Source organism: Blautia sp. AF26-2, assembly GCF_003460955.1.
In the GTDB taxonomy this organism is placed as follows: Bacteria; Bacillota; Clostridia; order Lachnospirales; family Lachnospiraceae; genus Fusicatenibacter; species Fusicatenibacter saccharivorans.
The window spans coordinates 1-56,417 of the sequence record NZ_QTWD01000009.1 but is presented as its reverse complement, the minus strand read 5'-3'; the positions used below and the strand labels follow the sequence as shown (position 1 = coordinate 56,417).

Below are 56,417 nucleotides of genomic sequence, written 5' to 3'. Positions count from 1 at the left end.
GGTTAAGCCAGTAATTCTTTCGCTTTTTTTGCAATGCCCTCGGCATTCAGTCCATAATAGTCAAAGACTTCTTTAGAAGTTCCCGTGATCACCGGTGCATCCGGCAGAGACATGTTGACTACCTTACGCGGGCACTCTGCGCCGACCACCTGGCTTACCATCGAACCAAGGCCGCCAAATGGAGCGTGCTCTTCGATCGAAATGACAACTTTTGCCTTCTTTGCAGCCTCTACCAGGCCCTCTTTGTCCAGCGGTTTCACACAGTACATATCGAGCAGTCCTGCGCTGATTCCCTCTTCTTTCAGCATAGCAGCTGCATCGAGCGCCGGGCGGACCATCTCACCGCAGGCTACCAGTAAAACATCGGTGCCCTCCGAAAGAACCGTCGCCTTATCCATCTCAAACGGGGTATTTTCTTCGCTGTAAATATCCGCAACGGCATTTCTTCCCACTCGGATATAAGCTGGTTTTTCATCGGTAAGAAGCGCCTCAACCAGTTTTGCTGTCTGGAAGCGGTCGCTCGGCAGATAAACGCGCATGTTCGGAATAGCTGCCATTGCTGCGATGTCCTGTGCAGAATGATGGCTCATGCCGAGTGCGCCGTAGCTCACACCGCCGCTGATGCCGATCAGCTTTACATTGGTGTTGGAGTATGCACAGTCAATTTTCGCCTGCTCATAGCTTCTTGTAGAAAGGAAGCACGCCGGAGATGCCGCAAATGCTTTCTTGCCGCATTTTGCAAGACCGGCAGAAACGCTGACCAGATCCTGCTCCGCAATACCCATCTCCACAAACTGCTCCGGATATGCATTTGCAAACGGTGTCAGGGAAGCACTTCCCCTGGAATCGCTGCAGAGCACTACGATATCTTTATCCGTCTCGGCATGTTTCATTAAAACCTCGCAAATGGCCTGTCTGTTTGGAATCTTATTCATGACAGTGCCTCCTTTCTCTCATCCAGATCCTTCATAATCTGTTCTACTTCCTCCGGTGTCGGCACTTTATGATGCCACTCCGCCTTATTTTCCATCACGGAAGAACCACAGCCCTTCGTTGTGTTTGCAATAATAACCGTCGGTTTTCCCTTGCAGTGTTTCGCCAGCTCAAACGCATGAACGAGCGCGTCCATATCGTTGCCCGGTACGGAAAGAACATTCCATCCGAACGCTGCCCATCTCTCCTCCTGGCTGTCCTGTTTCATGACATCCTCGGTATTTCCGGAGATCTGCAGACGGTTGCGGTCTACGATCGCACAGAGGTTGTCCAGCTTGTAGTTTCCTGCGGACATTGCGCCCTCCCAGACAGAGCCTTCTGCCAGCTCGCCGTCACCCATAACGGTGTAGACACGGTAATCTTTTTTATCCATTTTTCCTGCCAGCGCCATTCCCACGCAGACCGGAAGTCCGTGGCCGAGAGAACCGGAATTCATCTCGATGCCCGGCAGTTTATTGTTCGGATGGCCGATGTACGGGCTGCCGAATTTGGAGAATTTTTCGATGACCTCTTCCATCGGGAAGAATCCCTTTGCCGCAAGTACTGCATAATATGCCTCAACGGAATGACCTTTACTCATTACAAAACGGTCGCGGTCCGGGTCGTCCACATTCTCAGGGCTGATGTTCATCTCTTTAAAATACAGCGCCACAAGCACATCAATAACACTCATGTCACCACCGATGTGGCCGCCCTTGCCGGAAACTACCATTTCCACTACTTTCTTCCGCAGATCATACGCCAGACAACTCAATTCCTTGTATTCACTCATGATTTTCATTCTCCTCTTAAATATGCTTTGACATCTTCCTCGATCGGATCATATAAATCCGGGGCAATACCGATGTATTTGCATGCTTCATACAGAACCGGCACAACGTTCTCGTGGATACCGACACAGTGGTGGATGTACGGTCCTTCCACGATTTTTGCCTCGAGGCGTTTCAGGTTCTGTACCTCAACCCATACGTAGGTTCCCTTCGTGTAAGGTCCCTCGACACCTTTTGCATTTCCAAGCAGCAGGGAGTACTCTCCGTTGTCTCCGTCGAAACGCGCCAGTGTCATTTCGCCTAATTTTGCCTGTGCCTCTACAGCGCCCGGATGGCTGAATGCCAGAGGATAACCGATCGTCGGTTTTTCCTGTGCAACAGAAATCGGCCACGGTCCGCAGTGCTGCAGCAGCTCGCCGTTCTCGTTGTCCGGGTGACGTACCGTCCAGTCAGCAAAGAAGCTTCTCTTGTCGTTTCTGCCGGCAGCCTCTACCATCAGAGCGGTGATGGCTCCGTGGATATCGGTCTCACAGACAACCGGAATTCCCTCTTCGTTCAGCAGGGAGTTTGCCGCACACGGCATGATGCCGATCTCACCCTGCAGCGCGTTCCAGCACTGGATCGCGATGGCATTGCAGGAATATTTTGCAGCCAGATTTTTCATCGCAACCTTCAGAGCTGCTACATTTTCCAGTTCTTCCGGTTTGATCTTTACACACATATTGGTATTGCAGTATGCAACGACTTTTTCTACCTCGCTGCCCTCTGCTTTTGCTTTTTTCATCTCCGCAGTCAGTTCCGGAAGCGGAATCGGGGAAAGCTGGATGTTGAATTTTTCCAGCAGCTCGCCCTCGTTGCACATGGTGGACCAGAAATCGAACGGACGCGGTCCGATCTGAAGGATTCTGGTGTGGCGGAAGGTATCTACCACATTACATACAGCAAGGAAATCCTTGATACCGCGCTCAAATTCCGGATCGGTCAGACGGCAGTTCGTCATGTAGGTGAACGGAACACCAAAACGGCGCAGCACTTTTCCAGTTGCAAACAGGCCGCACTGGCTGTCGCGGAGACGCACACCGTTCTCATCCGGTCTCTCATCGCGCGGTCCCCAGAGGAGTACCGGAAGCCCCATTTCCTTTGCCAGTCTTGCACAGACATATTCCGTTCCGAAGTTTCCGTGCGGGAAGAAAATTCCCTTTACGTTTTCACGGCGGAATTTCTCCTGGATTTTCTCACGGTCCGCCTCATCGTAAAACAGCCCCTCCTCGTTGATGTCTGTGATATCGACAAATTCAACGCCGAGCTCTTTTAAACGCTCTCTCGTCAGGTTGGCGTATTTTACGGCATCCGGGGCACTGAAAATGCTTCTTCTCGTAGGTGCAAATCCGATCTTAATTGATTTCATATTCATTTCCTCCACTTAATTTTCTTTAAATTCTGCTAAATTATGTCTTGAATTTTCCTGTTCTTTATGGCTCTTATATTACTAAATTATTTTGAACTTGTCAACATCTATTCAGCTTTATTAAATATTTTTTAGTAATTTATACAAAAAAGAATGGCTGTTTTTATGCATTTCTTCATATTTCATTTTTTTACAGTTCAGAAGTTGACTTCTTTTTTAATTCATATTAAAATCAATGCATAAGTTTAATATTTTTCAGATAAATACTGAAATAAATTTCAACATCCCGCATGCACAAAACAAACGAAAGCACCATGCGGGCTGATTTTATCGAACAGGAGCTGAACTCTTATGAATATTTCTGCGAAAGAACTGGCAAAGCTGATCAACGTATCGCCTGCCACGGTTTCTATGGTTTTCAATAACAAACCCGGCATCAGCGATGCCACAAGAGAGCTGGTTTTAAAAACCGCAGCCGAGTATGGCTATGCGCCGAAAAAAAATGAATCCTCCGGCGCTTCCTCCCGCATTATTCAGCTGGTCAATTATAAAAAGCACGGAAAGGTCGCTGCCGACACGCCGTTTTTCTCCCAGCTGACCGAAGGAATCTCCACCGAATGCACCCGTCAGGGCTGTGCGCTTCATATCTCCTATTTTTATGAGACCATGGATATTGACAGCCAGCTCGATGCACTCTGCGCTGTGGACTGTGAGGGCATTCTTCTTCTTGCAACCGAAATGGCTCCGTCCGATTTCCGCAAGTTCCGCGATTTTTCTGTTCCGATCGTTGTCGTGGACTGTTATTACGATGAGCTCGATTACGACTGCGTTCTGATCAACAACATCCAGGGGGCATTCAACGCCACGAATTATCTGATTCAGTGCGGACACAAAAACGTGGGCTACTTTCACTCGAGCCTCGACATCAGCAACTTCTCCGAACGCGCCGACGGCTACTACAAAGCGCTCCGTGCAAACGGTATCAGCACCTCACATCCATATGTCCACCCGGTTTCCCCGACCTCGGACGAAGGCTACCGCGACATGCTGCGCCTTCTCGAGTCGAAAGCGCCGATCGCGGACGCCTACTTTGCCGACAATGACATCATCGCGGCGGCCGCCATGCGTGCACTGCGTGAAAACGGCTACCGCATCCCGGAGGATGTCTCTATCATCGGCTTTGATGACGTTCCGATGTGCGATATGATGGTTCCGCCACTTTCCACTATGAAGGTCAGAAAACGCGAGCTTGGAGCCACCGCTGTCCAGCGCCTGCTTGACCGCGTAGCCGATCCGAAACGCGAATGTCTGAAAATGTGCATGGCAACCAAGCTGGTGAAACGCCAGAGTGTTTCCAGACGTTAAAGCTTTTTGGATGAGGCTGTCGTCCAGCGCGTGTCTGAAAAATCATTTCCGCAAGCTGCAAGCCCCACTTTGTGGGAGATTTTGCCCTCATTCGGTTGCCGTAGCGGGTTTAAGCCGCCCTCATTCGGACAAAATCTCCCACCACCTGGAACTCGCAGCTTGCGAAAAGCCATTTTCAGACATGCTCTGTACGGCAGCCTCACCTTTTTTATTTTGAAAGGAGTTTTTTTCATGCAATCTGCAAATGACCTGAAACAGCTTTTATTCAGTATCAATCACAAAAGCTATCCCGCCTATAAATCTACCCGCGGTGCCTATCAATTTCCGCGCTACACACTCTCCATCGACCACGTGCAGGGCGATCCGTTCGCCGCTCCGTCGCGGGTCAGCGTTCATGTCAGCGGCAAAACCGCTGCGTTTCCGGCTTTTCTCTACGACACATACGAAAAGCGCGTCGCCCTCCAGGATTACCTGCTGCGCCAGTTTGCGCGCGCCATCGCACCGTATTCCTTCCGCGCGAAGGGTTCCGGCAAAAGTGGTCTGCTGGGGATAAGCCGCTGCGGACAGGAAATTCTGGAGCGCACTGCCTGCGTTCTGAATCCTTCCGACGGCAGTCTTGTCGTCAACATGGAAATCGGCTTTCCAGCCAACGGCCGCACCATCGCCTCGCAGGAGCTGATCCGTATTCTTTTCGACTTTCTGCCCGGCTGCGTGGAAAAATCGCTGTTCTACCGTGCTCTGGATCCGAAAGCATGCGCCAATGTCGCCTATCTCTGTGAGGACCAGCAGGCGATCCGTTCCGCATTAAAAGAAAAAGGGCTTACTGCCTTCATCGCCGACGGCTCCATTCTCCCGCGCGAGACCGGTGTTTCCGATCTGCCGATGAAGCACGCCGTTCCGTTTATCTCACCGGAATCCCTGCGCGTTACCCTCGATCTTCCAAACCGCGGACCCGTTTCCGGCATGGGAATTCCACTCGGTGTCACACTGATCGTAGGCGGAGGCTTCCACGGAAAATCCACCCTGCTGCAGGCGCTTGAGCGCGGCGTATACAACCACATCGCCGGGGACGGCCGTGAATATGTCATCACCGATGCAAGCGCCGGAAAGCTCCGCTCCGAGGACTCCAGAAGCATCAGCAACGTCGATATCTCCCTCTTCATCCACAATCTTCCCGGAAAGAGTGATACGACTTCATTCTCGACCGCCGATGCCAGCGGAAGCACCTCGCAGGCTGCCAACGTGATCGAGGGCATCGAATCCGGCACGAGCCTCTTTCTGATCGATGAGGATACGTCCGCCACCAACTTTATGGTGCGCGATGAGCTGATGCAGCGCGTCGTTGCCGACAGCGAGGAACCGATCACACCGTTTATCAGCCGCGTAAGGGATCTGTATGAGAAGCTCGGGATCTCGTCCATTCTTGTTGCCGGAAGCTCCGGTTCTTACTTCCACGTGGCAGACACTGTCATTCAGATGAAAGAATACGTTCCTTATGACATTACGGATCGCGCAAAAACCACAGCCGCAGAATTTCCGCCGTTTACTGCCTCCGTGCGCCCCTTTTCCGTTCCAGCCTTTCACCGCTGCCCGCAGCCGGGTAAAGGCCTGACGGGAAGTGACCGCACGAAAGTCAAAGTGATGGGACGAGAATCCATCCTCATCAACAAATCTCTGACGGATCTGCGCGCCGTGGAACAGCTCACGGACAATGAACAGCTGAACGGGCTGGCTGCGCTCCTTTTAGAAGCCGCCGGACACAAAATGGACGGTAAGAAAACACTGGTGCAGGTGGTGGATCTGCTGGAAAAACAGATGGATGAAAAAGGTCTTACTTCTCTTCTCGCCCCGGGAAGGCCAGGCGATCTGGCACGGCCGAGACGACAGGAGATCTTTGCATGCCTGAACCGGTGCAGGGAACTGCGGTTCTGAGAAAATTTGTAACAATTCAGAGCCATAAAAAATCTTCAGGCAAACCTTGTTCTTTTCAGAATCTATCGGTTTGGCTGAAGATCTTTTTTATCTTTTATTTTTCAATTATTTATTCCCCGCAGATCCGCAGAATCGCCTCCGCGAAGATCACAACGCATTCTTTCAGGCATTCGATTTCCACGAACTCGTCTGCTCCGTGCATACGGTTGTCGACTTCAAGGTCTGCGCATCCAAACGCAACACCGTTTTTCAGATGATGCACATACGTTCCGCCGCCGATCGCAAATGGTTTGCCTGGTTTTCCAGTGACATCCGTGTAGCACTGCAGCAGGGTCTGGACAAACGGGCTGTCGGCCGGGACGTGGTGTGGTGGGAACATTCCGCTGCCTTCCATGGAGAAGCCGCCTTTTTTCATGTTCTGCCCGGCGGTATCGTACAGGTTTTCTTTTGTCGCGCAGATCGGGGCGCGGCAGTCGTAGGAACCGGTCAAGGTTTTGCCGTCGTAGTTCATGAGGTCGAGGCTTAAGGTGAGCTCGCCGGACTCTTCATCTGACATGGCGACACCGAGGCCTGCGCCTTTGCCGTCGCCGTGCGGATAAACTTTTGCAAGGAAACTGATGTCGTTTTTCAGTTCACTCTCTTCCATTCCAACGGATGCGAGAAGCTGCAGCAGTGCAGTCAGTGCGTTGTTACCCATTTCCGGAGTGGATGCGTGGGCGAAGGCACCGCAGGCGGTGATTTTTACATTGCCGTTTTCGGTGTCTTCCAGAACGAAGGAAACACCGGTCTTCTGCTCTGTTTCATCAGCGCAGGCTTTCAGGTCTTCTTTTGCCATGCCGGCAAGCTCTGCATATGCTTTGCCTGGTACAACGTTCAGTTTGGTGCCGGCCTGTAAGGATACGAGGCGCACGCCTGTCGTTCCAGCATCGGATGTTTTTTCGAAGTGGCCGCGCATGCCGCCTTTTTCAATGTTGATGACCGGGAATTCGGCATCCGGTGAGAAGGTGCATGGTGCTTCCACTTCTTTCTTATAATAATATTCGAGGTCAGAGCTTCCACACTCCTCGTCGGAACCGAGGACAAGACGGACATTTTTCTTTAATGGGTAACCGAGTTCTTTGACAGCGCGCATTGCGTAGATAGCTGCGATCGCCGGTCCTTTGTCGTCTGCGGTTCCGCGGCCGAACATTTTTCCTTCTTTGATGAGCGGGGTGAATGGATCGGTCTCCTGCCAGCCTTCGCCTGCCGGTACGACATCGAGATGGGCGAGAATATCAAGGCCCTTTTCTTCCTGATTAAAGTCAGCTGCAATTGCGTAGTTGTCGTAGTTGGTTACGGCAAAGCCGTATTTTTCCAGAATTTCGATTCCCTGCGCCAGTGCTTCTGCCGCCAGTGCGCCGAATGGTTTGCCTGGCTCTGCCGCCTGTTTTTCGCTTGGAATCCGGATCAGGCTTTTCAGGTCTTCGATCATCTCCGATTCATGGTTTTCGATATATGTTTTTAACTCTTCTTTTCGCATCGCAAGTTTTCTCCTTTTTCTTTTCCGGCGCTCTTGCCGCTTTTCTCTATCATAACGCAGAAAGAGCAGAAAATCCACATTTTCTGCTCTTCCTTTCCAAACTTATAACACGGAATCTACCAGTAATTTGGTATACGGATGTTTCGGATGCCAGATCACTTCCTCCGGTGTTCCTTCTTCTACCATTTTTCCCTGCTTCATGACGAGAATCCGATCGCAGAAGGACTGTACCAGTGCCAGATTGTGACAGATAAATAAAATTGTCAGATGTTTTTCCTTCCGCAGCAGATCCAGAAGCTCCATGATCTGTTTCTGCACGGCGACATCCAGTGCAGACGTCGCCTCATCACAGATCAGAATCTGCGGCTCGATCGCCAGTGCTCTTGCAATCGCTGCACGCTGGCACTGACCGCCGCTTACCTCATGCGGATATCGTTTTGCAAACTCTTCCGGAAGACCGCACTGCTCCAGCAGCTGCCTTACCCTCTTCTCTGCTTCTTTCCGGGGAACTCCGGCATTTCTGAGACTTTCCCCGATCCCTTCCCCCAGCGTCCGGCGCGGGTCGAAAGAGCTGACCGGATCCTGAAAAACCATTTGAATTTTCCGGCAGACCTCTCGATTTTTTTTTCGTTTCGTATCTCCGATCTCTTGGCCGCACAGGGAAAGTACGCCGCCGTCCGGCTTTTCAAGACAGCACAAAAGTCTGGCCAGCGTACTTTTCCCACTTCCGGATTCACCCACAATTCCAAGCGTCTGCCCCGGCATCATCTGAAAGGAAACATGATCTACCGCATAAAATTTTTCCTTTTTTCTGTCTTCAAACGTTTTGGTCAAATCGGAAACTTTCAAAATTGGTTCCATTTATTTCCTCCAAAGTCTGGGAACTGCCGCCAGCAGATTTTTGGTGTACTCCCGGCGCGGTTCCTTTAGCACCTGTTCTGCAGTACCATACTCTGCCACGCAGCCGTCTTTTAACACAAGCACGGTATCTGCCATGGCTGATACAACCCCGATATCATGTGTCACCAGAACGATTGCGGTTCCAAATACTTCCCGCAGATGGAGCATCTCCTCTGCCACCTGTTTCTGTACGGCCACATCCAATGCGCTTGTCGGTTCATCGGCCAGCAGAACCGGCGGCTCCATCAGCATGGCAAGGGCAATTCCCACTCTCTGCTTCATGCCTCCCGAAAGTTCAAACGGATAGCTTCTCCAGATTCTTTCCCCGTCTTCCAGGCCAATCTTTTCAAACAGCTGCAGTGCCTGCCTTTTCGCCTCTGCTTTCGTTATTTTTTTATGGACGGCCATGCTCTCCCGGATCTGCGCACCAATGGTACGTATGGGACTTAACGAAGCGCCCGCATCCTGGAAGATCATGCCGATTCCTGCTCCGCAGATGGTCCGCAGCTGTTTTTCCGGCAGATCCGGTATGTCCTGCCCGCGGAAAAAAATATCTCCCCGGGTTACCATTCCGTCCCTTCCAAGTAAACCCATTGCAGCCTTCAGCAAGGTACTTTTTCCGCTTCCGGATTCGCCCACAATGCCAAGAATTTCTCCCGGATGAAGTTCGAAACTGACGTCATGTACCACGGTGTTTCCCCGAAAAGCGATATCGACATGCGAATAAGACAGCAGTTCTTCCATTCTTTCTCCTTTTTGCTCTTCCCACATATTATTCTGCCGGTTTCAGGTCTGCGGTAATCTCATAGAAATCGCAGGGATGCGCCGTCAGTCCGGTTACATCTGACCGTGAAATCATGCTCATTTTCAGATGTGAACAGAACACAAAAGCATGATTGTCCAGGATCGTCTGCTGCATCTGGACCGCCAGTTCTCCTCGTTTTTCTGTATCAAAGGTAACTGCCATTTCTTTTTCCAGCTCTTCCAGCCTGTCAGAATGGTAATGTCCGTTGTTGACCGCCGAACTGTCCAGACAGTGTGTCGTAAAGAAATACTCCGGATCTCCCGTCGGCGCCGTTACCATTGCACTTGCATAAACATCCCATGCCGTCGGATCTTTTCGCAGACTGTTATGATTTGCCGTGCTGTTGATGGACACATCGATTCCGATTTCTTTTAAGGTTGCCTGAGCCGATTCTGCAAGAAGCGGCAGTTCCTGACGGCTTGGATACGTCAGCCAGCGGATCGACAGTTTTTCTCCGTCTTTTTCCCGGATTCCATCTCCATCACGGTCCACCCATCCGGCATCCTCCAGCACTTTTTCGGCTCCCGCCGGATCATAGGATTCTGCCTGTACGGCATCTCCTCCAAAAGAGAAATTATCCGGATACGCACCGACTGCCGCATAACCGTTTCCATCCAGAAGCGTCTCAACAAACCCTTCTTTGTCGATTCCCATTGCAATTGCTTTCCGCACTGCCTCATCCTGGATGATCGGGCTTTCAAAGTTCATATGGGCAAAGAACGCACGGCTTGTGGCACAGCTCGAAAATGTGTAATCATCATTCTCAAACAGCGGATAGCTTGCATACGGCATTCCATAGGCGCCATCAATCTCTCCGGACTGAAGTGCCATGGTAAGTGTGTCGCCGTCCGAGATGGTGCGAACCGTAATCTGATCAAATCCCGGTTCCCCATCCCAGTAGGTTTCATTTTTTTTAAGCTCCAGTTTTTCCCCGGATGTAAGAGATACGACTTGATACGGTCCGGTTCCTGTTACGATGCCATCCTCTGTAATGCCCGCCTGCATATCAATGATACATCCATACGGGTCGGAAAGATAGTTCAAAAGCGTCGGTTTTGGAACCTGCGTTTTGATTGTGACTGTCTGACCTTCTGCCGTAATGGAGTCAATCATCAGATCTCCTCTGGCACGCTCATGAACCTCGATCAGATGTTCCAGACATTCTTTTACTGCTTCTCCATCCATTTTTCGTCCGCTGGAAAACGAAACATCGTCCCGCAGTGTGATGATCCAGGTCAGATCATCCGGATTTTCATATTCGGTTGCCAGCCATGGCTCAATTTCCATGGCATCGGAATAATGAAACAGCGTTTCCCCAATTCCATATCGGATACAGGCCCAGCCGGCATAGGTATTATGCGGATTGACATCGGCTTCCTCATTTTCCGGGTTAAAAGTGGTATCACCAAATACAAATGTTTTTTCACTGTTTTCTGTCTGCGTACTGTCCGCACTTTTCTGACTTTGGCATCCGGCAAGCAGACTGCCGCTTAAACAGACTGCCGCTAAAAATAATATCGTTTTTTTCCAGTATTTTGTTTTCATGTTTCTCTCTCCCTTTCTTTATTGTTTCCGCCCATTGTGTGGATCCAGATAATCGCGCATGGCATCACCAAGCAGGTTAAAAATAACAACCGCCATAAAAATAGCAAGTCCCGGGCCAATTACAACCCATGGATACGTCTGCAGCATACTTCTTCCGCCGCTCATCATATTTCCAAGCTCCGCCGTAGGTGGCTGTGCGCCAAGTCCCAGGAATGACAGTCCGGCAAGTTCCATCATCATCGTTCCGATATCGAGCATCGATGTTACCAGAATCGGTCCGGCAATATTCGGCAGGATATGGCGCCAGATCATCTGCGCCGCGGTACATCCGGCAAGCTGGCTGGCCGCCATATAGTTTGTATTTTTTACCGTCAGCGTCTGGCTTCTTGCAATTCGGGCATACTTCGGCCAGCTGATTAACGCCAGCGCCAGAACTGCATTACTGATTCCTCCATTTAAAAGAGCTGCGATTGCCATTGCAAAAACCAGGCCGGGAAACGCAAGACAAATATCGGAAACCCGCATAATAACGGTGTCTGCAATTCCGCCGAAATATCCGCAGATCAGCCCCAGGATACTTCCCGTCACGGTAACGACAACCACTAGAATCAGTGTAGAAGTAACACTGGTTTTTAAACCCACCAGAATTCTGGACAGCATATCCCGCCCGAACCGATCTGTTCCGGCAAGATGTCCCGCTCCCGGCGGCAGTAACGCAGCCCCTGTATCCTGCGCATTGGGATCATAGGGACAGATCTGCTCCGCAAAAACAACTGTCAGCAAAAGCAGTGCCGTCAGAAACACAAAAAAACACAAACGTTTTTTGGTCCGGTCCGGCTGAATTTTCTGTCTGCGCACGGTAATGGTCTTTTCTTTTTTCATCCTTCCATTCCTCCCAGGCGAATTCTCGGATCCAGAAAACGATACGCCAAATCCGTAAGCAGGTTAACCCCGACATAAATGATCGCCATCCACATCACATATGCCTGGATCATCGGATAATCACGCATACTGATAGCATCCACCGCAAGTTTTCCAACTCCGTCCCACAGAAAAATAGATTCTACAATCGCTGTTCCTCCAAGAAGGCTTCCGATGGACAGCGTAAGCAGAGTAAGAATCGTCACAAGCGAAGCGCGGAGCACGCTCTTTACCAGCGTGGTCGAAAATGGAATACCTCTTGCTTTTGCGCCGGTTACATAACTTTGCCCCAGCTCATCCAGAACAGTTGCCCTTACCTGCCGCAGATACTTGGCAGACATGGCGATCGCAAGGGTCAGTGCAGGCAGTGCCACGCTTTGCAGACTGACTCCGTCCGAAATAACCGGAAACCACTTCAGGCGAATCGCAAAGAACAGCATCAAAAGCAGTGCCACGAAAAAATTGGGCATACTGTTTCCCATAAAGCTGCAGAACCGAATCAGGTAGTCGATCATCCGATTCTGTTTTACCGCCGCAAGCACGCCAAGCGGGATGGAAATGACAATCGTCAATCCAATCGAAACGACGGTCAGAAGCAGGGTCGCCGGAAGTTTTGCCAGAAAGGTATCAAAAATATCTTCTCCTGAGATATAGCTTACGCCCATGTCCCCATGCAGCAGATTTTTCAGCCATACAACGTACTGCACCAGAAACGGCTTGTCCAGTCCAAGCTCCTTTTGTGCCTGTTCGATCACATCCTGTGACATAACCATGCCGGTATTTTCCATCTTCTGAAGTACCGCATCGCTTCCTGCCAGCCGCATCATTCCAAAAGACAAAAAGGTAATCACAAAGAGAATCGGTATCAGCTGAAGAAGCCTTTTCATCACATAGTTACGCATCTTTTTTTACTCCTTCAACCAGGAACATCGGGGTGGAAGCATTGTTGATCCGTTCTTCTTTTGTCCAGACCGCTTTCCAGATTTCGGGATCGGCTTTGGCTTCCATGCCCGCCACCCGCAATACGGTAAGATCCCATTCCGGTCTCTGTTTTTCTGACAGCGGTGTCTGCCGTGCAATTGCCTCCATTGCTGCCACATCGGTTCTTCCGGTCCAGTAATGAATATTTTCTTCCTCAAAGTTTTGAAACTGTTTCATATCCTTTTCCTCCGCAAATCATTTCTTTCCGGTATGAAAACCTTCATTTTTTTACTGCACAGATCGAAAACATCGGCGCAGGATTGTAAAATTCATCTTTTTCCAGATAAATCCGTTTTCCAAGATCCGGATCAATGTGAATTTCCCCTCTGGTATTCTCACACAGCACCGCCACATCATATGCCGGCCGGTTTTTCCGGCTGATTGGAAGCTGTGCTTTGATCCGTTCGCACTCTTCAAGCATTTCATTTCCAACTTTAAAATGGGCATGCTGTTCCGGCAGATCTTTCGTGTCAGAAGCATCGTCTTTTCCGTAATTGGCATCGAAGTTCAGCAGGATACCGCCCGTTTTCAGCACACGCATCCATTCGCTGTAGGCATGCTCCGCATTCGGCAGGGTCCATGTCAGATTTCGGGAAATGACAACATCAAACGTTTCATCCGCAAATATCGGTTTTTCCGCGTCCATAACCTGGAACCGGCAGTCGGCGTTTTCCTCCTCGGCAAGCTGGATGGCATTCTCAACCATCTCCGGTGTCAGGTCGATGCCGAAGACCTCATGGCCCGCTTTTGCCAGCAGAATTGAGAAAAATCCGGCTCCGCAGCCGACATCAAGAATTTTTAACCGTCTCTTTTCCGGAATCTGTTTTTCGATCTCTTTCATCCAGCGCTTCGCAATCGGGTTGGCCAGCTCCGCGCGTCTCTGCTCCAAAAAGCTCTCACTCCGCTTTTCCCAGTAATGGACAATCTGTTCTTTGCGGTCGTCATATTCCGGCTCGCGCACGATCCGTCCGTAGGCAACAACAGATCCTCCCTCGATTACCTGCAGGCTGCCCGTCTGGTACAGCACAACACCGGTGTATTCGGCGCGGCATGTCTCCCGGAGTTTTCCATTATAATCACGGATGGTTCCAAGCAGTGCACCCTCCGCAACCATGTCTCCCGGTTTCGCCGCCGGATACCACAGTCCGCTTTCCGAAGCCGCCTGATAGCGGACATCCGTCACTTCCATCGGCACGTAGTTCCGCACATCGCGGCGGATCTGATACATCCCGAGGCTGCTTAGGATATTGCGCACATCGCGCTTGTCCGAATTGACTTCCTCGGATGTCCATGCGCCCATGCCGCCGCGCTCCAGGAGAATACTTGCAATTCCTCTGGATGCCGCATAGTTGTAAGCTCCGCCCGATGATACCATGGAGCGCACCATGTACGGTACATCCACCTGCTCCGCCATTTTCCGCGAAGTCTCCATCACTTCCTGCGCCGCTTTTCCGGCGTAATAGACGTACGGCGTCAGATCCTCAAAATCGTCGCCGCTGTGGAGGTCGATATAGTAATCTACTTTCGGGAAAACTTCCTTTGTCATCGCCCACGCCAGCCGCTCCATCTCGGTTCCGTTTGGGTTGCCCGGAAATACACGGTTCAGGTTTTTGCCATCGGAAAGTCCGAGACTGCCCGCACGGTTTTCAAAAGCAGGACGGTTTAAGACCTTTAAAATCACGATCGTTCCAACCGTTTTTTCCGGCTGAAGCTCCGCTCCCAGTTCCACACACGCCTGAATGCCGACGTATTCCCCGGAATGAACGCCGCCGGTGATCAGCATTGTTTTTCCCGGAAGTTTTCCACAGATAATCGTTCCCGGAAGCACGATATCCCCATTCGCAAAGGAGATATCCCCCTGATATTTTTCGCCGCGGCGGACGGTCACATCACCAAGCTGGAAGGGCTGCTCTGCGCTTTTTTCCGCGCGCACCAGAAACATCGGTGTCGATGCATAGTTCAGTCTCTCTTCCTCGCTCCAGACGCGCTTCCAGATTTCGGAATCGGTCTGGATGGAACAGACGCCGAGGGATTCGAGCACCTTCGTATCCCACGCCGGCCGTTCCATCGCAGAGAGCGGCACCTGGCGCGCAATATTTTCCATGCGGTCAATGTCCGTGCACAGATAATGATCGTCGAGCTGCTGCTCTTCCACTTTCTTCCGGTCTGCCTCGTACGCTTCTTTTTTCTCCTCGTCATAGAGATAACCATACCAGTTCGCATCAAAATTGAGCAACACGCCGCCCGGTTTCAGGACACGCATCCACTCTTGGTATGCCTGCTCCGGCTTTTCCAGATTCCAGGTCAGATTTCTGGAAATGACAACATCAAAGGTCTCATCCGCAAACTCCAGATTCTGTGCATCCATCCGCTGCAGCGTCACGCGCTCCAGACCGTATTTCGTATATTTTCCCAGATTCTCTTTCGCCTTTTCCAGCATCTCCTCCGTGTAGTCAACAGCCGCCACCGTATAACCTGCCTCCGACAAAATCATCGGGAAGAATCCCGGGCCGGTTCCGATATCGAGAATCTTCATCTCTTCTTTCTTTTTCTCTGGAAACTGCTCCTCTAATACATGCAGCCACGCTTCTCTCTGGCTTCCCGCCAGTTCTTTTTCATTGACCTCAGAATACCCCTCCGCACGGGTTCCCCAGTAGGAGGCAATTTCCTGTAATAATTCCTGTTCCATATCTTCCGCTTCTTTCTTCTTTTTCTTAATTTTCCCGGCGCGGTCGTTCTCCAACCGCTCAAATATCCCTTTACTCTACCAAAAATCGGCCTTTTTCACAAGCCCCCACGGGGGATATTCTTAACGCCGGCGCAGGGTATTCAGGTGATCGGCGGCGCGGATCTGATTATCTGCGGACGTCAGACAACCGACGGCGATACCGCGCAGGTCGGCCCTTTGATTGCGAAACATCTGACGATCCCGCATGCCGCCTGGGTCGCAGAGGTTACCGATGTCACGGATCATTCCATCACCGTCCGTCAGGATCTTGTGAGTGTTTCCCAGGTTTCCGAACTCCCTTATTCGTGCCTGATTACCATCGAGTTTCTCGAGCGCGAGCTGATCGACATTTTGTTTCCGGATATTTTTAAAGGAGAACCGTCATTCACTCGGTTCTCCTTTATATTGCCAGAATACCATCAGCTTTCTTGTCGCCGTATCCTCGCTGTATGTATATTTTACGGACCCGAGTCCGTAATAGCTGCAAAGATAGCCGGAAGCCTTATCGAGAAGCTCCGGTCGGGCTTCCATGACCTGTGCCATCAGATCATCGGTGGCAAATTTAAATTCGGAATACTCTTTCGTCTCTTCAATATCCGTCTCCATTTCCCACAGAATCTGTTTTGCATCAAATGTATCCATGTACCGGCCGATCTGGCGGTAATACTCGAGGTCATCTGCATTGCACGCCGGGAGCGGCAGATTCGCATCCGCCTGATGCGTGTCCGAAAATTCCGCATCGGAAACGCAGAGAAAATCGTAGTAGATCAGGTCGTCCGGCAGATTGTACTCGCCGCTCTCGCCCTCTGCGAATACCGGATCGCCCCAGGTTACATCGACGTTGTAATAATTGTCTCCGCACTTTACGATATTCCAGCCGTGCGCCTCGCCGGTGTCTGTCGTTCCCGTCACATAAATGACCGGGATGTCCAGGCGGTTCATCAGATACTGGAACGTTCTGGCATAGCCTGCGCAGACCGTCTGTCCGTTCACAAGTCCGCTGTAGAGTGTCTGATTCTCTGGCGCATCTTTCACATAATCAATCTGCCGGATACATTTTTCAAAGACAGCCTTGATCTTCCCATAGTCATCCATCGAACGGTCGATATCACTTAAGAAATCGTTTCCCGCCCCTTTGATCTGGGTCTGGCGGCCTGTGATCTCCTCCGCAAAAATCGTGTATTCTGGAACTACCTCACAGTAGTTTTTCGGCTCACCGTATCCCGTGACATGTGATGCTCCGTTGATCCAGCAGTACTCCGGGTAATCCATATAGACCCATCCGTAAACCTCCGCCGTCACATCGGGATCGCCGCCTTTTGTGATGATGGTTTCCTGGTGTTCCGCGATTCCCTGCACCAGTTCGCGGTAAATCATCTGTCTGTTTTCATCGAGCTGGCTGTAATAATACCGCTTCGCCAGCTCCTCCTCATCTGTATTTTCCGCCTGAAACTGTGTTGCGCCATTCTCTGACAGACCATTGTTTTCGTCTGCCGTCTGTGAAGCAGTGCTGCTGTCCGCTCCGCTTCCGTTCTGCGCGGGATCGCTCTCATCAAATTCTCCGAATACCAGATAAGCCGCCAGCAGGGCAAGCATAAGCGGAAGCAGCGCCCGCAGCGGTCTCTTCCGTCTTCGTCTGTGTCTTCTCTTTGCCATTCTTCTTTTCTCCCAGATACGTTAAAACGCCGTCACACAGTGCATCCGCCACCTTTTTCTGGTACTCCTTTGTGTTCAGGAGCGCTTCCTCCTCCGGATTTGAGAGGAATCCGCACTCGCAGATCACCAGCACTGCGTCTGTCTTCTTCAGCATGTAATACGTTTTGTTTCCCTTGGCTTTCCTGTGATTCGCCGGATCGAGCCCCGCGACCAGTGCAGCCTGCATGCAGAGCGCCAGTTTTTCGCCTTCTTTTGAATCCGTATAATAAAACACCTGCGCCCCTTTGACCGCCGCATCCGGGTAGCTGTTCTGGTGAATGCTGATCACACAGTCCGGCTTTTTTTTATGAATCAGCTGCACGCGCCGCTGCAGATCCTGCACTTTCGCATTCACGGCTCCCGGATCGGAGAGATCATCCTCCCCTTCCCGCGTCATCACCACAAGGATTCCCTGCTTTTCCAGCTTCTTTTTCAGCAGACGGGCAATCGCAAGGTTGATGTCCTTTTCTTTGACACCGTTTGCCCCGATTTTGCCGGGATCGTCGCCGCCGTGGCCGCTGTCCAGCACCACTACTTTTGTGGCTGCCTTCTGTGCTGCCACCAGCCGTGCGCCCTCGCGGGACAGAACATACGCCGCCGAAAGCAGAATCACCGCCATCAGCCATTCCAGTTTTTTCCCTTTTTCCAAATGAAAAGCCCCCTGCTGCAAATTTCCTTTCTTGGTCATTTTATGCAGCAGCGGGGCAGGTTACAACTCTTATTGCTTCCGGTTACTCTTCCTCATCTTCTTCATCATGCGCGCGATTCGGGATTTCATCCTCTTCTTCGTCGTTGTCATCATCGAGATAATCCGGCTCATTTTCGAAATCGATGACTGCGGAATTTTCGACGATTTCGTCTGCTTCTTCTGCGGTATCTTCACGGTCTGGCTCTGCGGCTGTTTCTTTTGCTTCTCCGGGAAAGATACTTTTTACCGGATCTTTCATGAAGGTTTCTACTTCCGATGCAGAACGTTTCATCTCTTCACGCATTTTTTCGATGCCGGCAAAGGTCTCCTCAAAAATTCTGCGATTCTTCTCGAGTACACTCGTCATGGTTTCCATCTCGGCGTAAATCTTCTGGTATCTGGTGTTGGCTTTCTGCAGCTCCGCGTCCATATGGCTCTGGATTTCTTCTGCTTCGGCCTGCAGTTTTTCTTCATAAACAGCAGCCAGTTCCTCGCCCTTCTGACGTGCGCTCTCTACCATGTATTCGCACTGTTCCTTCGTCTCGCGGCGCTGCTTTGCACAGGATTCCTTTGTCTCTTCCCGCTGTTTCCGGCAGGACTCGTTTGTCTCCTCTCTCTTTTTGCAGCACGCCTCATCCGTTTCCTCCGTTTTCTCGCGGCAGGACTCGTCCGTTTCTTCGGTTTTCCGGCGGCAGGCTTCCTCGGTCTCTTCTTTTAGCTTTCTGCAGCTCTCCTCTGTTTCCTGTGTCAGTTTTTTCGCTTTCACCTGTGCCTCAAACACAAGGCCGCTGATGCTGTCATAATTGTCGATATAGCTCTGGTATTTCTCATGAATGTTTTTTTCGAGCTCCTCGATTTTATCCTCACGCTCGCGGATCTTGCGGTTCAGCTTCTCGATTTCCTGCTCTTTTTCCTCGATCTTCGCTTCCAGTTTCTTCTGAGCGGCATACGCCTGATCTTTCAGGTTCTGCACTTTCGTCATAACATCGTCCTTATCGAAACCGCCCATCAGCGTTGTTTTAAATAATTCTTCGTGATTGTTTTCTGACATGTATACTCCTCCTTCGTGCCCGGGCTTTTATCATTCCCCTTATCCTTCCCGGACTCCTCGTCAACTGTTTGTTTCAATATATTTTGAAATCAGACTCCAGACGTCTGCGCACTCGAATCCGAGCTTCCACTCTGCCACTCCGGCGAGATCGGCACTTTGGATCACTTTCAGTTTTTCCTCCATGGACTGCTCATCCTCCATCCAGATCGTGTATCTGGCATCGGAAGTTTCTACCGTTGCCACATTCTGGCCAAGGGATGCATCCCAGGTTTCTGTCATCTGATTCTCTTTGGCATAGTTTTTGGCGCCATCCATGCCCAGCACCTCGCTGGTAATGGCGCTCTGTCCGAACTTTTCCGTCCAGACACGGGTATAAAACGGGATTCCGCAGATCACCTGATCGGCAGGCATCACCCGCGTCATCTCCTCCACGGCCTGCTGTACGAACGGGAGGGATGAAACAGAGCCTGCCTCCTCGCTTCCCGCGAAATGCTCGTCATAGGCCATGACAATCATATAGTCCACAAATCTTGCCTGCTCGCCGCGCTGATAATACATCGTGTAAGCCTGCGGTACCGGCGTATCGACCGACACCACAAGATTCTGTGCATGCGCCGCGCTCGTCAGTTCCCGCAGAAACTGCAGGTAATGCGGGATTCCGGCCTCTTTCAGATTCTCGAAATCCACGTTGATGCCGTCCATGCCGCACGATGCTGCCTCGGCGAGCAGCTGCTCAATGATTCTACTGCGCACGGATGCGTAGGCAAGATCGGTTGTTTCGTCAAATGCTTCATTAAAGTTATCAATCAATCCCCAGACTTCCCGTCCCGCTTCATGCGCCAGTTTCACGTAATCGGCGCTCGCAAGGCTGGAAATCGTACCGGTTTCGTCTGTCACGGAAAACCAGGTCGGTGAAATCACGTTCACGCCGGTCATTTCTGCTATCATCTCTGCCATCGCATCGTTCGACTCGGTCGATGTGCTCTGATGCCAGACCAGATTGATTTTGTGATCCCGTGTAATTCTTTCATAGGAATCTTTCTTTGCCGTCCGCGCTTCGATGGCCTCCGGCTCGGAGATATCCTCTGTCTGGATGTATCCGGTATAGCCGTCCGCCGTCATGACTTTGCACCAGTTGTCCAGATTTTCCAGATACAGCAGGGTGTCTCCCTTCTGTACATCCGCAAGAATCAGACTCTTGATGCCGCCTTTCTGGCGCACCTGCGCGGTGTCTGACTGTACCGTCGCCTGCTCCACGCCGTCCCATTCATTCCGGATTACAACACGGTTGGGATCGCTGTAATATGCATAGTCGAGATCTGTGTATTCTTTTACGACATCCAGCGAAATGTAAACCTTTCCGTCGCTCTCCTGCTGTACGGCAGGCTGTCCGCCCGGTGTTTTGGCAACGGCCGCATCGCCCGGAAGCAGTGTCTGCACGCCGCCGCTCGTTGTAAGCAGGATTCCTTTTGTTTCTTCATCCCAGTAGAAGCAGCTGTTCAGCTGGGATTCTACATATGTGTATGCCGCATACGGCTCTCCTCCGATAAGGACGGCCTGCTCTTCCAGAAGTTCTCCGTTCTGGATCAGCGCAACGCTGTTTTCGTCTGTCAGGTTAAAATATTCGTTCCCGGCCATGTATTCGGTTCCGGGTTTATATCGGTTTATCAAAAATGAAACAACGCCTGCTGCACCGACTATCACGATCAGAATCAGTACGACCAGTACCGGCGCTGCTTTTTTCTTCTGTTGCTCCTTCATGTGTTCTTTTCCCCTTTTCCTCGCTCTGAAGATCTCCCCACTTGCGCCCATTATAACAAAAAAAATACCCAATAGCAACCGTTATGCGCAAGGGAACCGCATGCGAGTCAGAAAGTATCGTTACAGTTCACTGGTTCCCAGCGAACTGTAACATTCGCAGCCCTCATTTAAAATTTTGCTTCGCAAAAGGAGGGCTGCTCACACCTGAATCATGTTCTTACGCAGCGAAACAACAGGTGTTTCACTGCTGATTGAACAGTAACGAAAGTATCGTTGCTTTTTGCTATTGGGTATTTTTCAGAAAATCTGTTTAAAAAGTTTTGTCGATTGTTTGTTTCATGGCTTATTTGCAGTTGTGACGTACAAAAAAGAAAGCCCCTTCGATCCGTATGAAATACTTTTGTTTTTAGTTTCAATGATCATGTTTCGCGGGGACGCCTTCTTATCCGATCCGTTTTTTCTGTGCCTGCTTCCGGCCGGAGTATGCACCCTCCGGGCAGAAGCAAAGGTTTCCCCAACTCCTATTATACTTCAAACCGGGGGAATTACAAATAAAGTTTGTCCCTTCATTTCTGAAAAAATTATGCGAAATGTAAAAAAAATCTTAAGTTCTTTACTTCTTTCCGTGATGTGTTATACTATATCGTAAGCAGCCCTATTTATATAAGTAAAGAGTAATTAAGGACGTGAGAGTTATGAAAATAGAAAAAATCAATGATAACAAGATCCGCTGCACACTGACCAGCGCCGATCTTGCCGAAAGAAATTTAAAGCTCAGCGAACTGGCTTACGGCACGGAAAAGGCCCGCAGCCTGTTTCAGGATATGATGCTTGAAGCCAACCAGCAGTTCGGCTTCAATGTGGATAATGCCCCGCTCATGGTCGAGGCCGTTCCGGTGGCTCCGGACAGCATTGTCCTCATTATCACCAGAGTCGAGGATCCACAGGAGCTCGACACCCGCTTCGCCAAATTTGCTCCATCCGGCGACGATACGGACGGACCGGAACCGGTACAGTATTCCGGCGCGGACGACATCATCGACCTATTCCACAAGCTCTGCGATGTGAAGAACAAGGCACAGGAAATCGCAAAGAAAGCGGCACAGAAGGAAAACGAAAAAGAGCCTGCGGCATCCGAGGAAAAGAATGTGGATCTGGTACGCACCTTCCACTTCTCAACCCTCGACGATGTCATCAGCTCCGCAAAAGCGCTGAACCAGTATTTTACCGGCAGCAATTCCCTCTATAAGAACACGGCAGATGCCAACTATCAGCTCGTTCTGCACCAGTCCGGCTGCAAACCGGAGGAATTCAACAAGGTCTGCAACATTCTTTCTGAGTACGGCAGACAGGAATCCTTCTCCCTGGCCGCTGAAGCATTTCTGCTGGAACATGGAAATGCAATGGTAAAAGAGAATGCTCTGCAGGAGCTGGCTTCTCTGTAAGTTTTGAAACGTATGTATAAAAAAAGGAAGTCCGCGAAGGACTTCCTTTTTTGTACGTTCCGTACAAATTACTCTTCTGTGATAGCCTCGGTTGGACATACGCTTGCGCATGTTCCGCACTCAACGCATACATCCGGGTTGATTTCGTAATGGGAATCTCCCTCAGCGATAGCCTCTACTGGACATTCTCCAGCGCAGGTTCCGCAGCTTACACATTCGTCTGTGATTACATATGCCATGATCTTATCCTCCTTGTAGATTTTTTGGCCCTTTCGGTACTATCCACATTGTAAACGATTGCCCCCTGAAATACAAGTACAAAATTATAAACATTCTATAATCTTATGAATTTGTTCTTGCATTCCCCCCGGGGGTACGCTATAATCAAAATAGCCGTCAAAATCAGAACGACGGGTATATACACATTTAAAGGAGGAACTTTAAGATGGCAAAGATCTCGAAAGACATGACAATCGGCGAGTTAATCGCAATGGATACAAATATCATCGGAATCCTGATGGGAGCCGGCATGCACTGCATCGGCTGCCCTTCTGCACAGGGTGAGTCCCTGGAAGAAGCAGCTATGGTTCACGGCCTGGACGCTCAGGTTCTGGAAGACCAGATCAACGATTATCTGGCTGCAAAATAAGCCGGATTTCCGCGTGGATCCAAAAAGAACGCCTCTCACAGGCGTTCTTTTTTTCTGTCCGATTTACCCATTGTTCCGATGGCCCCGTTTTGCTTTCGTCCGTTTTCCTTTCTGCTCCAGCGTCGCCGCTGCTTCTCTCCGGCTCTGCTGGTGGCGGCGGATCGCCTCATCCACACGGCGGCTCCGCTCTTCCTGGCGCCGCTTCTGTATCATCTGATCGAGCAGACGGCCGAGCACGCGGTAAAACTCCGTCTGACGCTCCTCCTCTTCCTGCCGCATCACAGTGTCCGCCAGCTGTTCTGCTTCCCGCTCGGGCAGAAGATCGACAACCACCTCCGGCACTTCGTCCGCTTTTCCCGGTATTGCCGGATCCGGCTTCTCCTTTGCCGTCTCTGCCGCTTCCGCCGGAAACGCTTTGATCTCCGCCGTTGCCTGCACCAGCTTCGGCATCAGCTCGCGGATCGCTTTCAGGTGAAGCCCCTTTTTCTTCAGTTCCCGGATTCCCAGAAAAATCTGAATGTCCTGCGCAGTATAGCAGCGGTGTCCCAGCGAATTGCGGTGGATTTCCATGCCGAGCTCGTCCTCCCAGTACCGGAGCACATGCGCTTTCTCCCCGGTCAGCTTCTCCGCCTCCGTGACCAGATACGTTCTATTTTCCATACGGCAGCCACTCCCTTCTTCCCTTTATTATAGGATCTGTTATCCCCTGCCGCAAGAAAATCTCATCGTAATATTCCGACAAATTCATACAATTATACACAAAAAACGTGCCGCAGGACTATCCCACGACACGTTCTGACACATAAAATATTTTCTTTTATCTCTCTGCATTCGCAAATTTCGTATAATCCGGCAGCCAGACCAGATTGACGGTTCCGATCGGGCCGTTTCGCTGTTTGGCGATGATGATTTCCGCGATTCCCTTATTCTCGGAATCCTTATTATAGTAATCATCTCGATAGATAAACATAACAACGTCGGCATCCTGCTCGATCGCTCCCGACTCACGCAGGTCGGAAAGCATCGGACGGTGGTCGGTACGCTGCTCAACAGCCCGGGAAAGCTGGGACAGTGCAACAACCGGCACATTCAGCTCTCTCGCGAGTGCTTTTAAGGAACGGCTGATATCCGAAATCTCCTGCTGGCGCGATTCCGAGGAGCTCTTTCCGCTTCCCGACATCAGCTGCAGGTAGTCAATGATGATGATATCAAGACCGTGCTCCAGCTTGTATTTGCGGCATTTCGACCGCATCTCTCCGATCGAGATACCAGGTGTATCGTCGATCATCAGTCGGGATTCACCGATCATGCCGGCGCTCTCGATCAGCTTGCTCCATTCGTCGTCTTTCAGGTTTCCGGTTCTCAGATGCTGGGAATCTACTTTCGACTCCATCGAGAGCAGACGGTTCATCAGCTGCTCCCGCGACATCTCGAGACTGAAAATCGCAACGGCTTTGTCTTTCTTAAACGCCATATACTGCGCAATATTGAGGACAAACGCCGTTTTACCCATAGACGGACGTGCCGCAATCAGGATAAAGTCAGAGTTCTGCAGACCCGATGTCTTGTAGTCCAGATCCGTGAATCCGGTCGGAATACCCGTGACATTTCCCTTCGTCTTCGATGCACGCTCGATGTTCTCCAGCGTATTGATGACAACCTGGCGGATCGGCATGAAGTCTCCGGAATTCCGCTGGCCCAATAACTGGAACATCTTCTTTTCCGTCTCCTCCATGATGACTTCCACCGGCTCTTTGTTCAGATAGCAGTCATTCTCAATCTCTTCTGTCAGCTTAATGAGACGGCGCAGCACCGCTTTCTCGCTGACGATGTTCGCATAATGGCGCACATTCGCCGAAGTCGGCACCGCATTTAAAAGATCGCGGACAAACTCCATCGAACTGATCTCCGGCGGAACATCCTTTTCACGCAGGCGGTTCTGCAGGGTGACCAGATCGACCGGTTTTCCCTCATTGAACAGCTCCACCATGGCATCAAAAATGACGCCGTACTGGTGCTGGTAAAAATCGTCGCTCGTCAGGATTTCCGATGCCGCCATGATGGCTTCGCGCCCCATCAGCATGGAACCGATGACCGACTGCTCCGCCTCGATGCTGTGCGGAAGGATTCGTTTAATCAGTGCTTCTTCCATAGAATTATGCTTCTTTTACGATAACTTTCAGCTTTGCAGTTACTTTGGTATGCAGGCGGATCGGCACTTCTGTCGTTCCAAGAACCTTGATCGGGTTCGGAAGCTGCATTTTCTTTTTGTCGATGTCGTATCCGAGCTGCTCTTTTGCTGCCTCAGCGATCTCTTTTGCCGATACGCTTCCGAATACTTTTCCGCCCTCGCCGACTTTGATTGCTACGGTAACCTGTTTGTCCTCAATCTCTTTCGCGAAAGCCTGTGCCTCAGCGAGCTGCTCTGCTGCCACTTTGTCCTCGTGTGCTTTCTGGAGTTTCAGCTCATTCAGGTTTTTTGCGGTTGCCTCGATGCCGAGTTTTTTCGGCAGAAGCATGTTTCTTGCATATCCGTCACTTACGTTTACAGTCTGTCCTTTTTTACCAAGTGCTTTTACGTCTTCCAGTAAGATAACTTTCATATCAGATTTCTCCTCCATCCTGCATTTCTGTTAAGGTTGATTTTAGGAGGCTGCGCGCCCCCTCCAGATCGACGGTCTCAAGCTGGCATCCTGCCATATTCAGATGACCGCCGCCGCCCATCCGCTCCATGATGATCTGTACATTGACCTCATCAATCGCGCGGGCGCTGATATAGATCACGCCTTTATACTCGGTCAGTACAAAGGACGCCTTGACACCGACAATGTTCAGCAGCTCGTTCGCCGCTTGTGCTCCGACCACCGTCGGGCTGTCCACATAGTCGCTCGGGCATTCGGAAATCGCGAACTGGCCGCGGAACAGCTCCGCATTGCGGATCGTCTCTCCTCTTGCCTTGTAATCGTTCATATCCTCACGGAACAGCTTGCGCACACGCGTCACATCCGCACCGCAGCGGCGCAGGAAAGCTGCCGCCTCGAACGTGCGGACACCTGTTTTCTGCATAAAGTTGTCGGTATCGATCATGATGCCGGCATAGATGCTGTCCGCCTCCACGTTCCGGATGCGGATTCCCTCGGTAAAATACTGGAGAATCTCGGCAACCATCTCGCTCGCGGATGATGCATACGGCTCAATATAGGAAAGCACCGAGTTGCGGATCGTATCGCTTCCCTGCCGGTGATGATCCAGCACGACGATCATTTTCGCCATGTACAGCAGATCCTCACACTGTGTGATGCTCGGCTTGTTCGTATCGACCACAACGAGCAGCGTGTTGTCGTCCATGATCTCTTTCGCCTCATGGTTGTTGACAAACATGTCCGCCTCATAATCCTGGTTGTCGCGGAACGTATTCATCAGCGGAATGATCGAGCTGGTCGGGTTGTCGATGACGATGTACGCTTTTTTATTCAGCGTTTTCGCCGCACGGTAGATACCGATGGCCGCACCGAACGAATCGGCATCCGGCAGGCGGTGCCCCATGACAACGACCTTCTCTTTCGTGTTCATAAATTCTTTCAGCGCGTGCGCCTTGACGCGGGCTTTAACTCTCGTATTCTTTTCCACAGCCTGCGTTTTTCCGCCGAAATACTGAATCTTCGAACCGTCCTTTAAAACGACCTGATCGCCGCCCCGGCCAAGAGCCAGGTCGATCGCGATTTTCGCATACTCGGAGTTTTTCGCAAACGATCCAGCATCTGCTCCGATACCCATACTGATTGTGACCGCCATCTCGTTTCCGATGTTGATGGTCTTGACGTCCTCGAGGATATCGAATTTTTTCTCTTTCAGTTCATTTAACGAACTCCGGCGCATGACCACGATGTATTTGTCGTTCTCATACCGCTTCACCAGTCCGTCGAGATCGTTGAAATATTTGTTGATCTTTCGCTCGACCAGTGCGGTCAGAAGGGAACGGCGGACCTCCTCGACGCTCTCCAGCGCCTCGTCGTAGTTGTCCAGATACAGAAGACCGGTGACCATCGTTTCGTCCTCGAATTTCCGCATATACTCGCGGAGCTCCGTCTCATCGAACAGATACAGTGCCTGAATAAAATAGCCTTTGATATCTGTGTTGATCATCTCCGAATTCTGGATCAGCTCGTCGATGCAGACGCTTTTTACATGGGCACGGAAATTCTTTTCGCCGTAAGCCACGTTGATGTCGGTCTCCTCCTCATTTTTCGGCAGCCGCTCGACCGTCAGCTCCGGAAAAATGGTGGCGATACATTTATGATACTGTGTATCCTTCCCTGTGATTTTTGTAAACTCTTTGTTGACCCAGAGAAGTTTTCCCTGCGAATCCATAACGGCATAGGGCAGCGCCAGTTCCTGGATCAGATGCTTCTGAACCTGACCGTATTCGGTCGCAAAGGTAATCAGCTCGTTGATCACCTGCGGACGCTGTCTGTAATAGAGAACTGCGGCTGCGATCACATAGACTGCAAAAAACAACGTGAACCACATTCCTGCCATCACATCCACAAAATACATGCCGATATTCATCACAAGCATCAGGATGGACAAAATCAGCGGCCATCGAAGATAGCTCCGCAATTGGCCGCTCAACTTCATTTTGCTTTTCATTTCCTAACACCTTTCCAACGTTGCGTGTTGTATTTCGCTCCTGTCCTTCCGATTATACCACTTTGACCTGTACTTTGGCAACAAGATACTTCTGGATACAAAAAAGGTACCCGCCCTTTTCGGGCAGATACCTCCATTTATTTACCGATTCAAAATGAACGTTCGGACAGTGCTTAGCGCAAGTCAGAATCAATCATCTACGTACGGCATAATAGCCATATGTCTTGCTCTCTTAACGGCTACTGTTACTGCTCTCTGATGTTTTGCGCAGGTTCCAGTTACACGTCTCGGCAGGATTTTACCACGCTCGGATACATATTTTTTCAGTTTAGCTGCATCCTTGTAGCTGATCTCTTCTCCACCACAGAAAACACAAACTTTTCTTCTTCTGCGGGCCGGTCTTCTGGAAGCTGGTCTTTCACTATTATTATAAGCCATGATCAATCTCTCCTTTTCTATCAATTAAATGGCAATTCTTCGTCAATGCCATCGGGAATATTCATAAAACCATCGGCGCTGCCCAGGTCAGATGTATTCGCGGACGGAGCCGGATTGCTATGCTGCGGTGCGGAGTATCCTCCGTTGTTTCCACCTGCATTTTTGCTCTCTGCAAACTCCTGCTCTTCTACAACTACGTCTGTCGTGTAAACCTTCTGGCCTTCACGGTTGGTGTAGCTTCCGGTCTGAATGCGGCCGGTGATGGCGATCTTCGTTCCCTGACGCAGGTATTTCTCTGCAAATTCCGCCTGGCGGCCGAAAGCAACGCATCCGATAAAGTCTGCGGTTGCGGAATCGCCGTCTCTGCGGAATCTGCGGTCAACAGCCAGTGTATAACGGGCTACCGCTGTGGAGTTCTCTCCAGCAGAGTATCTGACGTCGGGATCTCTGGTCAATCTTCCCATCAATATAACTTTATTCATTCGCTTACCTCTTAAGCTTCCTTTTTAACGACTAAGTATCTCAGTACGTTATCCATAATACGCATATGGCTCTCGATCTCTGCCGGAGCTGTTGCGTCTGCTTCAAACTGAATAAAGTAGTAATATGCTTCACGCATATGCTGAATTTCGTATGCAAGGCGTTTTTTGCCCCACTCTTCTACTTCGCCAACTGTTCCGCCGTAACGGGTTACATAACCTTTGGCTTTCTCAACTACAGCTGCGCGTTCCTCTTCTTCAAGTTTTGCATTCACAACCAGTGCTAATTCGTACTTGTTCATGCTTTACCTCCTTTTGGACTTTTTGGCACCCCATTTTCATTATGGGGAGCAAGGAATTATTTTTATACGTCACAATTTGTTATTTTAACATAAAAAAGGGCTTATAGCAAGCCCTTTTTCGCGTGTTTTCTTGTTTTTTTCACGATATTACGCATCTTTTTTTCGTAATCCGCGGGTGTTTTTCTCGACCAGCTTGCGTGCTACCATGATCTGGTGGCCGCAGCCGGTGCATTTGAGACGGAAATCTGCGCCGACACGCAGGATTTCCCACTCGCTGCTGCCGCACGGATGCGGCTTTTTCAGTTTTACAATATCGCCTACTTCGTAATGTTCTGCCATGTTTTTCCGCCTTATTTTTATATTTCCTGACACTTTCCGAGATTTTTTCTCAAGGTTCTCTCTGTATCATCAGAGCCGCACCTCCATTTTTCACAGCTCTGAAGTTTCACACCCGGATACTGCCGAGCACCTGTCCGATCGGCTGCTGGATCAGAAGATCTGCGTTGTTGTCCATCGGTGTTGCACCTTTATTAATCAGGACCAGTGCATCGCCCCGAAAATACTGGAGAAGACCTGCTGCCGGATACACAGCAAGCGACGTTCCGCCGACGATCAGAAGATCGGCGGCCGCAATCGCGCGGATCGCACCGTCGAGCACTTTCTCATTCAGACTCTCCTCGTAGAGTACGACATCCGGTTTGATCATGCCTCCGCATTTTTCACATCTTGGAACGCCGCTGCTCTTTCTCACCAGCTCTGTATCGCAGGCTGCCCCGCATTTCATGCAGTAATTGCGGTGTGTGCTTCCGTGCAGTTCATACACTACTTTACTTCCCGCCGCCTGATGCAGTCCGTCAATGTTCTGCGTCACAACCGCTTTTAATTTTCCCGCCGCTTCCAGCTCTGCAAGCTTTTTGTGCGCCGCATTCGGTTCTGCGCCGACCGGAAGCATTTTGTCGCGGTAAAAAGCATAAAATTTTTCCGGGTACCGCAGGAAATAGCTGTGGCTTAAAATTGTCTCCGGCGGAACGTCATACTTCTGATGATAAAGGCCATCCACGCTCCGGAAATCCGGAATCCCGCTCTCCGTGGACACGCCCGCGCCGCCGAAGAATACGATATTTTCATGCGTATCAATCAATCTCTGCAGTTCTTCGATTTTTCTTTCCTCTTCCATCTGTCATTCCTCCTCCTGACCAATCATTACCGGTTCCGCCGCACGCCCAGAACGACGAACCGTCCAGTCGTATCGCTCGCCGCACAGGTGGACAGCACAATAATATGGCTGTTTTCATCCATCTCCGGCTGCTCCACCGGGATCTCTGACCGCGCCGCCATGGTATTCAGATACTGTACAAACGCTTCACCCCCGCCGGAATACAGCGTGTAGACATCACTGTCTGCCTCCGTATAAAAAGCAGAAAAAATCTGGTACACATCGTTTGATTCCGGCGTCAGCATCCAGAAATAGACGCTGTCCCTATATTTTTCCTGCTCCTTCATCTGTTTCAATTTTCCGAACATGGAGAGATTCTTCATATTATGACCGTAAACGATTGTGTTTCCATCACTGAAATCATCCTGATTCTGGTAATCGAGGAAAATGGAACCCGCAAAGTTGCTCGTTCCCTCATACGTCGTATGAAGATACGCAACATTGTCCGGCCCCTGTACGACCGGGTAACTGATGTCGAGAGCTTCGATATAAAGCCATCCCTTCACATCCGGGTTAATCGCTTTTAAGGATTCAAAATCGACGGCAAGCGGCGGTTCTGTCGGATACGACAGTGGTTCCGGCTCCGGTTCGGAAGGCTCCGCCGGTTCGGATTCCGCCTGTGGCTCCTCTGTTTTCGTCGTTGCCGGTGTCTCTGGTGTTTTTGTAATTTCCGTCGTATACTGCTGCAGATCCCGGTATTCATCCGTGCCGGTCTTGTAATCCAGGTAAATGCCGATCAGCTTGTACCCGGAAAAGCAGAAAACAGCAAGTGCCGCTAAAAATACCAGAGTCCAAAGCGGATTGCCGCGTTTTTTCTGTTTCTTTTTCTGTTTTCCCATGCGTCTCCTTTATCACTTTTTTACTGTCTGAGCTGTTTTCTCGAAGCGCTCTGAATTTGTCTCAATTATAAGCGTGCCCCTTTCTTTTGTCAACTTATGCCCCCGGAAAAGGATTGCACCCGCCCCCATCTTATGATAGACTAAAAGTCGACTGACAAGTCACTTGTGAATACAGTAACACACCACATACATGAGGAGGAATTCCATATGCGAACAATCAAAAAAGTCGCCTCGCACATCTTCATTGATGGCTTCGGCGGCATGACGCAGGGTCTTTTTGCAACCCTGATTATTGGTACGATGATTCAGCAGATCGGTCTTCTGATCGGCGGTTCGACCGGAAATGTGATCTATCTGCTTGGAAAAGCTGCCGCAGCCCTGACAAGTGCCGGTATCGGTGTCGGCGTGGCAGTGAAATATGGGGAAAGCCCGCTTGTCACGGTTTCTGCAGCCGTCGCCGCCATGGTCGGCGGTTATGCCGGCAAGATCACCGGCGGCACATTCTTTGTGGACGGAAATGCCGTTCTGGCAGGACCTGGCGAACCGCTCGGCGCTTTCATCGCAGCTTTCGCAGGCATCACCTGCGGCCATCTGGTTTCCGGCAAGACCAAGGTTGATATCATCGTGACACCGGTCATCACCATCGGAGCCGGTTCCGTTGTCGGACTGCTCGTCGGACCGCCGATCTCCCAGATGATGACAGGCCTTGGAAGCATCATCAACTGGGCAACGGAACAGCGGCCGTTCATCATGGGCATCGTTGTTTCGGTCGTCATGGGTATGGTTCTGACACTGCCGATCAGCTCCGCTGCACTCGGCATCATTCTGAATCTTTCCGGTCTTGCCGCCGGTGCCGCAACGATCGGCTGCTGCTGCAACATGGTCGGATTCGCGGTTGCAAGTTATCGGGAAAACAAATTCGGCGGCCTTGTCGCACAGGGTCTTGGAACCTCGATGCTCCAGGTGCCGAACATCATGCGTCATCCACTGATCTGGCTGCCCGTCATCTTCTCGAGTGCGATTTTAGGACCCGTCTCCACAATCCTCGCCAATATGCAGAATAATGCAACGGGAAGCGGCATGGGTTCCGCAGGTCTTGTCGGACAGATCACAACGTATCAGACGATGATCGCTTACGATGATCCGAAGCTCGTCATCATCAAAATCATTCTGCTCCACTTCGTGCTTCCGGCTGTGATCACCTTGTTCTTCTCAGAGGTATTCCGCAAGGCAAACCTGATCAAATCCGGCGATATGGCTTTGAATCTGTAATCTGTATTTTTAAAAGGGAATGGAACTGCGCATCCGGCAGCTCCATTCCCTTTTTTATCCACATTTCTCTTCTGATTTTTTCTGTTTTTACACCGTTTCTTCTGCGTTTTCCGCATTTTCCACTGCCGCGGCCGATTCAGCTTCCGCTGCCGCTTCTTCTGTCTCCGTTTCTTCCCCCGGCCGCACGCGGTGTGCCTCTACCATTGGCTCAATGGTCTGTGCCATCAGCAGATGGATCATGTCAAGGCTCCGCTCGCGGAACCGCGACGGCAGAAGCGGTGCGATCGCCACATCCGTCACGAGGGATTCAAGGCCCTCGATAATCAGATCCTTGCCCGGCGTCTCATTCCACTCCAGTCTGATCCGCTCGAAATCACGCTGGAAAATGATTTTGACCCTCCGTCTTGCGGCCTCTTCCAGAAATGCAAACTCAAGCTTCAGCACCAGTTCGCCGTCTTCATTCTCCGCAAACTGTCCCGTCGTTCCGAGCAGATACGATTCCTCGTTTTCCACCCATTCTACAACTTTGGACCCCGTAAGACCGATCTCAATGCGCTGTGTTTTTTCTCCCTCGGTCAGCGCTACAAAGAAACGGCCTTTTTCATAGAAGAAACCGATGCGGCGGATGCCGTCGGAAAAGTTGTTGTGGAAGACCTGCAGCGTCAGCGGAAACATGCCGACATGCGTGTCTTCCATTTTATATTCTTTTCCGTGCAGAAGCTGCGCCATGTCGATCTGACGCGGTGTTCCGCTGTTCCGCGGCCCCGGTGTTCTCCGCTTCCAGCCGCCGCGCAGGATTCTTCCCGGTGTCTCTTTCGCGCCCTCCAGATCACGGCAGGTCTGCACCAGCTTCTGATATGCCATCGGGCTTTCCGCCTCGCCGGATTTCAGCTCTGCACCAAATTCCGCGCCGAAATACTTCCGCACAATGTCGAGCATCTCACACGTCTGGAACAGCTCGTTGCTGCCCGCATTCGTCACAATCACCACGCCGGTATCCGGATAACCGAGCACGTTCTGCCCCAGCATGCCATTGAACGCAAAGCTGCCCGGCCGCTCCTCCATCCAGACCTGGTAACCATAGCCATATTTTCCCATCTTTTCCGGCGGTGTCGCATGAACGGAGGTGGACGCTGCGACCCATTCCGCCGGGACGATCTGTTTTCCTTCGAATTTTCCGCCGTTCACGTACATCACCCCGAGCTTGGCCGCGTCCTCCGGGCACAGGAAGAGGCCCCAGCCGCCTTTCGTAATCCCTGCCGGGCAGCTCTCCCAGAAAACTTTCCGGATGCCGAGAGGCTCAAACAGACGCGGCCGCAGGTAATCTACCATTTTCATGCCGGTGCGCTCCTGTATGATTGCAGACAGCAGATACGTGTTCATACTGTTGTACTCAAACGCTTCGCCCGGCGTTCCCTTGACCGGCGCATTTAAGAAGCTGTCCACCCAGTCGTTGCCGGAAACAACGCCCATCTCGTTGAACTGTACGCCGCTCTTCATCGTCAGAAGATGCTTCACGGTCAGATTCGGGCGCAGGATCTTCTGCAGCAGACCGTTTCGTTTTTCAAAAATATCATAGACGTTCTCGTCCAGGGAAAGTTTTCCTTCACTGATCAGAAAACCAGCCGCCATGCCAGTGATGCTCTTACACATAGAATACGTCGCATGCCAGATGCCGCTGCGGTATGGGGCGAAATTGCATTCGCAGATGACATGTCCGTTCCGCAGGACCAGCAGATGATGCATGTCCGTATGGCGCGCAGCGGCGAGCTCACGAAGCATCTGCGTCAGCTTTTCCGATGAGATGCTCTCGCTCTCCGGCACCACGCGCGGAAAATACGTTTCCGGAGATGCAAAATCCCCGAACGCTTCCTTCTGCGGCGCAAAGTCCGTCTTTCCCATATGTCCTGTCGTCCCACTCATAAATCCCCAGATCATTTCCATTGCGGTTAACTGTTCTTTCGCTGCCATGTACGATGCCTCCTGTCTCATGCGGTTGGATTTCCCTGTTTTTCCAGTTTTCCTCATTATATCCAGATTCCTTGAAAATCGCAATGCTTCTTCTGATAAAAAAGAACCGACATAGAAATCTGTATTTCAATTTCTGCCGGTTCTTTTCCGTGTGTGATTTTTTTATTTTACTTTAGCTTACTCATTCCAGAGTTTCATACGCTCCTGATAATTCTGCGTGATAACTTTTTCTACATCTTCCAGTCCTGCGTCATTCATTTCGGAAATCATCTTGTCGTACTCTTCCATTGCCGCATCGTGGCTGTCTGCATTCACAATCTTCGGATATTCCTGATCGTAGATATCCTGGATTTTCTGCCATTTCAAGCCATCCGGAGTGCTTCCTGCCGGGGTAAGGCCTGCAAATTCTGCGGTATCCCATCTGTCGTTCTCACCAAAGTGATTCATAGCCACCTGCCGGGTCTCTTTTACTTTATACTGTGATACATCGTATGGAGTTCCGTCTGTACCATTTCCGTTCTTTACAAACCAGGTCCATTTGCGGACGCCGGTATCCAGTTTTGTTTTGTCAAAATCCGTCTGGAATCCTTCAATCAGATCATCGTTCGGAACGTGTTTTCCATCTTCCATATTCCAGTTGGTTCCCTCAATACCCCACATCAGAAGATACTGTCCTTCTTCGCTTGCAAGGTAGTTGATCATCTTCATGGCTGCTTCCGGATTTTTACAATTCTTGGTGATCGCGATTGCATCCCAGCCAAGTGTACTTCTTCCGGAGTAAGTAGTTTCATCTGCACTGATTCCGTTTCCAAGGATTTTATAGGAATAGAATTTTGCATCTTCTCCTACAGAAGAAGCAAGTGCTGTATTTGCTGCATCGGTATCCCAGTAGGAAGCAAAGGTACTGAATACGTTGCCTGCAGACAGTTTCTGCGTCCACTGATTTTTCTTGTTGACAACCCACTCTTTGTCCAGAAGGCCTTCGGTATACAGTTCATTGGCAAAGGACATCATCTCTTTGAAGTTTGGTGCTTTGGCAACATGTTCCAGATTGTCCCCATCCTGATAATATGTTTTCAGACCATACATTCCTTTTAATGTTCCATCGTAGTTTTTGGATTCTGCATCAAAGGTAATGGCAATACTCTCTTTTCCGTCAATGGTCGGATGAAGTTCTTTGAATTTCTTACAAATGTCAATATACTCTTCCTGTGTAAATGGCTCATCGCTGTCTGCGCGGTCTTTTCCAACGATTTCGCACAGATAATCATAGCGCATCAGAACACCGGCTACCGGATCCGGATCTTCTCCGTACCAGTTATTCAGATAGTAATTTTTTCCATCGGTATAACGACTCTTGTTTAAGGTTTCCCCGTACATCTCTTTTACATCCGGGCCGTACTCATCGATCAGATCATTCAACGGAAGCAGTGCGCCTGCCTCAATGTAACGGTTTACAATATCATTTCCACGATCCATCAGGACGATATCCGGGTAATTCTGACCGGTCAGCATCAGGTTCAATTTTTCCAGCGGATCTCCGGTTGGATTTTCTACCTGAATTTTGACACCTGTTTTTTCCTCAATTGCTTTTGCAACTGGATCATCAAAGGTATTGCTTCCGGAGTTTTTGTCAAAGATAGAAATCGTAACTCCGTCTGTTGATACCTCGCCTGATGCAGATGATGCACTGCCGGATGCAGTACTTGATGATGTACTGCCATTTGATCCGCATCCTGCAAGCATTCCCGCTGCCATCAGGACACTCATCGCCATTGCGATACACAACGCCAAAGTAAGAAACATTTTCATATCCAACCGCCAGACTCACTTCCCGTACTTTATTTTTCTTATTCTTTAACAGTTCCGCCGCCCTCTGCAGACGCATTTCCGTATTGTATTCCAAAATCGTTTTTCCTGTTGCCTCTTTAAACAGGCTCCTCAGATAATTCGGAGACAAACCGACCTCCGCGGCCAGCTTCTCGATATCTGCGCTTTCCGAGCAGTGCTCCTGAAGATATGTTTTTACCTGATAAACGGCATAGTAATTTGGATTTTGATTCTGTTCTTCAAAAAATGCCAACATCCGTTCCAGATACTGCTTCATCTTTTCCCGCATCTGATAACTGTTGTTTGCTTCAAAAATTTCATTTTCTCTCAAAATTTTTTCTGCTTCCATCCAGTTTTCCAGCAGTTCATCGCTCAAAACAAGACGGTTCCATAGATACATATAGAGATTATAAACTTCTCCCGCAAATGTTTTCGGCGCAAGCCCCTTTAGCTGTTGAAAATAATCTTTCATGGTCTGCAGCGTTTCCTGCTTTTTCCCGCTGCTGACCAGACGACAGATTTCTTCTCTCCGCTCCTTCTGTTCCCGGAAATGATATGCTTTTTCCTCTTCCGTTTCTTTTTCATCTGCACAGAAAAGTTCCGGTGGATCCATATGAAATGCCAGAACACAACAGTTCCGAAGTTTTTCCGCCTTTTCGTACAGGCAGTCAGCTGTCCATGCTCCACTGCACCATCCAACGGCTCTCGGTGCGTCTTCTTTCAAATCATTCCAGATCTGAAATGCCGTATCTTTCACCGACAGATACCCCGCCAGCAGCAGAATGCTGATCCGTTCCGTTTTGCTGATGTAACGGATGCCCTTGTATTTTTCCTGAATTTGGCTACAGATGTTTTCTTCCGTTTTTCCATAAACCGCTATGATTCCAAACCTGCACTCTTCCAGTTCTTCTCCAAATACACCACGGAAATTTTTCCGTAAAAGCTCTGTTTCCTGTTTTTCCCGCAAAGCCATTTCCAGCAACTGCTTCGCCGCCGTTTTCCGCGACCAGTCTGCTATCTCACTTTTCTCCAATTCACTTCTCACTTTTTTCAGACATGCTTCTACTTCTTCAATCGTAAATGGCTTTAAAAGGTAATCCACGGCATTCACCTGAAAAGCGGAATGGATATAGGAAAAATCATCATATCCTGTCAGAAAAACAATTTTGCATGGATACCCCCGGCGTACGATCGTCTCTGCCAGTTCAATTCCACTCATTCCTGGCATCTGAATATCCGTAATCACAATATCTGCCATATTTTCTTCCAGGCACTCCAGTGCCCTTCTGCCATTGCGCGCGGTAAATACTCTGGAAATCCCGTTCTTTTTCCAGTCAATATAATCCCGCAATGTCTCCAGTTCAATTTCTTCATCTTCTACAAGAAGAACGCGATACATTTTCTCCCTCCTGTTTCCAGTTGCTCCTGCAGTTTTCTTCTCCTGCTGCTTTTCATTTCTGTCTTTTTACTGCAGAAGTTCAATCATATACGCCTCATACGGCTGTAACTTCCACACTTCTTTTGTGAGACTTTCTGTATCATTATGAATCAGAACCGTTCCTTTTGTCAAATCATATCGGGCTTTCATCTCTGCCGCGGTATCCCGGAAATTGCAGAGCACAATCAGCTTTTTCTCTCCCAGATTTCTCTCATAAGCAAAAATATCCGGATTTTCTTCCTCAATCAGACGGAAATCCCCATAAACAAGAGTGTCATTTTTCCTACGCAGCGCAATTAGTTTTTGATAGAAATAGAAGAGGGAATCCGGATTTTTTCTGCTGTTTTCCACATTGATCTCCTCGTAATTCTGATTTTCCGCCATCCACGGTGTTCCCGCTGTAAATCCGGCGTGTTTTTCCGCATTCCACTGCATTGGCGTCCGCGCATGGTCCCGGCTGTTCCGTGCAAGATAGGTACGAATTTTTTCTTCCTCCCAGCCTTCTTTTTTACGGTCTTCGGCAAAATTTACAGACTCGATATCCTGATAGTCATCGATCCGAAGCCCTGACACATTTGTCATACCGATTTCTTCCCCCTGGTAAATATAAGGAGTTCCTTTCATCCCATGGAGAAGGACAGCCAACATTTTTGCTGATTTTTCCCGATACGGTTCCCTGTCATTTCCAAAGCGCGATATGACACGCGGAAAATCATGGTTTCCCCAGAACAGACTGTTCCATCCTTTTTCTTCCAGTCCCGTCTGCCATTTTTCAAAGAGCTGCTTCAGTTGCGGCAGCGTATACGGTTTCGGATCCCAGTTTCCACTTCGGATGCCGTCGATTCCCATCAGTTCAAACTGAAAAATCATACTGAGCTCCTGGCTTTCCGGATCAGAATACTGCTGTGCCATTTCTACCGTAGCACCTCCGGTTTCCCCCACTGTCAGGATCTGTTCTGATTTTCCATACGTATTCTGATTCATTTCCATTAAGTATGTATGAATCTGCTCTGAATGAGTATCATTTCCTCCATGTCCATCTTTTACAATATTGTCAATTGCATCCAGCCGGAAACCACGGATCCCTTTATCCATCCAGAACTGGATCATCCGGTACAGCTCTTTCCGAAGCGACGGATTTTTCCAGTTCAGATCCGGCTGCATTACACTGAAACTGTGATAATAATATTCCTGAACCTCCGGCACCCATTCCCAGGTGCTTCCTCCAAAGAATGCTCCGCCGCCTTCTGGCGGCTGCTCCTTCGTTCCTTCCTTCCAGATGTAAAAATCATGGTATTTACTGTTTCGATCCTTTCTGGCTTCCAGGAACCATGGGTGCAGATGGGAACTATGATTTAAAACAAGATCCATCATGACCACAATTTCCCGCTTTTCACAGGCTGCGATCAGTTCTTCCAGCTCTTCCATTGTGCCCGCTTCTTCCATTACTTTATAATAGTCACTGACATCATATCCATTGTCGTAATTAGGAGAATCGTTAAAAGGCGAAAGCCAGATGGCTCCAACACCAAGCTCCTGCAGATAGTCCAGCTTCTGCAGAATCCCTCCAAAATCGCCGATGCCGTCTCCGTTGCTGTCACAGAAGCTTCTGGTGTAAATCTGATATACGGTTAAGCTATGCCACCACTCTCTTTTCATTTTCTGTCCTCTCTTTCTTTTTTCCTATAAGAGCAGTATAATGATATTATCTTATATTTTCTAACCTGATTTTCGTATTTAATGAAAGGATTTTGACTTTTATGAAAAAAGAACGTTCAAAAGAGCTCTTTTCTCCTGAATCTTGTTCCCCTGTTCTTTCTGGCGGAATCCGGGATTTTACCGTGCATGGAACCGAACCTGTTCCGCTCCATATCTATCATCAGGATTATGCGCATGGCGGGCTCTCTGTTCCTTTTCACTGGCATAAAGAATTAGAATGGATCTGGGTTGAAAAAGGTACTCTCACTCTGACACTGAAAACTGAAACCCGGACAATTTCCGAAGGTACTTTTCTTTTCATCAACAGTCACGAACTGCATCAGCTCTGCAGCATTGGAACTACCCCTTCGATTCACCATGCCCTTGTATTTCTTCCAGAAATTCTCTCATGTGCCTATCTGGATTCCTGTGAAGCAGACTGGATTCGTCCGCTGCTCTCTCATCTTTGCCACATTGTCAAGTGATGAATTCAAGAAAACGGCAGCCGCAAAGAAAAATCTTTGTGGCTGCCGTTCTAATTGGCGGCTTGAAGCAAAAAAATCCCCGGTTGTACCAGGGAAATAAAAACTTTAGTATAGCCTAAAAGAGAAAGCTAGCGCCTTGAGGCGCGGCCAAGTAGAGTGGGCTTAAAGCCTGCGTCCCGAGCCACCCGTTTTACGGGTGGCAGCGACTCCTTGTCTGTTTATCTTATACTTGTCAATTTATATTATCCAATAATGTGAATTATAATATGACAGTACGGATGCATATTATAGAAACATAACTTTGAAAGAATCAAGCATAACCTGTGGAGTGACTCTTCAACGGATAAACTATTTTCACTTCATACAGTTCCGACATATGGAATAAGGAACACCAATCGCCCTCAATACAACTTTCTTTCTATTAGTTAAAAATGCACATAATCAAAAAAGAAAATCGACTTATTTTAGACAAATTCATTGACAAGTTCTGCTTTAGGTGATAAAATAAAAGTGAAAAGTCGAAATTTATATTGTTGGGAGGTAAGACCGATGATTTGTTTTAAGGTTAAGTTGCCTAACTTAATAATGGAGCATTTTTACCGGCGCTGCCAGCTTTGGAGGCTTAGAATTAAAATTGTTTCTATTTGCGCATAAGTTAGGCATGATTATTTGTCTACTTATGCGCTTTTTTATTTGAATTTTCAGTATTAGCAGAAAGGAAGTGTTATACATAGATAACATATGGCTTATCCTTTTGCTTCTATTAAGTTTTTTTATGATTTTTAAGCCGGAACTTTTATGGAAAATTGAACACTTCTTTTCTGTAAAAGGCGGTGAACCTACAGATTTATATCTTGGTTTGATGCGGGTTGCTGGAGTATTCTTTTTTATTGCATCCATCATTTGCATTATTGTTTTGGTTTTATAAGAGAAGGGGGGCTTTTAATGAAAAAGCTAACACGTAAGATTGTTGCACTTACTCTTTCCTTGGTTATGTGCATAAGTTTTTCTAACACTACTTTTGCTTATGCCGACAACGAGAATATCAGTTCTTCTGCTGAAGCAAGCAAAGTGAATTGGTGGAAGATTGGCTGGATTATCCTTTCAGATTATGTGGAAAAGCTTATCGATCTCGATGGACAGAGTGAAAAGGATAGTAGTTGGGCCTATCTTGTTTCACCTAGCATAGAATATAACACGGGTGATATGGGGCCTGAGGTTTATTTTCGTCCAGAAGTAGATAACAGCGTTGGTTCTATCCGTATGCATGGACATAGGATTATCTTTGTCGATATTTTTACACAGATTGCACTCATCTTGTCAGATGCCTCTGGTGATACGGTAAGTCAAGCAACTACTGGTACAAATCAGTATATGTTTTATACAAAGAAAGCAGGAGACAGTTCTGGTACATGGAAAGCACAGTTTGTTTCAACTGAGACATACAAATGGCAGTTGTATTATGCCCATTATTACAATGCCAATGCTCGTTCAAGTGTTCCTATGACGGAAGATGGATTTTACTTTGGGGATAATAACAGAGTTTATCAATTCTCTGTTGCAGAATCTTACAGACTTAATTCTCTTCCTCCAGAGGTTGTTGATATGACACAACTTAATGCTCAATTTATTAATCCTGCTGATGGAAAAACTGTAGATTATCTCAAAGACTTTAATGCTGGAGATCAAGTTCATTTCTCTGATATAATTATTGACATTAGTTATGATGCGACTGAGGATGCGACTACATTTTATTTTACCGAGGATACTTATGAGGAAAACATAGGATGGAAATTTGCAGGAAATCTTCTTGACCAATATTCCGCTGGTGATGTTCTGAATCTAACTTTTGATGTGTTGAATGTCGGAAACTATCAGGGCATTACTTTTGAAAGCCTCGACTACTTTGAAGCAGCTTACGCGCATAATAACGGTGCCGCTTATCCCAATATTCAAGATTACCAATAATTTGATTTTGACATAAGGACTTATAGAAGAGGGCGTGTTGCGGATAATTTTCTGCAACGCGCCCTTTTTAGTATGCTTTAGCAAAATAAAGTTATCCCTTTTACTCTGGCCAAAGGAATAACTTTATTGCCTGATAGCATTAAAAGAAAATTGTTGTATCACTTTTGATATAAATTAAAAGTATTTAGCGTCTAAATTCTACCTTGACATTTCCCCAACAAAATTGTAAATAATCTTAACCTCCTGTGTCCTCTGACCATCAATCTTCTTGATTTCTCCAATCAGAATCCGGCTAATGAGCCGGTTCAGCACCGCCTCGTCCAGTTCCTCGATGGCGGCATAGCGCCGGATTTCCTTGATAAAAGTGCGGACTTCGCTTTCTTGCGCATCGGCACGACCTTGCATCATTGCCAGGTCATGCAGGCGTTTCTGGTTGGATTCCTGCTCCTGTTCCAGCGCCGCCGTCAGCTTCACAAACCGCTGCTCGGTCAGGATGCCTTTGGCCTTATCGGTGTACAGGCTCAGGAACATCCCGTCAATTTCCTGATTTCGGGCTTCCAGCCGCAGGCGTTCCTTTTCTGTCTGGGAGGCGTCCACCAGATACCGGTGCTCCATCCGGCGGCTGAGCCGCTGGTAGAACGCATCGGCATCCTTCATAGCCTGCGCCGCCAGTTCCTGAATGTCTTTCAGCACCAGATTGTATAAATCCCTGGCCTCGATCTTGTGGCTGGAACAGACCTTGCAGCCCATGCGGTTGTAGGTCTGGCAGATATAGTACGCCTTGTCAATCGGCTCCCGCATTTCGCCGGTGAAGCGGTTCTTCCCGGTTCGGCCCACTTTCTCATACCGCACCTGCATGGACTTCCCGCAGGTGGCGCAGTAGACCAGACCGTGGAACAGATTATAAAAGGGGCAGGAATTCCCCTGAATGGTCGGCCTGCGGTCAATGAGTTCCTGCACCTGTTCCCATTCCTCCGGCGTCACAATGGCCTCATGGCAGCCCTCGATCACTTCCCACTGGTCACGGGGAATAATGTCATAGGTGTTGGAGCGGATGCCTTTCTGATGCGTCCGAAAGACCAAATGTGCGCCCTTATAGAATGGATTTCTCAGGATGTGACTGATTCTGGCTCCGCCCCAGAAATAATAGTTGGCGTCAAACTCCGTGTTGGCTTTGACATGGGTGATTGGGATTTTTTCTTCCATCAGACGTTTGGAAATCCTCATGCAGCCCAGCCCGTCAAGGGCATAGTCATAGATTTTGCGGATGATTGGCGCTGTCTCAGGGTCAATGATGAGATGCCCCTTGTCCTCCGGGTCACGCATCAGGCCGAAGGGCGGCGTCCCTCCGCAGAACTTCCCCTGCCGGGAGCGGGTGGTGATGCCTGCCAGCACCTTTTTAGAAATATCCCGGCTGTACATATCGTTCAGGATATTCTTAAAGGGCGTAATGTCCATCTCCTGACGGGTCAGGCTGTCCACGCCGTCCGTGATGGCGATATAGCGTACATTGTGTTTGGGGAAAAAGATTTCGATATAGCTGCCAGCTTCAATATAGTTCCTACCAAGCCTGGATAGGTCTTTGGTGATGACGCAGCCGATCTTCCCCGCCTCAATGTCAGCGATCATGCGCTGGAAGGCAGGGCGGTTGAAATTGCGGCCCGTATAGCCGTCATCCACATAATATTCATACTGGAACATTCCATGCTTTTCAGCAAAGTCCCGAAGCATGATTTTCTGGTTGCTGATGCTCATACTCTCGTTGTCGCCGCCGTCATCCAGAGAGATGCGGCAGTAGAGAGCGGTGATTTTCTCATAGACTTGTTTTTTCCTGCTCATAGCGTTCTCCTTCTATGAACAGGGACACGATACCATTATAGTACCATGTCCCTGCCCCTGAATCAACCGTTTTTACGCAGCGTTTTCGGCCATTTCCCGCTGTTCCAGCCATTCCTCGAAGTGTTCGCAGGTCTGGCGCTCGATCAGCTGCTCAAAGGCTTCCCGCATGGACTTCTCCCCGGAGAACTCCCGCACCACCACAAAACGGACTTTATTTTTCTGCTGTTTGCTTTTTTCCATAGGCTACCTCCATAGAGTAGCAGGCCAGACGGCAGCACTGGCAACGAAGTCCGGCAACGAACCTCTGAAAACCTGTAAACTACCGTCTGACCTGCAAATCTTACTTTATCAATTTTCTTGAAAAATCTCGTTGTTTTCGTTGCCGGAGATAGAGATAGATATTAGAAAATACCTTATTTACAGGCTTTTTCCGTATCCAGACCGGAGAATCCCCGGCAACAAACCCGGCAACCAAGTGGCAACCATCCCGGCAACAGACCGCTAATTTTATGCGATCCACTCCTTCGGCAGTTCCAGCTGGCAGCATTCTTCCTCGGTCAGCTCCACAAATCCATCTTCGTTGCCGGGCAGTTCGTTGCCGGAAACGTCCCGTTCCCAGCCCCTCTGCCTGCCATATCCGGTGAACATCCGGGGATTGGAGAATGGTTTCCAGCCCGTCACCACCGTGTTCATGATCTCGTTGATATTGTGCAGCTGCCACCGCTTCGGCTCATCGTAGGTGTGGCCCAGCGCCTCCTTGAACAGCTGTTTGGAGCAGACCATGCTGCCGGTGTAGTGTTCCAGAAAGCCCTGTATCTGTCCGGCCTCGGTGTCCTCCGGCATGAAATCCTTCTGCACCTCCACCAGCTGGCGCTGGATGGACTTGCTGAACTTCATAGAGTAGTGGCCGCTGCGGTAAATCGTCATGGCCTCCGCCCAGACCTGTAAAAGATAGGCTCTGGAGGCGTCCTCGTCCTCCAAAATGTGAACCTCTGCATTCTCCGGGTAAATCATGATCGGCAAAAAGCGCCGATTTCCGGCCCGGTCAAGGGGCAGGAAGTCCAGTGTGTTGGACGAACCGCCGAACACACACTGCCGCAGCCGGTCTTTGGGCTGGGCCTCGTAGGGCGTCCGGTAGGTTTCCTTCTGGCGGCTGATAAAGGAGCGGATTTCTTCAATGCTTTTGGCGCTGCTGGTAGCCAGCATCTCCGACATTTCGATAATCCAGTGTCCTTGCAGCTTCAGATACACCCTGTCATCGTCCAGTTTTTTCAGGTCGTCACTGAACCACTCGTCCCGGATCGCCAGCAAGCGGAAGAAGCTGGACTTGCCAGCCCCCTGACCGCCCACCAGACAGAGCATTTCCTCATATTTGGAGCCGGGGCGGAATACCCGCCGGATAGCCCCCAGCAAAAAGTGTTTCAGCATTTCCTCCACATAGTCGCTCTCGTCCGCACCTAAGAAATGATGGAGACAGGAGCGGATGCGGGGCGTCCCGTCCCAGACAAGGCCGTTTAGCACGTCCTGTATGGGATGGTAGCAGTTCTCATTCGCCACGATGGAGAGCGCCGCCGTCATCTTTTTCTCACTGGTCAGGCCATAGGTCTGCTCAAAATAGAGAAGCAGATATTTCACGTCCGTATCCGTCAGGGCACTGGTATTCCTGCGCCAGCCTAAATCCTGTACAATGTCCACCCGGTCAGTCAAAAGGTTCAGGCGGATCGCCCCACGCAGGAGAGGGTCATGGCAGAACACCGTCCGGCAGTTGCCGATGGTGTTGGCGGGCTGGCCCTTCTCGGTGACGGACAGGCTTTCCCGCACCTCATCAACGCTCCGCTCCGGCGCTAAGGCTTCGGCTGCGCTCATGGCGGCCTGCCGGGTGGCTAGCGGTAAACTCTGATATTCGCTGCTCAATCTTCCTCACCTCTTTTCCATACTCAGCGACCACGGAAGCACGTTCCTCCATGCTGCCGGACAAGAGAATATCCAGCAGATATTCCGTGTACGGTTTCTTTTGCAGGGCCTCCACGAACAGCGGATTCCACGCTTCATCCGGCGTCTGCGGGGCGTATTCCTTCTCCCAGCGTTCCAGCAGATGCAGGTAATTGCACAGCACCCGGAAACATTTCTGCTCCGCCTGCCGGTAACGCAGTTCCTCGCTGATTTTTCGCTTGACCGGCCTCCTGCGGGGCGGGTCATGGCCTTTGGCGTCATAGTGGACAGAGAAATCCTCCGCCAGCTTCAGCGCCGCCTCCTTACTGCTCAGACTAAACAGACGGGCGGTAAAATCAATCACATCCCCATCTGCCTGACAGCCAAAGCAGTGGAACCGATGGTCAATCTTCATACTGGGATGTTTGTCATCATGGAAGGGACAGCAGGCCATGCCATTCCTGCCAACCTGCACCCCGTAATATTCCGCAGCCTGCCTTGTGGTGACAGACTCCTTCACCGCTTCAAATATATTCGATTTTCTCACCTCCAGGCAGAGAAAAAAGCACCCGTTTCCGCAGAAAATCAGGTGCCTCATAACTCCATATCGTGTTTCTTTTTCGGAGCAATCCGCCCCTCACGTTCCCAGCGTTCCCGGTTATCTCGGTCAGCGTTCAGCCTGCCTTTCGCCAGCTTCTCCCGGATGGATTCTCTGGCCTTCTCCTTAATCTGCTCCTTACCGGCCTTCTTGACCTCCGGCTGCATGAGAGTTTTCTGGATTTTTGCCAGGGCGTTCTGCATGACCCGTTTGATTTTGGTAATCACTCCATCCAGACGGGCGGCAGCGTAGTCACGCTCCTTCTTCGGGGCCTTCCGCTCCGGCGAAAGCACCCACTTTTTCGTTTCCTCGATCAGACGAATATCTTCTTTGTGTGTCTCCTGCCGGACGGTATCGGTCACCACCTCCACCGCCTTGTCATAGGCCGCATCGGAAACATCATCTAACAGCGTCTCCACGTCCTCGATTTTGAGCGTCAGTTCTTCCAGCTTCTGCTCCTGCGCCGCAAGCTGCTCCTTCTGCTTCATCAGGATATAATCCTGTTTTTCCAGATAGTCCCGCCCGCCGTAGGACGGCTCCTGATCCAGATGCAGCCCATGCCGTCTGGCGATGTCAAACAGGATCGTCCGGCAGACCGCATCAAAGGTCTGCTTGCGGTTGTTGTTCCGGCCTTTGGGCTTCTCCGGGTTGGGGAGAGGGATGCCAAGTTCTTCCAGCGCCTTTTCCTGCTGGGGGCACAGTTCCCCATAGCGGTTCTCACAGTCAAAGACGTGCCGCTCATGGATGTGGGGCGTCCCCTCGTCCAGATGGAGCGCCCAGTCCAGGATGTGGATATGGGAACCGAAGCGGCGCTCAAATTCCTGATAAAACTCATTGACGATGGAAAAGAGCGTATCCGGCGAGACGGATTCTCCCATCGTGCCGATCTGGTAGATACTTTCCTCCGGGCAGGTCTTGTTGTTTTTCAGCAAGTCCTCCACAGTGCGGTTGCGCTCGGTGTGCCGGGTTTTCTCATTCCGGGCGTTCTGAGCTTCCACATAGCCGCCGTAATGCTCGTAGTAATACATCCGCTCGATTTCCTCAAAGCTGAAATCCGGCTGCTCCGGGTTCTCCCGGAACTCATGGGTGGTAAAGCCCCGGTAGCAGTCCCAGTAGACATTTTGCCTTGCCCGTTCTGCGTCAATGTGTTCGCTGTTCTCCACATCGAACCGGCGGTCATTGTGGCGGGGATTATAGGTGCCATGCTTGCCGGAGCGTCCATTGTGTCGTGTCAGTTTCAAACAGATTTCCTCCTTCCTGCGAAGATGTTCTGGGGCCGGGGAAGGGGCGGCGAAGCCGCAAATCCTGCGAATTTTGCGTCAGGTAATACCCAATACAAGTTGACGCAGGCATCAACTTTCCCTGGGCAAGGCGTTTCACCCTTGACCCGATGGGGCGGCTGCCCTCAACCTGCCAAGGCACTTCGTCCTTGACCCGATAATGGCTGCCGCCCTTAACCTGCCAATGGGCGTTGCCCCTTGACCCCAGCAGTGCGCTGCCGCCCCTGCACCCCGCCACAAAGGGCTGGCCGCCCTCTGTACTTCCGCACCGGCGAAGCTGGCTTCCACCGCAGGAACGGTGTTTGCCAGTTTCACCGGCTCCGTATCCACACATTTGCGCCCATAGGCGGGGAGTGGATACGGAATACGCCTGCGGGGATTGCCGGTCAAAACATCGGGTGCAGACCCGTCATTTTTCCCGTAAACACCCCGATTTTAGGCGATTTTTTCTTCCGTTACCACCACCTGAAAGCCATGCTCCTTTGCGTACTCCCTTGCGGCGGCTTTCCGTTCTTCGCTGTACGGAGGCACCAGCCGGATCGACAGCCGGGACTTGTCCAGCACATAGGTCACGCTGCCCTCCGGCGTGCTGCGCTCCAACCGGCACAACAGTGGGTACTTCCGGCTGAAATCAGCCAGCCTGCGCTTCAAGCTGGCGTTGAAGGTGTAGACGCTGGCAAGGTTCTCCGCCTCGTTCCAGTTGATGATGGTTTCTTTCTCATACTTAGACAGCTTCTTCATACAGATCCTCCTCATAATCGGTGTAAGATTTCAGCACACGCAGGTTGCGCTTGAGACGGCGGTACTCGTCCATCTCCATGCGCAGATGGTGATAAAAATCCTCGTACCAGCTTTCGTTCATCTCCGTCTCCACCTTCCGGGCCAGCCCCAGCATCCGGCGTTTGGCCTCCGGGTCAACCGTCAGAGCCGTCAGCCATTTCAGCCGTGTCACCGTATTGTGGTGGCTGAGACAGCCGTAAGCGTAGAGAATCTTCTTTTCTTTCATACTCAGTGTCATAATGATTTCCTCCATTTCTTTGCTGCGGAGCCATGCGCCCCGCATGATAAACTTGTTTCCTGTCCGCCGGTCTGCCTGCAAGCCGCTCCTGCCCGGAATTTCTCCCGGCGTATCGGCCTCTTTGGTGTGCTCGATTTCTGTCCTGGCGTCACTTCCCCGGAGGCCATACCCCTTGCAGCCGGTCATTCGATTTTCAAGGTTCTGTGCCTGTCTGCAAGAACCAGTTTACCGAAAAAAGAGGCCCTTTCCCGTATATCCAAAACGTCGGAAAAACGCTCGAAATCCGCATATTTCCACGCTTATGGAATCGTGCTATAATGGGTGTAATCACTGAAAAAGATAACGAGAGAGGGGGCTTTGGATGTACGCAAAGCTGACAATCCCGGAGCGGCTCAAAGACCTGCGGGTGGTGGACAAGCACCTGACGCTGGAACAACTGGCGGAGCAGACCGGCCTGTCTAAATCCGCGCTGGGAAAATACGAAACCGATGACTACAAGGACATCAGCCCGTTTGCGATTGCAACGCTGGCGGACTTTTACGGCGTGTCCACCGACTATCTGATGGGGCTGACGGAAAATAAAAATCACCCAAACACAGAACTTCAATCTCTGCATCTGAGTGATGATATGGTGGAACTTTTGAGCAGCGGCAAAATCAACAACCGGCTTCTCTGCGAACTGGCTGCCCACCCGAATTTCCGGCGGCTGATGATAGATATGGAAATCTGCATCGACCAGATCGCCAATATGCGGGTGGAGCAGATGAATCTGGTGTTGGAGGCCACCCGGCAGACCGTCATGAGCAAGTATGCGCCCGGAGAAGATGACCTCTATATGCGGACGCTGGAACTGGGGCAGGTGCAGGAAAGCGATTTTTACAGCCATGTCATGCACGATGATCTGGACAGCATCGTCCGGGACATCCGGGAAGCACACCGCAAGGACAAGACCACCGCCGACCCGCAGCCCACGCTGGATGACGTCAAGGAAAAGTTTGAACAGGCGCTCGAACAGGGCAGCCAAGAGGAAGTGGTAATCCACGAATTTTGCGACAGAATGCAGATACCCTTCGAGAAGATTTCCTCAGAGGACTTCTCTGCATTTTTGCGGATACTGAGCCTGTCCAAAATGCTCAAAAATCCCAACAACATGAGAGGAAAGGCCAAGCCGCAGCCGTACTATGCGCCCAAGCGGAAGAAACGCAGATAACAGGAAAGCCGCCCAATCTGTACCGTTGGACGGCTTTCGACCCGTTTGTGGGCGGAATAAAATATGTGGTTATACATCCGTTAGCTGACCGTTTTCATCAGCTTTTTCATAAACTTCCAGAGACGGATGCCATCTTTGAGGCCCAGCCGGTAAAAGAAGCACTCGCTTTCTGCACCAGAATCGAAAATAGAATCACAGTAGTGTCTTACAGCGTCCTTCTGTTCCTCAGACAATGCGCTGATTGCTTTTTCATACTCGTTTTCCAAGCGAAGGCAGTCCTCTTTTTTCTCCGTGCCGGTTTCTGCCTCCCGCCACTTAGCAAACTGGCTCTGCATCCGCTCCTGAATCATCAAATCAACCAATTTTTCTATATCTGTACCCATAAGCGCCCCTCCTTATGCTGGGCGGATATAATTCCGGTATGTTTCCAGGACGGAATCTGACACACCGCTTTTATATACTTTGCGGATGTCGGAGATTTCCTCTTGCTTCAGCAGTTTCAGCCATTTCAGCAGCTCAGCCCTGCCGTTGGCAAAGTTACAATAACGCCCATCGGCGTATTCGATACGGTATCTCATAGACAGGCACCTCCTTAAACAAAAATCATCTCAGAGAGGATGATTTCCTCTGCTCGGCTGCGAATGCTGTTCATGCCCCCGACCCACGCAAGCTGGTCACGGGCTTTCAGTTCCTCGGTGACACCCTCCGCCTCCTGCATCTGCGAGACGATACACGCCAGCCGGTCAGCGGCCTGTTCGTTCAGGTCAGCAAGATATGTCCAGAGTTTTCCCGACAGAAGCAGGGCATTGTACTGGCCGGGCCGGTGTTCTTGCAGAAACGCTTTGTGCATCCGGCCCCACCGCCCAATGGGGCGGCTTTCCTCCGGTAGCTCCAGATCGGGGATGTAGTAGTCTCCCACCAGCGTGTAGCTGATTCCGTTTTGATGGATTTTCTTTGGTAAATGCTCCATGTTCGACCTCCTGTATTCAGTTATTTCAGAATCCAGTTGATCGTGTCCCTGTTCATGATAAATTCAAGGCAACTGAACTCTTCACGAACAAGTATGGCATATCAACTGCTTCTTCCGGCTTTTCCATTGGAAGAGCTTTCTGCTGCTGAAGCCTCCTCTCAGACACAGAAAACATTTGTACTGACATTATCTGAGCTTTTCCAGGAAATCCTGTATGCATACGATACCAAACCCATCGGCTGGTTTCTTCTGATCAAAAGTGACATGTATCGGATTCTTGCACTTCTGGCGCAATACCAGCTTTTTCTTCATCCGGAACCCCTCTGCACTCGTAAAAAAGAAAGATCTGATCAGTGTAAAAAACTCTTACGTTATATTCAGGATAACTATGATTCTAAAATCCGTCTTTCAGATCTTGCTGCTATACTCAATATGAATCCACAATATTTTTGTCGTTTCTTCAAAACGCACTTTCACACAACGCCTATTTCCTATATCAACCAGTACCGCGTAACCCAAGCCGCAGATCTTCTTACCGGCAGCTCGCTTTCTATCTTGGAAATTGCTCTGCATACCGGATTTGAAAGCCCCAGCTATTTTGCCAGCATTTTCCGCCGGACTTTTGGTATGTCACCGGAAGAATATCGAAAGGCCATGCCCTGACCCGGCAAATTTTTCTGTTTCCTTTTTATATCTACGCAAAGATAAATCACTTTCTTACACAGCGAAACTCAAATTTTTTCCTTCTGAATGCACGGCAACACAAATCTCAAAAATTTTTGATTTTTTTTCAAAAAACACTTGCCAAACTCGTTTTCTTATGATAATATACTACTTGTCGCTGAGCAAAAATCACGGCAGACAAAACAAAAACTTCGGCTCCGTGGTCAAGCGGTTAAGACATCGCCCTTTCACGGCGGTAACACGGGTTCGATTCCCGTCGGAGTCATATGGCGTCGTAGCCAAGTGGTAAGGCAATGGTCTGCAACACCAGTATCCACCGGTTCAAATCCGGTCGACGCCTCTTCTTTCCCGGAAACAGATAGTTTCCGGGATTTTTCTTTTTCAAAATTATTTCAAAAAAGCTGCCGGTTCTGTTTGCTTCGGCAGCTTTTTTGAAAATATGATTTTTTTAATTTTCTTTTTCTTTCACATAGTCTTCGTACACATACGCCGTTTTTCCCTCATACGAAATCTTGTACCATCCGTTTTCTTTTCCGAGCATTTCCACTTCTTCCCCTGTCGTCAGAGCTCCGATGACCTGGCTTGTGCTGACGTTGGGTTCTGTACGTACATTGACCGGTGAGATACAGGTGACGGTTTTCTTACCCTTCTGCTTTTTCACGCCATCCGAATTATTTTCTGCTTCCAGAGCTCTTTTCTGCTCCTTGCAGGCCGTCTGAAATGTTTCTGTCAGCAGCTCATTGTCCGGGAACTGCAGAGACTCCAGTATTTCCGGCACGATTTGCTGTGTATCGTTGCTGCCGCTTCCTTTTTTCCATATGATCTGATACCCTTCATTCTCCGTTTTCACCCCGCAGAAAAATGCAATCGGAATCTGCTGGGAATTTTTTACCTGGAAACGATAAAAGGAACTCTCGTTATCTTTTCCTTCGTTAGCTGTTTTCACCATAAAATCACTGATGCTGTTTTCCCCTGTTATTTCATTCGGATAGAGCAAATTTTCAGCGCTCTCTTCGTCCTCCGGAAAATCCATAAGTATCACTTTTGCCATTCCTTCCCGATACGATATCTCAAGACTTTCCCCATCTTCCGATATGAAACTGCATTGGATTTTTTCATCTCTCATTACATTCCAGCCTTCTGGAAGTGTGATTATAATATTCTGGTATGTAGAAAGAAACTCTTTTTCACCATCTTCTGACTCATCCTGGACACTGGATGCTCTTTCGGAGACAGCCGATGGATTCTCCTTTTTCACCTGCTGATTTCCACATCCCATTACCACAATAGTTGTCATCAGAAGAACCGCTAAACAGTTTTTTCTGTTTCTCATGTACAATTTCCTTTCTTGACAGTTCCGTCTTTATTTTCTGTCAGAAAATTTCTTTTGCTTATTGTATCACAACTATTTTTGCACTGTAAAGAGTACGTTCCTTCCCTCCTGCCTTGATTTTCTTTATGCAAAAAAATCTCCAACCAGATTGAGGTTCCCTCCCCCTCAAATCCAGTTGAAGATTTTTCTTATCTTTTTTATTTTACTTCTGTAAATTCGACCCGGATACTCTCATACTCTCCCAGCACCTGATGCAGGGTCAGCCCCGCACGGTTCCAGGTACGGCCAAGGCGGACTTCCTGGTCCAGGCTGCAGCGGTACAGCTTATCCTCTGCAAGACCGCACACTTTCGTGTGAACCGGAAGCATATTTCCTTCTGCGTCAGTCTTTACGATCGTAAGCAGTGCGCGGCTCTGATCCTCTGCCACGAACTCCCATGCCATGAAATCCTGTTTTTTCAGTCCGGTCAGACGGTAATACAGGCCTTCGTGTGTGAGCTCGTAATATTCATGCATCGCAGCAACCTGCTCTTTTACCATCTCTTTTTCTTCCTCTGAAATCTTATTCAGATCCATCTCATATCCAAAGCTTCCTGCCAGCGCCACATCGCCTCTTGTCCGGAACGGTGTCACACGGCCGGTCTGATGGTTCGGGCATACAGAAACGTGGGAACCAACGGTACTGATCGGATAGAAGAACGAGCTTCCGTACTGGATAGACAGGCGGTTGATCGCATCGGTATTATCGCTGCACCAGATCTGCGGAGAGTAATACATCATACCGGCATCATATCTTCCGCCTCCTCCGCTGCAGCCCTCGAGCAGCAGATTCGGGCATGCGGCAAGGAATTTTTCCATCAAATCGTAAACACCGAGCACATAGCGGTGATACAGCTCTCCGTTTCGGCTCTGTGCTGCCACATGGCTGTAAACATCGCAGACACTGCGGTTCATATCCCATTTGACATAATCAATCTTTGCATCATGAACGATGGTTGTCAGACGCTCCAGCAGATACTCACGCACATCCTCACGCGTCATATCAAGTACAAGCTGATTTCTGCTGTGGTTCGGCACACGGCCAGGAATTGCAAATGCCCAGTCCGGATGTGCACGGTAAAGATCACTGTCCTCGGAAATCATCTCCGGCTCAAACCAGAGACCGAATTTCATGCCCATCTTGTGAATTTTTTCTGCAAGCTGCGCCATGGAGCCGTTCATCTTTTTCTCGTTGACGAACCAGTCACCGAGACCACTGTTATCATCCTCTCGTTTTCCAAACCAGCCATCGTCAAGCACCAGCACCTCAATGCCAAGCTTTTGCGCCTGTTCTGCAATTTTCAGGATTTTTTCTTCGTTGAAATTAAAATAGGTTGCTTCCCAGTTGTTGATCAGAATCGGTCGTTTGGCATGCTTGTATGCGCCACGGCAGATATGCTCGCGGATGATCTCATGATACTGCTGTGACAGTTTGGTAAGGCCGGTTCCGGAATAGCTTAAGATTGCCTGCGGGGTATCGAACGCCTCTCCTTTTTCCAGATGGAAGCAGAAATTGGTCGGATGAATACCCATCTGAAAACGGGTCTGATTTTTCTGATCCTTCTGTGCTGCCGCAACAAAGTTTCCGCTGTAAACGAGGCATGCGCCGATGCAGGAACCGTGTGTCTCACCCGCACCCTCCTCGCAGAGGATCACAGCCGGATTGTAATGATGGCTCGATGTACCGCGGGTGCTTCCGATCTCGACTTTTGCATGCTGCACCGGAATCCGCTCCGCCGTACGCTCCATCGCATGACGACCCGAGAAATAGATCATCTCATAATTTTCATACATCAGATCCATGCTGAATGACAGCATTTTTTCCAGCTCAATTGCCGTTTCTCCGTGATTTTCGAGTCTTGCCGCTCTCGTAATCACATTTTCCTTTTCAAATACACCGTAAAACAGCTTCAGCACAATGTCGGAAGCCTTCTCCGTCATTGTAATAACAAGAGTCTCACCTTTTTCTTCCTCTGTATCGTACAGCGCCGGCATTCCGGGAATAGCATAGGAATGATCCAGAATTTCGAACGAATCGAAACGAAAATCTGCTGCAAAGCTGCCGTCCGCGTGGCGGATCTCAATCATATCATCACGGAAATCACCGACACCACTTCCCGGAATTTCCTGCGGAAGTGCATCAAGAGAATATTTCCGGTTAGGGCCTGCCTCCTCCGGATTTCCTGCAAATCCCATATCTGTACAGAAAATCAGACCGGAAAGATTTTCCTCACCGATTTTTTCTCCATAGTAGAGATGCAGAAGCACATTTTTGTCATCTGCGAACATCTGGTAACTGCTGTCTTTTGTCTGGAGGGTAAATAACCGTCCATTTTCACTTACTTTGATTGCCATGATTTCCTCCTCCTGCGGCATCTTGCAGTATCCTGCAAAACACGATATAATTTTACTGATATTTCGGAATCTCATCCTTTGTGACATTCCAGCTTTTCTGATGATTCATTTTGTGAGGTATACTTATGGAAACTTCCTGGACACTTCCTGTCCCAAAGCATAAATTTTCGGATCTTTATCTCTGCTTCTGCGGCTACGAAGCCTGCCAGCCGTTCCACAGCTACGGCCCGGCTGTCCGCCCCAATTACGTGATCCACTATATTATTTCCGGGAAAGGCATTTTTACCATCGGAAACCGCACTTACCGCTTAACCGCCGGACAGGGCTTTTTCCTGATGCCAAATGTCCGCACCTACTATGAAGCCGATGCGGATGATCCCTGGACCTATCTCTGGATCGGTTTTGACGGCGAAAAAGCTGCCTCTTATGTACAGGAACTCGGTCTTTCCGAGGAGCACCCTGTCTACCAGTGCAACTTTTCCGGTGAACTGCAGTCCCTCCTGTTTCAGATGCAGAAGCACAATACCTATGACACCTCTGACCAGTATCTTCTGGAAGGCTGTCTATACCAGTTTTTCTCAATTCTTTCCCGCGAAATCACGCTTGCCGACCCTTTTGCACGGGAGAGTGGCAATCTTTACGTGGAAAAAGCCGTTGAGTTTATCCGAAATAATTATTCCAATGAAATCCTTGTCTCGGATATTGCCAGATATGTCTGCATCAACCGAAGTTACCTTTATACCCTGTTTCAAAAATATCTCCATACCTCACCGCAGGACTATCTTTCTTCCTGCCGGATCACGCGTGCGCTCGAGCTTTTATCGTATACGGATCTCTCCATCGAAACGGTCGCTTTTTCCTGTGGTTACCGGAATGCCGAAGTTTTTACCAAAGCCTTCCGCCAGAAGCAGGGCATGACGCCAAGCGCCTATCGGAAAAAGTTCCGCCTGGACACGACTCCGGACTCTGCACATGTTCCGTGATCTGTCTGATTTTATTATAACGAAATCTTTTTTCCATGAACAGGAAGAAATGTTATGGAAAACCGTCAAAATGTTAGATGGCATTTCTTAATGGCTACAGACAGCAAAAAAGCGATACAGCTATGATTTCTCATTTCTGTATCGCTTCTTCATCTTAGCTCCCCGAGTTGGGCTCGAACCAACAACCCTTCGGTTAACAGCCGAATGCTCTACCATTGAGCTATCGAGGAATACCTCAGGAATCTTTTCCTAACAATCGTTACTATAACACAATCTTTTTCGAAAAACAAGTATTTTGCGGAAAATAATTACAAAAAGCCACCGGATTTCTCCGATGGCCTTTCCGATATACCTTCAAAACCGCATACACATTACATCTATCATTCCATTTTGTGAACACAACCATTCAGGTCAAGCCCTCGACCGATTAGTAAC

At 49.6% G+C, this 56,417-nt stretch carries 54 protein-coding genes, 3 tRNA genes and 2 pseudogenes; 16 read left to right on the top strand and 43 right to left on the bottom strand.

The window, feature by feature from the left end; all coding sequences use genetic code 11:
* Positions 1-2: 2 nt before the first annotated feature.
* Genes DWY63_RS12600 through DWY63_RS12590 form a run of 3 tightly spaced genes read right to left on the bottom strand, consistent with a single transcriptional unit; the run spans position 3 to position 3,171 of the window.
* Positions 3-935 carry a transketolase family protein gene (locus tag DWY63_RS12600; protein ID WP_117802341.1) on the bottom strand — a complete coding sequence of 311 codons (933 nt, stop codon included), beginning with the start codon at positions 933-935 and terminating at the stop codon, positions 3-5.
* Entirely contained in the window at positions 932-1,765 is an 834-nt protein-coding gene (locus tag DWY63_RS12595) for a transketolase (RefSeq protein ID WP_117802340.1), read from the bottom strand. Before DWY63_RS12595 ends, DWY63_RS12600 begins: the two co-directional genes overlap by 4 nt.
* A 5-nt stretch (positions 1,766-1,770) precedes the next feature.
* Complete coding sequence (locus DWY63_RS12590) at positions 1,771-3,171, bottom strand: L-fucose/L-arabinose isomerase family protein (RefSeq protein ID WP_117802339.1); 1,401 nt, start codon at positions 3,169-3,171, stop codon at positions 1,771-1,773.
* Between the two features lie 351 nt (positions 3,172-3,522).
* Here DWY63_RS12590 and DWY63_RS12585 point away from each other — a divergent pair, with 351 nt between their 5' ends.
* The 4 genes and pseudogenes from DWY63_RS12585 (at position 3,523) to DWY63_RS12580 (ending at position 6,468) form a co-directional block, all read left to right on the top strand.
* On the top strand, positions 3,523-4,536 hold the full coding sequence (locus tag DWY63_RS12585) for a LacI family DNA-binding transcriptional regulator (RefSeq protein ID WP_117802338.1): 1,014 nt from the start codon (positions 3,523-3,525) through the stop codon (positions 4,534-4,536).
* A gap of 10 nt (positions 4,537-4,546) precedes the next feature.
* A pseudogene (locus tag DWY63_RS19145) lies at positions 4,547-4,636 on the top strand (DUF6783 domain-containing protein); the annotation flags it as partial.
* 22 nt (positions 4,637-4,658) lie between these two features.
* Positions 4,659-4,784, top strand: coding sequence for a DUF6783 domain-containing protein (locus DWY63_RS19140; RefSeq protein WP_416822207.1), 126 nt, complete (start codon positions 4,659-4,661; stop codon positions 4,782-4,784).
* The gene (locus DWY63_RS12580) at positions 4,768-6,468 is read left to right on the top strand and encodes an ABC-ATPase domain-containing protein (protein WP_117802337.1); all 1,701 of its coding nucleotides are present in this window, start codon (positions 4,768-4,770) and stop codon (positions 6,466-6,468) included. The genes DWY63_RS19140 and DWY63_RS12580 overlap by 17 nt, the downstream gene beginning before the upstream one ends.
* A gap of 109 nt (positions 6,469-6,577) precedes the next feature.
* On the opposite strand, the gene DWY63_RS12575 is transcribed toward DWY63_RS12580, so the two are convergent.
* The 8 genes from DWY63_RS12575 to DWY63_RS12540 all read right to left on the bottom strand — a co-directional run bounded on the left by DWY63_RS12575 (position 6,578) and on the right by DWY63_RS12540 (position 15,828).
* Entirely contained in the window at positions 6,578-7,987 is a 1,410-nt protein-coding gene (locus DWY63_RS12575; RefSeq protein ID WP_117802336.1) for a Sapep family Mn(2+)-dependent dipeptidase, read from the bottom strand.
* 102 nt (positions 7,988-8,089) lie between these two features.
* Positions 8,090-8,848, bottom strand: a complete 759-nt coding sequence (locus DWY63_RS12570) for an ABC transporter ATP-binding protein (RefSeq protein ID WP_117802335.1) — start codon at positions 8,846-8,848, stop codon at positions 8,090-8,092.
* The gene (locus tag DWY63_RS12565; RefSeq protein WP_117802393.1) at positions 8,849-9,631 is read right to left on the bottom strand and encodes an ABC transporter ATP-binding protein; all 783 of its coding nucleotides are present in this window, start codon (positions 9,629-9,631) and stop codon (positions 8,849-8,851) included.
* A gap of 28 nt (positions 9,632-9,659) precedes the next feature.
* On the bottom strand, positions 9,660-11,237 hold the full coding sequence (locus tag DWY63_RS12560; RefSeq protein WP_117802334.1) for an ABC transporter substrate-binding protein: 1,578 nt from the start codon (positions 11,235-11,237) through the stop codon (positions 9,660-9,662).
* 18 nt (positions 11,238-11,255) lie between these two features.
* On the bottom strand, positions 11,256-12,119 hold the full coding sequence (locus tag DWY63_RS12555; protein ID WP_117802333.1) for an ABC transporter permease: 864 nt from the start codon (positions 12,117-12,119) through the stop codon (positions 11,256-11,258).
* Positions 12,116-13,060: a nickel ABC transporter permease gene (nikB, locus tag DWY63_RS12550; protein WP_117802332.1), complete on the bottom strand. Its 945-nt coding sequence runs from the start codon at positions 13,058-13,060 to the stop codon at positions 12,116-12,118. The genes DWY63_RS12555 and nikB overlap by 4 nt, the downstream gene beginning before the upstream one ends.
* A complete protein-coding gene (locus DWY63_RS12545) occupies positions 13,053-13,316 on the bottom strand; it encodes a hypothetical protein (protein WP_117802331.1) in 264 nt (87 codons plus the stop codon). Before DWY63_RS12545 ends, nikB begins: the two co-directional genes overlap by 8 nt.
* 43 nt (positions 13,317-13,359) lie before the next feature.
* Positions 13,360-15,828 (bottom strand): methyltransferase domain-containing protein, encoded by a 2,469-nt coding sequence (locus DWY63_RS12540; RefSeq protein ID WP_117802392.1) that lies wholly within the window; start codon positions 15,826-15,828, stop codon positions 13,360-13,362.
* A gap of 144 nt (positions 15,829-15,972) precedes the next feature.
* Here DWY63_RS12540 and DWY63_RS19135 point away from each other — a divergent pair.
* Positions 15,973-16,128, top strand: a pseudogene (locus DWY63_RS19135) (electron transfer flavoprotein subunit beta); the annotation flags it as partial.
* Positions 16,129-16,248: 120 nt separating this feature from the next.
* Here the strand turns inward: DWY63_RS19135 and DWY63_RS12530 are convergent.
* The 4 genes from DWY63_RS12530 to DWY63_RS12515 all read right to left on the bottom strand — a co-directional run bounded on the left by DWY63_RS12530 (position 16,249) and on the right by DWY63_RS12515 (position 21,062).
* The gene (locus DWY63_RS12530; protein ID WP_117802330.1) at positions 16,249-17,523 is read right to left on the bottom strand and encodes a transglutaminase domain-containing protein; all 1,275 of its coding nucleotides are present in this window, start codon (positions 17,521-17,523) and stop codon (positions 16,249-16,251) included.
* The gene (locus DWY63_RS12525; protein ID WP_330410121.1) at positions 17,420-18,211 is read right to left on the bottom strand and encodes an N-acetylmuramoyl-L-alanine amidase; all 792 of its coding nucleotides are present in this window, start codon (positions 18,209-18,211) and stop codon (positions 17,420-17,422) included. Before DWY63_RS12525 ends, DWY63_RS12530 begins: the two co-directional genes overlap by 104 nt.
* A gap of 82 nt (positions 18,212-18,293) precedes the next feature.
* A complete protein-coding gene (locus DWY63_RS12520; protein ID WP_117802329.1) occupies positions 18,294-19,301 on the bottom strand; it encodes a hypothetical protein in 1,008 nt (335 codons plus the stop codon).
* Between the two features lie 60 nt (positions 19,302-19,361).
* On the bottom strand, positions 19,362-21,062 hold the full coding sequence (locus DWY63_RS12515; protein ID WP_158568373.1) for a glycosyl hydrolase family 18 protein: 1,701 nt from the start codon (positions 21,060-21,062) through the stop codon (positions 19,362-19,364).
* Between the two features lie 695 nt (positions 21,063-21,757).
* Here DWY63_RS12515 and DWY63_RS12510 point away from each other — a divergent pair.
* Positions 21,758-22,507: an adaptor protein MecA gene (locus DWY63_RS12510; protein WP_022461617.1), complete on the top strand. Its 750-nt coding sequence runs from the start codon at positions 21,758-21,760 to the stop codon at positions 22,505-22,507.
* 68 nt (positions 22,508-22,575) lie between these two features.
* Here DWY63_RS12510 and DWY63_RS12505 read toward each other — a convergent pair whose 3' ends face one another.
* Positions 22,576-22,746 (bottom strand): DUF362 domain-containing protein, encoded by a 171-nt coding sequence (locus DWY63_RS12505; RefSeq protein WP_022461616.1) that lies wholly within the window; start codon positions 22,744-22,746, stop codon positions 22,576-22,578.
* Between the two features lie 206 nt (positions 22,747-22,952).
* Between DWY63_RS12505 and DWY63_RS12500 the strand changes: the two genes are divergently transcribed.
* Positions 22,953-23,156, top strand: a complete 204-nt coding sequence (locus tag DWY63_RS12500; protein WP_022461615.1) for a DUF1858 domain-containing protein — start codon at positions 22,953-22,955, stop codon at positions 23,154-23,156.
* A 63-nt stretch (positions 23,157-23,219) separates the two neighbouring features.
* Here the strand turns inward: DWY63_RS12500 and DWY63_RS12495 are convergent, their stop codons facing one another.
* From DWY63_RS12495 to srtB, 10 genes are all read right to left on the bottom strand, one after another.
* Positions 23,220-23,816 carry a MerR family transcriptional regulator gene (locus DWY63_RS12495; protein ID WP_055220134.1) on the bottom strand — a complete coding sequence of 199 codons (597 nt, stop codon included), beginning with the start codon at positions 23,814-23,816 and terminating at the stop codon, positions 23,220-23,222.
* A 157-nt stretch (positions 23,817-23,973) separates the two neighbouring features.
* Positions 23,974-25,308 (bottom strand): replicative DNA helicase, encoded by a 1,335-nt coding sequence (gene dnaB, locus DWY63_RS12490; RefSeq protein ID WP_022461614.1) that lies wholly within the window; start codon positions 25,306-25,308, stop codon positions 23,974-23,976.
* Positions 25,309-25,312: 4 nt separating this feature from the next.
* Entirely contained in the window at positions 25,313-25,759 is a 447-nt protein-coding gene (gene rplI / locus DWY63_RS12485; protein ID WP_022461613.1) for a 50S ribosomal protein L9, read from the bottom strand.
* 1 nt (position 25,760) lies between these two features.
* The gene (locus DWY63_RS12480; RefSeq protein WP_117802327.1) at positions 25,761-27,806 is read right to left on the bottom strand and encodes a DHH family phosphoesterase; all 2,046 of its coding nucleotides are present in this window, start codon (positions 27,804-27,806) and stop codon (positions 25,761-25,763) included.
* Positions 27,807-27,995: 189 nt separating this feature from the next.
* Complete coding sequence (gene rpsR / locus DWY63_RS12475) at positions 27,996-28,244, bottom strand: 30S ribosomal protein S18 (RefSeq protein ID WP_022461611.1); 249 nt, start codon at positions 28,242-28,244, stop codon at positions 27,996-27,998.
* A 20-nt stretch (positions 28,245-28,264) separates the two neighbouring features.
* Positions 28,265-28,726, bottom strand: a complete 462-nt coding sequence (locus DWY63_RS12470; protein WP_117802326.1) for a single-stranded DNA-binding protein — start codon at positions 28,724-28,726, stop codon at positions 28,265-28,267.
* 11 nt (positions 28,727-28,737) lie between these two features.
* On the bottom strand, positions 28,738-29,025 hold the full coding sequence (rpsF, locus tag DWY63_RS12465) for a 30S ribosomal protein S6 (RefSeq protein ID WP_022461610.1): 288 nt from the start codon (positions 29,023-29,025) through the stop codon (positions 28,738-28,740).
* A gap of 147 nt (positions 29,026-29,172) precedes the next feature.
* Complete coding sequence (locus DWY63_RS12460) at positions 29,173-29,364, bottom strand: DUF951 domain-containing protein (RefSeq protein ID WP_022461609.1); 192 nt, start codon at positions 29,362-29,364, stop codon at positions 29,173-29,175.
* A 106-nt stretch (positions 29,365-29,470) separates the two neighbouring features.
* Positions 29,471-30,202, bottom strand: coding sequence for an NAD-dependent protein deacylase (locus tag DWY63_RS12455; RefSeq protein ID WP_117802325.1), 732 nt, complete (start codon positions 30,200-30,202; stop codon positions 29,471-29,473).
* Between the two features lie 26 nt (positions 30,203-30,228).
* The gene (gene srtB / locus DWY63_RS12450; RefSeq protein WP_117802324.1) at positions 30,229-31,080 is read right to left on the bottom strand and encodes a class B sortase; all 852 of its coding nucleotides are present in this window, start codon (positions 31,078-31,080) and stop codon (positions 30,229-30,231) included.
* Positions 31,081-31,287: 207 nt separating this feature from the next.
* On the opposite strand from srtB, the gene DWY63_RS12445 reads away from it, so the two are divergent.
* Positions 31,288-32,352 carry a PTS transporter subunit IIC gene (locus DWY63_RS12445; protein WP_117509767.1) on the top strand — a complete coding sequence of 355 codons (1,065 nt, stop codon included), beginning with the start codon at positions 31,288-31,290 and terminating at the stop codon, positions 32,350-32,352.
* 87 nt (positions 32,353-32,439) lie between these two features.
* Here DWY63_RS12445 and DWY63_RS12440 read toward each other — a convergent pair whose 3' ends face one another.
* From DWY63_RS12440 to DWY63_RS12425, 4 genes are all read right to left on the bottom strand, one after another.
* A complete protein-coding gene (locus tag DWY63_RS12440; RefSeq protein WP_158568372.1) occupies positions 32,440-34,323 on the bottom strand; it encodes a serine hydrolase domain-containing protein in 1,884 nt (627 codons plus the stop codon).
* A gap of 177 nt (positions 34,324-34,500) precedes the next feature.
* On the bottom strand, positions 34,501-36,069 hold the full coding sequence (locus DWY63_RS18475; RefSeq protein ID WP_242856747.1) for an extracellular solute-binding protein: 1,569 nt from the start codon (positions 36,067-36,069) through the stop codon (positions 34,501-34,503).
* The gene (locus DWY63_RS12430; RefSeq protein ID WP_117802321.1) at positions 35,957-37,552 is read right to left on the bottom strand and encodes a response regulator transcription factor; all 1,596 of its coding nucleotides are present in this window, start codon (positions 37,550-37,552) and stop codon (positions 35,957-35,959) included. Before DWY63_RS12430 ends, DWY63_RS18475 begins: the two co-directional genes overlap by 113 nt.
* Positions 37,553-37,618: 66 nt before the next feature.
* Complete coding sequence (locus DWY63_RS12425; RefSeq protein ID WP_117802320.1) at positions 37,619-39,250, bottom strand: glycoside hydrolase family 13 protein; 1,632 nt, start codon at positions 39,248-39,250, stop codon at positions 37,619-37,621.
* 101 nt (positions 39,251-39,351) lie between these two features.
* On the opposite strand from DWY63_RS12425, the gene DWY63_RS12420 reads away from it, so the two are divergent.
* From DWY63_RS12420 to DWY63_RS12410, 3 genes are all read left to right on the top strand, one after another.
* Complete coding sequence (locus DWY63_RS12420) at positions 39,352-39,774, top strand: cupin domain-containing protein (RefSeq protein ID WP_117802319.1); 423 nt, start codon at positions 39,352-39,354, stop codon at positions 39,772-39,774.
* 721 nt (positions 39,775-40,495) lie between these two features.
* Entirely contained in the window at positions 40,496-40,702 is a 207-nt protein-coding gene (locus DWY63_RS18930) for a DUF6199 family natural product biosynthesis protein (RefSeq protein WP_334291862.1), read from the top strand.
* A gap of 17 nt (positions 40,703-40,719) precedes the next feature.
* Positions 40,720-41,742: a hypothetical protein gene (locus DWY63_RS12410; protein WP_055221986.1), complete on the top strand. Its 1,023-nt coding sequence runs from the start codon at positions 40,720-40,722 to the stop codon at positions 41,740-41,742.
* A gap of 198 nt (positions 41,743-41,940) precedes the next feature.
* Here the strand turns inward: DWY63_RS12410 and DWY63_RS12405 are convergent, their stop codons facing one another.
* From DWY63_RS12405 to DWY63_RS18470, 7 genes are all read right to left on the bottom strand, one after another.
* Complete coding sequence (locus DWY63_RS12405) at positions 41,941-43,581, bottom strand: recombinase family protein (RefSeq protein ID WP_055221983.1); 1,641 nt, start codon at positions 43,579-43,581, stop codon at positions 41,941-41,943.
* A gap of 72 nt (positions 43,582-43,653) precedes the next feature.
* Positions 43,654-43,821: a hypothetical protein gene (locus DWY63_RS18190; protein WP_164468434.1), complete on the bottom strand. Its 168-nt coding sequence runs from the start codon at positions 43,819-43,821 to the stop codon at positions 43,654-43,656.
* Between the two features lie 267 nt (positions 43,822-44,088).
* Positions 44,089-45,447, bottom strand: coding sequence for a virulence-associated E family protein (locus DWY63_RS12395; protein WP_055221981.1), 1,359 nt, complete (start codon positions 45,445-45,447; stop codon positions 44,089-44,091).
* Positions 45,407-46,111, bottom strand: a complete 705-nt coding sequence (locus DWY63_RS12390; RefSeq protein ID WP_055266766.1) for a CHC2 zinc finger domain-containing protein — start codon at positions 46,109-46,111, stop codon at positions 45,407-45,409. Before DWY63_RS12390 ends, DWY63_RS12395 begins: the two co-directional genes overlap by 41 nt.
* Positions 46,108-47,352: a hypothetical protein gene (locus DWY63_RS12385; RefSeq protein WP_055266764.1), complete on the bottom strand. Its 1,245-nt coding sequence runs from the start codon at positions 47,350-47,352 to the stop codon at positions 46,108-46,110. Before DWY63_RS12385 ends, DWY63_RS12390 begins: the two co-directional genes overlap by 4 nt.
* Before the next feature lie 474 nt (positions 47,353-47,826).
* Entirely contained in the window at positions 47,827-48,132 is a 306-nt protein-coding gene (locus tag DWY63_RS12380; protein ID WP_055222220.1) for a hypothetical protein, read from the bottom strand.
* The gene (locus DWY63_RS18470) at positions 48,116-48,595 is read right to left on the bottom strand and encodes a hypothetical protein (protein ID WP_226906287.1); all 480 of its coding nucleotides are present in this window, start codon (positions 48,593-48,595) and stop codon (positions 48,116-48,118) included. The genes DWY63_RS12380 and DWY63_RS18470 overlap by 17 nt, the downstream gene beginning before the upstream one ends.
* A gap of 175 nt (positions 48,596-48,770) precedes the next feature.
* On the opposite strand from DWY63_RS18470, the gene DWY63_RS12370 reads away from it, so the two are divergent.
* On the top strand, positions 48,771-49,619 hold the full coding sequence (locus DWY63_RS12370; protein WP_055266762.1) for a helix-turn-helix domain-containing protein: 849 nt from the start codon (positions 48,771-48,773) through the stop codon (positions 49,617-49,619).
* Between the two features lie 80 nt (positions 49,620-49,699).
* On the opposite strand, the gene DWY63_RS18465 is transcribed toward DWY63_RS12370, so the two are convergent.
* Genes DWY63_RS18465 through DWY63_RS12355 form a run of 3 tightly spaced genes read right to left on the bottom strand, consistent with a single transcriptional unit; the run spans position 49,700 to position 50,589 of the window.
* Positions 49,700-50,002, bottom strand: a complete 303-nt coding sequence (locus DWY63_RS18465; protein WP_055219875.1) for a hypothetical protein — start codon at positions 50,000-50,002, stop codon at positions 49,700-49,702.
* A 12-nt stretch (positions 50,003-50,014) separates the two neighbouring features.
* Positions 50,015-50,197 carry a hypothetical protein gene (locus tag DWY63_RS12360; RefSeq protein ID WP_055219873.1) on the bottom strand — a complete coding sequence of 61 codons (183 nt, stop codon included), beginning with the start codon at positions 50,195-50,197 and terminating at the stop codon, positions 50,015-50,017.
* Positions 50,198-50,211: 14 nt separating this feature from the next.
* Positions 50,212-50,589, bottom strand: a complete 378-nt coding sequence (locus DWY63_RS12355; protein WP_055219871.1) for a TnpV protein — start codon at positions 50,587-50,589, stop codon at positions 50,212-50,214.
* A gap of 93 nt (positions 50,590-50,682) precedes the next feature.
* Between DWY63_RS12355 and DWY63_RS12350 the strand changes: the two genes are divergently transcribed.
* The 3 genes from DWY63_RS12350 (at position 50,683) to DWY63_RS12340 (ending at position 51,613) form a co-directional block, all read left to right on the top strand.
* Positions 50,683-51,252: a helix-turn-helix transcriptional regulator gene (locus tag DWY63_RS12350; protein ID WP_158565884.1), complete on the top strand. Its 570-nt coding sequence runs from the start codon at positions 50,683-50,685 to the stop codon at positions 51,250-51,252.
* Between the two features lie 214 nt (positions 51,253-51,466).
* Positions 51,467-51,538: transfer RNA gene (locus DWY63_RS12345), tRNA-Glu, on the top strand.
* Between the two features lie 3 nt (positions 51,539-51,541).
* A tRNA-Cys gene (locus DWY63_RS12340) sits at positions 51,542-51,613 on the top strand.
* A 108-nt stretch (positions 51,614-51,721) separates the two neighbouring features.
* Here the strand turns inward: DWY63_RS12340 and DWY63_RS12335 are convergent.
* Together DWY63_RS12335 and DWY63_RS12330 are read right to left on the bottom strand one after the other, a co-directional pair.
* Complete coding sequence (locus tag DWY63_RS12335) at positions 51,722-52,606, bottom strand: SH3 domain-containing protein (protein ID WP_117802317.1); 885 nt, start codon at positions 52,604-52,606, stop codon at positions 51,722-51,724.
* A 197-nt stretch (positions 52,607-52,803) separates the two neighbouring features.
* Positions 52,804-54,999, bottom strand: a complete 2,196-nt coding sequence (locus DWY63_RS12330; protein ID WP_117802391.1) for an alpha-galactosidase — start codon at positions 54,997-54,999, stop codon at positions 52,804-52,806.
* Between the two features lie 125 nt (positions 55,000-55,124).
* Here DWY63_RS12330 and DWY63_RS12325 point away from each other — a divergent pair, with 125 nt between their 5' ends.
* The gene (locus tag DWY63_RS12325) at positions 55,125-55,982 is read left to right on the top strand and encodes an AraC family transcriptional regulator (RefSeq protein ID WP_117802316.1); all 858 of its coding nucleotides are present in this window, start codon (positions 55,125-55,127) and stop codon (positions 55,980-55,982) included.
* Between the two features lie 158 nt (positions 55,983-56,140).
* On the opposite strand, the gene DWY63_RS12320 is transcribed toward DWY63_RS12325, so the two are convergent.
* Positions 56,141-56,212: transfer RNA gene (locus DWY63_RS12320), tRNA-Asn, on the bottom strand.
* Between the last annotated feature and the right edge of the window lie 205 nt (positions 56,213-56,417).

What these genes read in the sequence shown, in the direction of transcription:
- DWY63_RS12530 (WP_117802330.1), bottom strand. Translation starts at nt 17,523, where the DNA reads ATGGCAAAGAGAAGACACAGACGAAGACGGAAGAGACCGCTGCGGGCG.
- DWY63_RS12355 (WP_055219871.1), bottom strand. Translation starts at nt 50,589, where the DNA reads ATGGAGCATTTACCAAAGAAAATCCATCAAAACGGAATCAGCTACACG.
- DWY63_RS18475 (WP_242856747.1), bottom strand. Translation starts at nt 36,069, where the DNA reads ATGCTTGCAGGATGCGGATCAAATGGCAGTACATCATCAAGTACTGCA.
- DWY63_RS12425 (WP_117802320.1), bottom strand. Translation starts at nt 39,250, where the DNA reads ATGAAAAGAGAGTGGTGGCATAGCTTAACCGTATATCAGATTTACACC.
- DWY63_RS12570 (WP_117802335.1), bottom strand. Translation starts at nt 8,848, where the DNA reads ATGGAACCAATTTTGAAAGTTTCCGATTTGACCAAAACGTTTGAAGAC.
- DWY63_RS12395 (WP_055221981.1), bottom strand. Translation starts at nt 45,447, where the DNA reads ATGAGCGCAGCCGAAGCCTTAGCGCCGGAGCGGAGCGTTGATGAGGTG.
- DWY63_RS12590 (WP_117802339.1), bottom strand. Translation starts at nt 3,171, where the DNA reads ATGAAATCAATTAAGATCGGATTTGCACCTACGAGAAGAAGCATTTTC.
- DWY63_RS12545 (WP_117802331.1), bottom strand. Translation starts at nt 13,316, where the DNA reads ATGAAACAGTTTCAAAACTTTGAGGAAGAAAATATTCATTACTGGACC.
- rplI (WP_022461613.1), bottom strand. Translation starts at nt 25,759, where the DNA reads ATGAAAGTTATCTTACTGGAAGACGTAAAAGCACTTGGTAAAAAAGGA.
- DWY63_RS12600 (WP_117802341.1), bottom strand. Translation starts at nt 935, where the DNA reads ATGAATAAGATTCCAAACAGACAGGCCATTTGCGAGGTTTTAATGAAA.
- DWY63_RS12505 (WP_022461616.1), bottom strand. Translation starts at nt 22,746, where the DNA reads ATGGCATATGTAATCACAGACGAATGTGTAAGCTGCGGAACCTGCGCT.
- nikB (WP_117802332.1), bottom strand. Translation starts at nt 13,060, where the DNA reads ATGCGTAACTATGTGATGAAAAGGCTTCTTCAGCTGATACCGATTCTC.
- DWY63_RS18190 (WP_164468434.1), bottom strand. Translation starts at nt 43,821, where the DNA reads ATGGAAAAAAGCAAACAGCAGAAAAATAAAGTCCGTTTTGTGGTGGTG.
- DWY63_RS12585 (WP_117802338.1), top strand. Translation starts at nt 3,523, where the DNA reads ATGAATATTTCTGCGAAAGAACTGGCAAAGCTGATCAACGTATCGCCT.
- DWY63_RS12515 (WP_158568373.1), bottom strand. Translation starts at nt 21,062, where the DNA reads ATGAAGGAGCAACAGAAGAAAAAAGCAGCGCCGGTACTGGTCGTACTG.
- DWY63_RS12560 (WP_117802334.1), bottom strand. Translation starts at nt 11,237, where the DNA reads ATGAAAACAAAATACTGGAAAAAAACGATATTATTTTTAGCGGCAGTC.
- DWY63_RS12495 (WP_055220134.1), bottom strand. Translation starts at nt 23,816, where the DNA reads ATGGAAAATAGAACGTATCTGGTCACGGAGGCGGAGAAGCTGACCGGG.
- DWY63_RS12330 (WP_117802391.1), bottom strand. Translation starts at nt 54,999, where the DNA reads ATGGCAATCAAAGTAAGTGAAAATGGACGGTTATTTACCCTCCAGACA.
- DWY63_RS12370 (WP_055266762.1), top strand. Translation starts at nt 48,771, where the DNA reads ATGTACGCAAAGCTGACAATCCCGGAGCGGCTCAAAGACCTGCGGGTG.
- DWY63_RS12595 (WP_117802340.1), bottom strand. Translation starts at nt 1,765, where the DNA reads ATGAGTGAATACAAGGAATTGAGTTGTCTGGCGTATGATCTGCGGAAG.
- DWY63_RS18470 (WP_226906287.1), bottom strand. Translation starts at nt 48,595, where the DNA reads ATGACCGGCTGCAAGGGGTATGGCCTCCGGGGAAGTGACGCCAGGACA.
- DWY63_RS12405 (WP_055221983.1), bottom strand. Translation starts at nt 43,581, where the DNA reads ATGAGCAGGAAAAAACAAGTCTATGAGAAAATCACCGCTCTCTACTGC.
- DWY63_RS12380 (WP_055222220.1), bottom strand. Translation starts at nt 48,132, where the DNA reads ATGAAGAAGCTGTCTAAGTATGAGAAAGAAACCATCATCAACTGGAAC.
- DWY63_RS12455 (WP_117802325.1), bottom strand. Translation starts at nt 30,202, where the DNA reads ATGGAAGAGGAAAGAAAAATCGAAGAACTGCAGAGATTGATTGATACG.
- DWY63_RS18465 (WP_055219875.1), bottom strand. Translation starts at nt 50,002, where the DNA reads ATGGGTACAGATATAGAAAAATTGGTTGATTTGATGATTCAGGAGCGG.
- DWY63_RS12420 (WP_117802319.1), top strand. Translation starts at nt 39,352, where the DNA reads ATGAAAAAAGAACGTTCAAAAGAGCTCTTTTCTCCTGAATCTTGTTCC.
- DWY63_RS12445 (WP_117509767.1), top strand. Translation starts at nt 31,288, where the DNA reads ATGCGAACAATCAAAAAAGTCGCCTCGCACATCTTCATTGATGGCTTC.
- DWY63_RS12460 (WP_022461609.1), bottom strand. Translation starts at nt 29,364, where the DNA reads ATGGCAGAACATTACGAAGTAGGCGATATTGTAAAACTGAAAAAGCCG.
- DWY63_RS12555 (WP_117802333.1), bottom strand. Translation starts at nt 12,119, where the DNA reads ATGAAAAAAGAAAAGACCATTACCGTGCGCAGACAGAAAATTCAGCCG.
- DWY63_RS12500 (WP_022461615.1), top strand. Translation starts at nt 22,953, where the DNA reads ATGGCAAAGATCTCGAAAGACATGACAATCGGCGAGTTAATCGCAATG.
- DWY63_RS12440 (WP_158568372.1), bottom strand. Translation starts at nt 34,323, where the DNA reads ATGGCAGCGAAAGAACAGTTAACCGCAATGGAAATGATCTGGGGATTT.
- DWY63_RS12565 (WP_117802393.1), bottom strand. Translation starts at nt 9,631, where the DNA reads ATGGAAGAACTGCTGTCTTATTCGCATGTCGATATCGCTTTTCGGGGA.
- DWY63_RS12410 (WP_055221986.1), top strand. Translation starts at nt 40,720, where the DNA reads ATGAAAAAGCTAACACGTAAGATTGTTGCACTTACTCTTTCCTTGGTT.
- DWY63_RS12520 (WP_117802329.1), bottom strand. Translation starts at nt 19,301, where the DNA reads ATGTCAGAAAACAATCACGAAGAATTATTTAAAACAACGCTGATGGGC.
- DWY63_RS12325 (WP_117802316.1), top strand. Translation starts at nt 55,125, where the DNA reads ATGGAAACTTCCTGGACACTTCCTGTCCCAAAGCATAAATTTTCGGAT.
- dnaB (WP_022461614.1), bottom strand. Translation starts at nt 25,308, where the DNA reads ATGGAAGAAGCACTGATTAAACGAATCCTTCCGCACAGCATCGAGGCG.
- DWY63_RS12470 (WP_117802326.1), bottom strand. Translation starts at nt 28,726, where the DNA reads ATGAATAAAGTTATATTGATGGGAAGATTGACCAGAGATCCCGACGTC.
- DWY63_RS12430 (WP_117802321.1), bottom strand. Translation starts at nt 37,552, where the DNA reads ATGTATCGCGTTCTTCTTGTAGAAGATGAAGAAATTGAACTGGAGACA.
- DWY63_RS12480 (WP_117802327.1), bottom strand. Translation starts at nt 27,806, where the DNA reads ATGAAAAGCAAAATGAAGTTGAGCGGCCAATTGCGGAGCTATCTTCGA.
- srtB (WP_117802324.1), bottom strand. Translation starts at nt 31,080, where the DNA reads ATGGGAAAACAGAAAAAGAAACAGAAAAAACGCGGCAATCCGCTTTGG.
- DWY63_RS12335 (WP_117802317.1), bottom strand. Translation starts at nt 52,606, where the DNA reads ATGAGAAACAGAAAAAACTGTTTAGCGGTTCTTCTGATGACAACTATT.
- DWY63_RS12540 (WP_117802392.1), bottom strand. Translation starts at nt 15,828, where the DNA reads ATGGAACAGGAATTATTACAGGAAATTGCCTCCTACTGGGGAACCCGT.
- DWY63_RS12575 (WP_117802336.1), bottom strand. Translation starts at nt 7,987, where the DNA reads ATGCGAAAAGAAGAGTTAAAAACATATATCGAAAACCATGAATCGGAG.
- DWY63_RS12390 (WP_055266766.1), bottom strand. Translation starts at nt 46,111, where the DNA reads ATGAGGCACCTGATTTTCTGCGGAAACGGGTGCTTTTTTCTCTGCCTG.
- DWY63_RS12580 (WP_117802337.1), top strand. Translation starts at nt 4,768, where the DNA reads ATGCAATCTGCAAATGACCTGAAACAGCTTTTATTCAGTATCAATCAC.
- DWY63_RS12350 (WP_158565884.1), top strand. Translation starts at nt 50,683, where the DNA reads ATGGCATATCAACTGCTTCTTCCGGCTTTTCCATTGGAAGAGCTTTCT.
- DWY63_RS12510 (WP_022461617.1), top strand. Translation starts at nt 21,758, where the DNA reads ATGAAAATAGAAAAAATCAATGATAACAAGATCCGCTGCACACTGACC.
- DWY63_RS12360 (WP_055219873.1), bottom strand. Translation starts at nt 50,197, where the DNA reads ATGAGATACCGTATCGAATACGCCGATGGGCGTTATTGTAACTTTGCC.
- rpsR (WP_022461611.1), bottom strand. Translation starts at nt 28,244, where the DNA reads ATGGCTTATAATAATAGTGAAAGACCAGCTTCCAGAAGACCGGCCCGC.
- rpsF (WP_022461610.1), bottom strand. Translation starts at nt 29,025, where the DNA reads ATGAACAAGTACGAATTAGCACTGGTTGTGAATGCAAAACTTGAAGAA.